At 48.0% G+C, this 57,671-nt stretch carries 51 protein-coding genes and 1 pseudogene (2 of these 52 cut by a window edge); 5 read left to right on the top strand and 47 right to left on the bottom strand.

Annotation, left to right across the window (positions count from 1 at the left end; genetic code table 11):
• The 42 genes and pseudogenes from KE531_16585 to KE531_16380 all read right to left on the bottom strand — a co-directional run.
• A protein-coding gene (locus KE531_16585) for a PolC-type DNA polymerase III (GenBank protein MBR9955210.1) crosses the window boundary here: on the bottom strand, positions 1-2,983 show its 5' portion. Its footprint begins 1,598 nt before the window's first position; only the first 2,983 of its 4,581 coding nucleotides appear in the window; the start codon lies at positions 2,981-2,983; its stop codon lies off the left edge, out of view.
• Positions 2,984-2,989: 6 nt separating this feature from the next.
• Complete coding sequence (ispG, locus tag KE531_16580) at positions 2,990-4,051, bottom strand: flavodoxin-dependent (E)-4-hydroxy-3-methylbut-2-enyl-diphosphate synthase (protein MBR9955209.1); 1,062 nt, start codon at positions 4,049-4,051, stop codon at positions 2,990-2,992.
• A gap of 13 nt (positions 4,052-4,064) precedes the next feature.
• Positions 4,065-5,138 carry a site-2 protease family protein gene (locus tag KE531_16575; protein ID MBR9955208.1) on the bottom strand — a complete coding sequence of 358 codons (1,074 nt, stop codon included), beginning with the start codon at positions 5,136-5,138 and terminating at the stop codon, positions 4,065-4,067.
• Positions 5,114-6,286, bottom strand: a complete 1,173-nt coding sequence (locus tag KE531_16570; protein ID MBR9955207.1) for a 1-deoxy-D-xylulose-5-phosphate reductoisomerase — start codon at positions 6,284-6,286, stop codon at positions 5,114-5,116. The genes KE531_16575 and KE531_16570 overlap by 25 nt, the downstream gene beginning before the upstream one ends.
• Positions 6,283-7,113: a phosphatidate cytidylyltransferase gene (locus KE531_16565; GenBank protein ID MBR9955206.1), complete on the bottom strand. Its 831-nt coding sequence runs from the start codon at positions 7,111-7,113 to the stop codon at positions 6,283-6,285. The genes KE531_16570 and KE531_16565 overlap by 4 nt, the downstream gene beginning before the upstream one ends.
• Before the next feature lie 13 nt (positions 7,114-7,126).
• Positions 7,127-7,855, bottom strand: a complete 729-nt coding sequence (locus KE531_16560; GenBank protein MBR9955205.1) for an isoprenyl transferase — start codon at positions 7,853-7,855, stop codon at positions 7,127-7,129.
• A 217-nt stretch (positions 7,856-8,072) separates the two neighbouring features.
• Positions 8,073-8,627 (bottom strand): ribosome recycling factor, encoded by a 555-nt coding sequence (frr, locus tag KE531_16555; GenBank protein MBR9955204.1) that lies wholly within the window; start codon positions 8,625-8,627, stop codon positions 8,073-8,075.
• Between the two features lie 12 nt (positions 8,628-8,639).
• A complete protein-coding gene (gene pyrH / locus KE531_16550; GenBank protein ID MBR9955203.1) occupies positions 8,640-9,344 on the bottom strand; it encodes a UMP kinase in 705 nt (234 codons plus the stop codon).
• 173 nt (positions 9,345-9,517) lie between these two features.
• Positions 9,518-10,051, bottom strand: coding sequence for a rubrerythrin family protein (locus tag KE531_16545; GenBank protein ID MBR9955202.1), 534 nt, complete (start codon positions 10,049-10,051; stop codon positions 9,518-9,520).
• A gap of 166 nt (positions 10,052-10,217) precedes the next feature.
• Entirely contained in the window at positions 10,218-10,667 is a 450-nt protein-coding gene (locus tag KE531_16540) for an HIT family protein (protein MBR9955201.1), read from the bottom strand.
• A 23-nt stretch (positions 10,668-10,690) separates the two neighbouring features.
• The gene (locus tag KE531_16535; GenBank protein MBR9955200.1) at positions 10,691-12,559 is read right to left on the bottom strand and encodes an aryl-sulfate sulfotransferase; all 1,869 of its coding nucleotides are present in this window, start codon (positions 12,557-12,559) and stop codon (positions 10,691-10,693) included.
• A gap of 21 nt (positions 12,560-12,580) precedes the next feature.
• Positions 12,581-13,366, bottom strand: coding sequence for a suppressor of fused domain protein (locus tag KE531_16530; protein ID MBR9955199.1), 786 nt, complete (start codon positions 13,364-13,366; stop codon positions 12,581-12,583).
• A gap of 18 nt (positions 13,367-13,384) precedes the next feature.
• A complete protein-coding gene (locus KE531_16525; protein ID MBR9955198.1) occupies positions 13,385-14,797 on the bottom strand; it encodes a hypothetical protein in 1,413 nt (470 codons plus the stop codon).
• Positions 14,798-14,870: 73 nt separating this feature from the next.
• Positions 14,871-15,053: a hypothetical protein gene (locus tag KE531_16520; protein ID MBR9955197.1), complete on the bottom strand. Its 183-nt coding sequence runs from the start codon at positions 15,051-15,053 to the stop codon at positions 14,871-14,873.
• 214 nt (positions 15,054-15,267) lie between these two features.
• Positions 15,268-16,209, bottom strand: coding sequence for a hypothetical protein (locus KE531_16515; protein ID MBR9955196.1), 942 nt, complete (start codon positions 16,207-16,209; stop codon positions 15,268-15,270).
• A complete protein-coding gene (locus KE531_16510; GenBank protein MBR9955195.1) occupies positions 16,154-17,362 on the bottom strand; it encodes a hypothetical protein in 1,209 nt (402 codons plus the stop codon). The genes KE531_16515 and KE531_16510 overlap by 56 nt, the downstream gene beginning before the upstream one ends.
• A 28-nt stretch (positions 17,363-17,390) precedes the next feature.
• Positions 17,391-17,765, bottom strand: a complete 375-nt coding sequence (locus KE531_16505) for a hypothetical protein (protein MBR9955194.1) — start codon at positions 17,763-17,765, stop codon at positions 17,391-17,393.
• Between the two features lie 241 nt (positions 17,766-18,006).
• Positions 18,007-18,723: a hypothetical protein gene (locus KE531_16500; protein ID MBR9955193.1), complete on the bottom strand. Its 717-nt coding sequence runs from the start codon at positions 18,721-18,723 to the stop codon at positions 18,007-18,009.
• Positions 18,724-18,850: 127 nt separating this feature from the next.
• Positions 18,851-19,483, bottom strand: a complete 633-nt coding sequence (locus KE531_16495) for a tetratricopeptide repeat protein (protein ID MBR9955192.1) — start codon at positions 19,481-19,483, stop codon at positions 18,851-18,853.
• Between the two features lie 95 nt (positions 19,484-19,578).
• Complete coding sequence (locus tag KE531_16490) at positions 19,579-21,084, bottom strand: SIR2 family protein (GenBank protein MBR9955191.1); 1,506 nt, start codon at positions 21,082-21,084, stop codon at positions 19,579-19,581.
• A 196-nt stretch (positions 21,085-21,280) separates the two neighbouring features.
• Positions 21,281-22,189 (bottom strand): hypothetical protein, encoded by a 909-nt coding sequence (locus KE531_16485; GenBank protein MBR9955190.1) that lies wholly within the window; start codon positions 22,187-22,189, stop codon positions 21,281-21,283.
• Positions 22,190-22,191: 2 nt separating this feature from the next.
• On the bottom strand, positions 22,192-23,109 hold the full coding sequence (locus tag KE531_16480; protein MBR9955189.1) for a glycosyltransferase: 918 nt from the start codon (positions 23,107-23,109) through the stop codon (positions 22,192-22,194).
• 28 nt (positions 23,110-23,137) lie between these two features.
• Positions 23,138-24,559, bottom strand: coding sequence for an oligosaccharide flippase family protein (locus tag KE531_16475; GenBank protein ID MBR9955188.1), 1,422 nt, complete (start codon positions 24,557-24,559; stop codon positions 23,138-23,140).
• A 27-nt stretch (positions 24,560-24,586) separates the two neighbouring features.
• A complete protein-coding gene (locus tag KE531_16470; protein ID MBR9955187.1) occupies positions 24,587-25,576 on the bottom strand; it encodes a nitroreductase family protein in 990 nt (329 codons plus the stop codon).
• Between the two features lie 30 nt (positions 25,577-25,606).
• On the bottom strand, positions 25,607-26,824 hold the full coding sequence (locus KE531_16465) for a polysaccharide pyruvyl transferase family protein (GenBank protein MBR9955186.1): 1,218 nt from the start codon (positions 26,822-26,824) through the stop codon (positions 25,607-25,609).
• 19 nt (positions 26,825-26,843) lie between these two features.
• Positions 26,844-28,133, bottom strand: coding sequence for an oligosaccharide repeat unit polymerase (locus KE531_16460; protein MBR9955185.1), 1,290 nt, complete (start codon positions 28,131-28,133; stop codon positions 26,844-26,846).
• A 34-nt stretch (positions 28,134-28,167) separates the two neighbouring features.
• Positions 28,168-29,430, bottom strand: a complete 1,263-nt coding sequence (locus KE531_16455) for an O-antigen ligase family protein (protein MBR9955184.1) — start codon at positions 29,428-29,430, stop codon at positions 28,168-28,170.
• Positions 29,427-30,461 carry a glycosyltransferase family 2 protein gene (locus tag KE531_16450; GenBank protein MBR9955183.1) on the bottom strand — a complete coding sequence of 345 codons (1,035 nt, stop codon included), beginning with the start codon at positions 30,459-30,461 and terminating at the stop codon, positions 29,427-29,429. Before KE531_16450 ends, KE531_16455 begins: the two co-directional genes overlap by 4 nt.
• Before the next feature lies 1 nt (position 30,462).
• Positions 30,463-31,647: a Coenzyme F420 hydrogenase/dehydrogenase, beta subunit C-terminal domain gene (locus tag KE531_16445; protein ID MBR9955182.1), complete on the bottom strand. Its 1,185-nt coding sequence runs from the start codon at positions 31,645-31,647 to the stop codon at positions 30,463-30,465.
• A gap of 55 nt (positions 31,648-31,702) precedes the next feature.
• Positions 31,703-32,887: pseudogene (locus KE531_16440) on the bottom strand (Coenzyme F420 hydrogenase/dehydrogenase, beta subunit C-terminal domain).
• A gap of 29 nt (positions 32,888-32,916) precedes the next feature.
• Entirely contained in the window at positions 32,917-34,107 is a 1,191-nt protein-coding gene (locus tag KE531_16435; GenBank protein MBR9955181.1) for a polysaccharide pyruvyl transferase family protein, read from the bottom strand.
• A gap of 13 nt (positions 34,108-34,120) precedes the next feature.
• Positions 34,121-35,134, bottom strand: a complete 1,014-nt coding sequence (locus tag KE531_16430) for a glycosyltransferase family 8 protein (GenBank protein ID MBR9955180.1) — start codon at positions 35,132-35,134, stop codon at positions 34,121-34,123.
• Positions 35,135-35,198: 64 nt separating this feature from the next.
• The gene (locus KE531_16425) at positions 35,199-36,314 is read right to left on the bottom strand and encodes a glycosyltransferase (GenBank protein ID MBR9955179.1); all 1,116 of its coding nucleotides are present in this window, start codon (positions 36,312-36,314) and stop codon (positions 35,199-35,201) included.
• A gap of 380 nt (positions 36,315-36,694) precedes the next feature.
• Positions 36,695-38,149, bottom strand: coding sequence for a sugar transferase (locus KE531_16420; protein MBR9955178.1), 1,455 nt, complete (start codon positions 38,147-38,149; stop codon positions 36,695-36,697).
• 112 nt (positions 38,150-38,261) lie between these two features.
• Positions 38,262-38,945, bottom strand: coding sequence for a hypothetical protein (locus KE531_16415; GenBank protein ID MBR9955177.1), 684 nt, complete (start codon positions 38,943-38,945; stop codon positions 38,262-38,264).
• Between the two features lie 42 nt (positions 38,946-38,987).
• Positions 38,988-40,031, bottom strand: a complete 1,044-nt coding sequence (locus tag KE531_16410) for an LCP family protein (protein ID MBR9955176.1) — start codon at positions 40,029-40,031, stop codon at positions 38,988-38,990.
• A complete protein-coding gene (locus KE531_16405; protein MBR9955175.1) occupies positions 40,028-40,771 on the bottom strand; it encodes a CpsD/CapB family tyrosine-protein kinase in 744 nt (247 codons plus the stop codon). Before KE531_16405 ends, KE531_16410 begins: the two co-directional genes overlap by 4 nt.
• Positions 40,768-41,535, bottom strand: coding sequence for a polysaccharide export protein (locus KE531_16400; protein ID MBR9955174.1), 768 nt, complete (start codon positions 41,533-41,535; stop codon positions 40,768-40,770). Before KE531_16400 ends, KE531_16405 begins: the two co-directional genes overlap by 4 nt.
• A gap of 21 nt (positions 41,536-41,556) precedes the next feature.
• Positions 41,557-42,273 (bottom strand): protein tyrosine phosphatase, encoded by a 717-nt coding sequence (locus KE531_16395; protein MBR9955173.1) that lies wholly within the window; start codon positions 42,271-42,273, stop codon positions 41,557-41,559.
• Between the two features lie 380 nt (positions 42,274-42,653).
• Entirely contained in the window at positions 42,654-42,911 is a 258-nt protein-coding gene (locus tag KE531_16390) for a hypothetical protein (GenBank protein MBR9955172.1), read from the bottom strand.
• A 29-nt stretch (positions 42,912-42,940) separates the two neighbouring features.
• Positions 42,941-45,049 carry an elongation factor G gene (locus KE531_16385; protein MBR9955171.1) on the bottom strand — a complete coding sequence of 703 codons (2,109 nt, stop codon included), beginning with the start codon at positions 45,047-45,049 and terminating at the stop codon, positions 42,941-42,943.
• Positions 45,050-45,229: 180 nt separating this feature from the next.
• Positions 45,230-45,811 (bottom strand): adenine phosphoribosyltransferase, encoded by a 582-nt coding sequence (locus KE531_16380; GenBank protein ID MBR9955170.1) that lies wholly within the window; start codon positions 45,809-45,811, stop codon positions 45,230-45,232.
• A gap of 137 nt (positions 45,812-45,948) precedes the next feature.
• On the opposite strand from KE531_16380, the gene KE531_16375 reads away from it, so the two are divergent.
• Positions 45,949-47,043, top strand: a complete 1,095-nt coding sequence (locus KE531_16375; protein MBR9955169.1) for a prephenate dehydrogenase — start codon at positions 45,949-45,951, stop codon at positions 47,041-47,043.
• 13 nt (positions 47,044-47,056) lie between these two features.
• On the top strand, positions 47,057-48,337 hold the full coding sequence (aroA, locus tag KE531_16370; protein ID MBR9955168.1) for a 3-phosphoshikimate 1-carboxyvinyltransferase: 1,281 nt from the start codon (positions 47,057-47,059) through the stop codon (positions 48,335-48,337).
• A gap of 71 nt (positions 48,338-48,408) precedes the next feature.
• Here aroA and KE531_16365 read toward each other — a convergent pair whose 3' ends face one another.
• Positions 48,409-49,428 carry a glycosyltransferase family 2 protein gene (locus KE531_16365; protein ID MBR9955167.1) on the bottom strand — a complete coding sequence of 340 codons (1,020 nt, stop codon included), beginning with the start codon at positions 49,426-49,428 and terminating at the stop codon, positions 48,409-48,411.
• Positions 49,429-49,624: 196 nt separating this feature from the next.
• Between KE531_16365 and KE531_16360 the strand changes: the two genes are divergently transcribed.
• Positions 49,625-50,554 carry a carbamate kinase gene (locus tag KE531_16360; protein MBR9955166.1) on the top strand — a complete coding sequence of 310 codons (930 nt, stop codon included), beginning with the start codon at positions 49,625-49,627 and terminating at the stop codon, positions 50,552-50,554.
• Between the two features lie 73 nt (positions 50,555-50,627).
• Here the strand turns inward: KE531_16360 and KE531_16355 are convergent, their stop codons facing one another.
• Positions 50,628-51,587 carry a LysR family transcriptional regulator gene (locus tag KE531_16355; protein ID MBR9955165.1) on the bottom strand — a complete coding sequence of 320 codons (960 nt, stop codon included), beginning with the start codon at positions 51,585-51,587 and terminating at the stop codon, positions 50,628-50,630.
• Positions 51,588-51,717: 130 nt separating this feature from the next.
• Between KE531_16355 and KE531_16350 the strand changes: the two genes are divergently transcribed.
• Together KE531_16350 and KE531_16345 are read left to right on the top strand one after the other, a co-directional pair.
• Positions 51,718-52,755, top strand: coding sequence for a threonine aldolase (locus KE531_16350; protein MBR9955164.1), 1,038 nt, complete (start codon positions 51,718-51,720; stop codon positions 52,753-52,755).
• Between the two features lie 32 nt (positions 52,756-52,787).
• On the top strand, positions 52,788-54,029 hold the full coding sequence (locus KE531_16345) for a dicarboxylate/amino acid:cation symporter (protein MBR9955163.1): 1,242 nt from the start codon (positions 52,788-52,790) through the stop codon (positions 54,027-54,029).
• Between the two features lie 86 nt (positions 54,030-54,115).
• Here the strand turns inward: KE531_16345 and codY are convergent, their stop codons facing one another.
• The 3 genes from codY to dprA form a co-directional block, all read right to left on the bottom strand.
• A complete protein-coding gene (codY, locus tag KE531_16340) occupies positions 54,116-54,898 on the bottom strand; it encodes a GTP-sensing pleiotropic transcriptional regulator CodY (GenBank protein MBR9955162.1) in 783 nt (260 codons plus the stop codon).
• A gap of 123 nt (positions 54,899-55,021) precedes the next feature.
• Complete coding sequence (gene topA / locus KE531_16335; protein MBR9955161.1) at positions 55,022-57,100, bottom strand: type I DNA topoisomerase; 2,079 nt, start codon at positions 57,098-57,100, stop codon at positions 55,022-55,024.
• A 10-nt stretch (positions 57,101-57,110) separates the two neighbouring features.
• Positions 57,111-57,671, bottom strand: partial view of a DNA-processing protein DprA gene (gene dprA / locus KE531_16330; GenBank protein MBR9955160.1) — the 3' portion only. Its footprint extends 537 nt past the window's final position; the window shows 561 of its 1,098 coding nt (coding positions 538-1,098); its start codon lies beyond the right edge, outside the window; the stop codon is at positions 57,111-57,113.

Here is a 57,671-nt window from a genome sequence, read left to right as displayed (position 1 = left end):
GGCAGTTGGTGCAGTAATAATGGGGGCTTAGAGGGTTTACCTCCGTGATTCCCGACATAGTCGCCACGAAGGACGAGCCGACGGAACCTCTCGAACCGACGAGATAGCCATCCTCGTTGGACTTCCACACCAGCTTCTGGGCGATGATGTACATGACGGCAAAGCCGTTGGAGATGATGGAATTTAACTCCCGCTCCAGCCGGTCGGTAACGATTTTCGGAAGATTTTCCCCGTACATCTCATGGGCCTTGTTGTAGCAGATGTTCCGCAGGGTCTCGTCGGAATTTTCGATGACCGGCGGGCACTTGTCGGGCCGCACCGGCGCGATGGGCTCGCACATGTCGGCAATCTTCCTCGTGTTCGTCACCACCACCTCATAGGCCTTATCGCTCCCAAGATATTCAAACTCCGCCAGCATCTCCTCGGTCGTGCGAAGGTAAAGAGGCGCCTGTTCGTCGCTGTCCTTAAAGCCCTGGCCGGCCATTAAAATCCGCCGGTAGATCTCATCCTCGGGATCGAGAAAATGCACGTCGCAGGTGGCGCACACCGGCTTTCCAAACTGCTCGCCAAGATCCACAATCTTTTTGTTGATGTTTTCCAGATCCGCCACGGTTTTTACGGTACTCTTTTCATCCTGGAGCATGAACATGTTGTTCCCAAGCGGCTGGATTTCCAGATAGTCATAAAACCGCACGAGCCTGGAAAGCTCGGCGTCTCCCACGCCTCTTAAAATCGCCTGGTAAAGCTCACCCGCCTCGCAGGCCGAACCGATGATGAGGCCCTCCCGGTACTCGTTTAAAAGACTCTTCGGGATCCTCGGGCGCCTGGAAAAGAACCGGATATGGGACCAGGACACGAGCCGGTAAAGGTTCACCCGCCCCAGGTCGTTGGCCGCCAGGATGATGACGTGGTAGGTGGGCATCTTCATGATGGTCTCATCGCTCACCTTGTTAAACACGTTCAGATCATCCAGGGTTCTCATGCCGTGGCCGTCCTTTAATTTCTGCTCAAAGGCCAGGAAAATCCCGGCCGTCGCCTCCGCGTCGTCCACGGCCCGGTGGTGGTGCTCCAGCGACACGCCCACGGCCTTCGCCACCGTGTCCAGCTTGTACCGGTTTAAATTTGGAAGCAGGACTCTTGCCAGGGCAACCGTGTCCAGCACCGTCGGCGAAAAGGCAAGGCCCAGCTCAGCCGCGTTGTGGCTGATAAAGCTCACGTCGAAAGAGGCGTTGTGGGCCACCAGTACCGCATCGCCGCAGAAAGCGAGGAATTTCGGCAGGATCACGTCAATCTTTTCCGCGTCCATCACCATGGCGTCGTTGATGCCGGTGAGGCGCTCGATGTCAAAGGGGATCGGCACATCGGGGTTCACGAACTCGCTGAAACGGCCGGTGATCTCCCCGTTTTCCACCTTGACGGCGCCGATCTCGATGATTTTATTTTTCGACGGCGAAAAGCCGGTGGTTTCGATGTCGAAAACCACAAAGCTCCCGTCTAAACTCTGGTTCCTGGAATTTTCGACGATTTCCTTCATATCGTCCACAAGATAGCCCTCGACGCCGTACAGGACTTTGAAGGAATCGCCCTTGTCGAGGGCATGGTTGGCATCCGGAAACGCCTGCACGCAGCCGTGATCCGTCACGGCCAGGGCCGGCATCCCCCATTTTTTTGCGCGTTTAATGATGTCCTTCACCTCGGACACCCCATCCATATCGCTCATCTTCGTGTGGCAGTGGAGCTCCACCCGTTTGACCGGGCTGTTGTCCACCCGCTTCGACGTGAAGTCCTCGCATTTCTTGATGCCGGAGACAGAGCCGATGGTTAATTCCCCGTCGAACCGGTCAATGGTGGTGATGCCGTGGAGCTTAATGAAGCTTCCCTCGGCGACGGCCTTCCCGGCGTCCTCCTCCTGCTCTTCTTTTAAGAACATCTTCACCGTAATGCTGTCCGTAAAGTCGGTGATGTCGAAGATCAGGAGCTTTTTCCCGCTCTTAAGCTCTCTTTTTTCCACCCGCAGGATTTTTCCACGGACGGTCACATCGCCGATTTCGCCGATGATTTCACGGATCTCCATGGGCTCGCTGTCAAAATCCCTTCCAAACAGCACGTCGGGATTTTCCGATTTCCGGTACGGCGGACGGCCGCCCTCGCCGCGCTTAAAGCCGGAGCCGCCGTCTCCCTTCTTGAATTCCCCGAAGGTCTTTTTGCCGAATTCCTTTTTCTTTTCTGCGCCCTGCCCCTTTGGTGCGCCGGCAGGAGCCGCCTTCTTTTCCGGGGCTTTCTTTGCCTTATCCGAAGACATGGCGGCGGAATTTCCGCTCTTTTCTTTGGAAGCCGCTGTCCGGCCGCCCTCCCATGGCATCTGGCCGTCCGCCGCGTCCGAAAGATAGGCCGCGTCCGCCCCGGACAGGTAATCTTCGCCGGCCGTCTCTTTCCCAAAGGGCTCGTAGAGAAGCTCTGCCGGCTCCTCTTTTTTAGGAGGCTCCGTAAATTCAAACTTCACCTCGGCCGTAAGCCCGCACCGCTCGGTAAAGATCTTTTCCAGTACCCGGGCCACCTCTTTCGACCGCTCCCTGTAAATCAGGTTGTCCTCAATGGTCATCACCAGGCTGTCCTCGGCCGCAAATTCCGCCTTCGCCCGCCGTAAAATGTTGTACTCCAGCATCCCGAACCGCTTAAACTCCGTCTGGATGCTGTCCTTATAGACCTCAAAAAGCTTTCTCGGCGTGTACTGGGCCGACAGGCGGTATTTTTCCTGAATCTTCACATCGAGGATCCGCCCCGGGAAAAGCTGCTTTGCGATGCCGTCCTCCAGGCTGTAAATGTTCTTTTTATGAATCAGACGCGGGCTTACAATATAAATACGAATAGAGCTTCTGTCCTTCGTCATGGAAACCTTCTCCACCATGACAAGATTCAAAAGCTCTCTAAGCTCGTCCGCAATATGTAATCCCGGGAATACCTTCAAAAACGGTTTTTCCATACAATATCACATACCCTTTTGCATTTTAAGAAGCTCGTCCCTCAGTGCGGGAAGCAGCTCATTTTCCGGAAGCTTCTTGATGATTTCTCCCTTTTTAATAAGAAGGCCCTCGCCGATGCCGCCTGCAATGCCGATATCCGCCTCCCTGGCTTCTCCCGGCCCGTTGACGACGCAGCCCATGACGGCCACCTTAATATCCAGGTCGATGTCCTTTACCATGTCCTCCACCTGGTTTGCCAGGCCGATCAGGTCGATCTTCGTCCGCCCGCATGTGGGACAGGAAACCACCTCGACGCCGCCCTTCCGTAAGCCCAGCGTCTTTAAAATCAGCTTCGCGCTCTTAATTTCCTCGACGGGGTCGCCGGTCAGGGAAACGCGGATGGTATCGCCGATGCCTTCATAGAGAATGATCCCCAGGCCCACCGACGATTTGATGTTTCCGGAAAGCAGTGTTCCCGATTCGGTGATTCCCACATGGAGCGGGTAGCGGCTTTCCTTTGCAATCAGCTCATGGGCTTTTACGCACATGAGGACGTCCGAGGACTTGATGCTGATGACGAGATTGTCATAGCCCATCTCCTCGATGAGCTTTACCTGCTTTAAGGCGCTCTCCACCAGGGCTTCGGCCGTCACGCCGCCGTACTTTTCCACCAGCTCCTTTTCCAGGGAACCGCTGTTGACGCCGACGCGGATCGGAATCCCGTACTCCTTCGCCTTCTCCACCACGGCCTCGACCCGCTCCCTAGCGCCGATGTTCCCTGGATTGATGCGGATCTTGTCTGCGCCGCTTTCGATGGCTGCGATGGCCAGCCGGTAGTCGAAATGGATGTCGGCCACCAGCGGGATATGAATCTGTTTTTTAATGGAACGGAGAGCCGCAGCCGCCTCCATGGTGGGAACGGCCACGCGGATGATGTCGCAGCCGGCGGCCTCCAAAGCAAGGATCTGGCTCACGGTGGCCTTCACATCCTCGGTTTTCGTATTGCACATAGACTGGATCAGGACGGGATTTCCGCCTCCGATCTTTTTGTCCCCGATGGAAATTACCTTCGTATGTTCCCTGTACATGAATCTCCCTCCGTTAAATATTCCTGAAATCGTTGAAAATTACAAACACCATAAACGCCATGAGAAGCGCCATGCCCGTCAGATGGACGGCGCCCTCGAACCGCTGGTCCACCGGCTTTCCGCGAAGAAGCTCGAGAAATAAGAACACGAGCCGCCCGCCGTCCAGAGCCGGAAGCGGCAGAAGGTTCATGACGCCCAGGTTTGCAGAAAACAGCACCGACAGGTTTAAAACATTTAAAAGCACCGTAAGAAAGCCGTACTCCTTCGCCTCTTCCACCGTATCGTCGATGATCGTCACGATCCGCACCGGCCCCGCAATATCGTCGGAGCTGATGGAGCCGGACACCATCATCCGCAGGCTGTCAATGACCGACCGGATCACGTAGCGCACCTCGCAGGCCGCGTATTTCACAGCCTCCAGGGGATTTTTTACAGCCGTCCGGTAGCCGTTAAATTTGACTCCCAAAAGATAGGAGCCGCTCTCCTCCGAATACTCCGGCGTCAGCACAGCCTCATGCGTCTCCCATGTTCCCGCGGCCGTATCAAGCCGCTCGTAGGTCACTTTCACCGGCTCCGCCGGATGGGCCATCAGATATAACGTGATGTCCCTGGCGATGGAGACGCGGCGGTTTCCGATCCCCGTCACCACGTCCCCGGCCTGCATCCCGGCGCGCTCTGCCGGGAACCCGTCCGTCACGCCCACCAGCTCCGGGGAATCGTATCCCACATAGAACACGATAAACAGCGCAAAGGCAAAAGCCATGAGGAAGTTAAAGGCAGGCCCTGCCGCGATGATGACGATTCTTGCCAGGGGCGATTTCGATAAAAAGGAGCCCTCCGCCTGGCCGGCCGGCGCCTGGTTTTCGTCCTCCTCGCCGTCTTCCCCCAGCATGGCGCAGGAGCCGCCCAGGGGCAAAATTTTTAAGGAATACCGCGTGCCGCTTTTTTTGCTGACCCAGGAAAGGAGCCTGGGGCCAAAGCCCACGGAAAATTCCACGACGGTGACGCCGTTTAATTTTGCAAAAAGAAAATGCCCGAACTCATGAAACAATACAATGATGCTTAAAACGAGAAGTGCCGCGAGCAATCTGAGCCCCACCTGCTTTCTATGAAATCATACGTCTCCTGCTCCGTCTCTAAAATTTCCTCCAGAGACGGCGCAGCCTTTCTCTTATGATGTCCCATCGCCGCTTCAATTATTTCTGTAATTGTAAGGTAGGAAATGGAGCCGTTTAAAAATTTTGCAACGGCCCGCTCGTTGGCCGCGTTGTACACTGTCGGCACGGAACCGCCTGCGCGGCCGGCCTCGTAAGCCAGGGAAAGCCCCTTAAATGTCTCAAAATCCGGCTTTCCGAAGGCGATGGACGAAAGGCTCCAGAAATCCAGCCGCTCCCCGCCCATGGGCCGCCTCTCCGGATAGTAAAGGGCGTACTGGATCGGAAGCTTCATGTCTGGCGTCCCGAGCTGCGCCATGACGGCGCCGTCCGTAAACTGCACCATGGAGTGAATGATGCTCTTTGGCTGCACGACCACCTGAACATCGTCCATCTCTACGCCAAACAGCCATTTGGCCTCCATGACCTCTAAACCCTTGTTCACCATGGTGGAGCTGTCGATGGTAATCTTTCTCCCCATGGACCAGTTGGGGTGCTTTAAGGCATCTTCCACCCGGACATGCTTTAATTCCTCCATGGTTTTCCCGTAAAAGGGGCCGCCGGAGGCCGTTAAAAGAATCTTTTCTATTTTATTCCCTTGCTCGCCATTTAAGCACTGGAAAATGGCGCTGTGCTCGCTGTCCACGGGCAGCAGGCGCACCTGATGTTCCGCTGCCAACGGGATAATCAGATGGCCGGCCGTCACAAGGGTCTCCTTGTTTGCCAGCGCAATGTCCTTTCCCGCCTTTATGGCCGCGACGGTCGGGCGGATCCCAATCATGCCGACGACGGCCGTCACAAGGATTTCGTATCCGTCCATGGCGGCGATCTCCAAAAGCCCCTCCATACCGGAGACGATGCGGGTCTCCGTGTCACGGACGCGCATCTTTAACTCTCCCGCTTTTTTTTCATCAAAAACGCCGCAGACCTTCGGGGAAAATTCCCGGATCTGCGCTTCCAAAAGCTCGATATTCCTTCCGGCCGCAAGGGCCGCAATTTCAATGTCCCCGTTGGCCCTCGCCACCTCCAACGTCTGTGTCCCGATGGAGCCGGTGGAGCCTAACACTGCAATTCGTTTCATACTGGCATCTCCTGTAACGCGCGCAGAATCAGCACGGCAAAATAGACGGCCGGAGCCGTGAAAATCATGCTGTCAAACCGGTCGAGGACGCCCCCATGACCGGGGATCAAATGGCCGTAATCTTTGACATTGTGGTTCCTCTTGATGGCGGAGGCTGCAAGATCGCCGATCTGGGAAATCACGGCCGCCACAGCACATGCCGCAGCGCTCACAAACTCCGGCTCGAAAATCTCCGTCATCCTGCCGCGGATCAAAAGGCCGTATAAAAATCCCAAAAGGGCCGCTCCCAAAACGCCGCCGATGGCCCCCTCCACAGTTTTTTTCGGGCTTAAAACCGGAGCCAGCTTATGCTTTCCAAGCAGCATCCCGGCGCAGTAGGCGCAGGTATCGCAGCCCCAGGAGCTGATTAGGATCAGCCAAACGAGGAACCGGCCGTCGGCGAGGCTCCTCACCTGGTAAACATAAGAAAACATCACGGCCAGGTAAAAAAGGCCGAAAAAAGATACGGTGATCTGTTCGGTGCTGTATTTCGGGAATGTCACCACGTACACGGTCATCAGAAGCATCAGAAACAGGATCATCAGGAAAAAGACGGCCGTACTGTCGCTCTCCAGGCGGAACCACAAAAGCCCGTAGTAAACGCCGCCCGCCAGATATCCCAGGACGCCTGGCACGGCCCGCTCGATTTTCATGACGCGGTACAGCTCAAAAAGCCCGATTAAGGATATGGCCGCGGACACAAAAAGCAGCAGGGGCCCGCCCTGAAACAACAGGAATACGGCCAGAGCCACCAGCACGATGCCGCTTAAAAGTCTCGTTGCAAACATGAAACCCGCTCCCTTACTTTGTCTCCTTCTGCGAAACGCCGCCGTAGCGCCTGTCGCGCCCGTTGAAGGTCTCGATGGCCTTTAAAAGTTCTTCCTTATTAAAGTCAGGCCAGAGACAGTCGGTCACGTAAAGCTCCGTGTAGGCTAACTGCCACAGAAGGTAATTGGAAAGCCTGAGCTCCCCGCTTGTGCGGATCAGAAGATCCGGATCCGGAATCCCGGCCGTATCAAGATAAGAAGAAAATACGGTTTCATCCATCTCCTCCGGCGAAAGCTTTCCGGCCTTTGCATCCTCCATCACGCGCCTGACGGCCCTTGTGATTTCGTCCCGGCCGCCGTAGTTTACGGCGATAATGAAGGTCATGCCTTTGGCGTCCTTCGTCTCTTCTTCCAGGCTGTTGATGGCCGCAATAAGATCCGGTGCGAATCGGTTCCGCTCCCCGATCATCTTAACGCGGACGTCATGCTCCTTTGCAATCTTTAAGAGCCGCTTGGCATAAAAACGGAAAAGCTGCATCAGGGCGCCGACCTCCGCCTCCGGGCGCTTCCAGTTTTCCGTGGAAAAGCCGTAGACCGTCAGGTATCGGATGCCGATCCGCGCCGCATCCTCCACCACCTGTTCCAACGTCTCGCAGCCTTTTTTATGGCCCATCTGCCGCGGCAGGCCGCGTTTTTTGGCCCACCGCCCGTTTCCGTCCAGAATCATCGCCACATGCTCCGGAATCCTCATGGTGTTTTCCATATCTGTCCTCTCCCCGCCTGAAAAGACGGCATCTCATGATAAAAGGTATGCGCGGGCAGCCGTATTCTTTTCCCGCAAACTGCATATGCCGCCTGGGCGCAGGGCCCTGCGGCGTAAAAACAGGGGACAGGTATTCCCGCCCCCTGCTGATTTATGCGAACCGCCTGCTAGACGGCCGCTGCGGCAGCGAGTGAAGGCCGCAGGGCTTTCTATCCCATTAAACGGTCATGACTTCCTTCGTCTTGTTATCCACTGCCTTGTCAATCTTTTCAATGGCCTTATCTGTGATCTTCTGGATTCCGGTCTCAGCATCCTTTAAATCGTCCTCAGAGATCTCGTTGTTTTTCTCCATCTTCTTAAAGGCGTCGTTGGCATCCCGGCGGATGTTGCGGACTGCAACCTTGGCTGCTTCGCCTTTCTTCTTGATGTCCTTTGCAAGCTCCTTACGCCTGTCCTCCGTAAGCTCCGGGAACACAAGGCGGATGCAGCTTCCGTCGTTGTTGGGGTTGATGCCCAGATCCGAAGTCTGGATTGCCTTCTCAATGGGCTTAATCAGGCTCTTCTCCCAGGGCTGGATTAAAATCATCCTGGCCTCCGGCACGGAAATGTTGCCCACCTGCTGAATGGGGGTCGGCGTTCCGTAATAATCCACCTTAATCTTGTCCAGCACATGGGGATTTGCACGCCCTGCACGGATGGAAGCGAACTCGCTCATCATGGCTTCAATGGATTTTTCCATTTTCTCTTCATAAACCTTTAATTCGTCCTGCATAAGAACCTCCTATTATTCAGCGGTAACTATGGTACCGTTAATGTTTCCACGCATTGCCTCTGCGATTCCGTCCTTTTCGTTCAGGCTGAAGACCGCCATGGGCATTTTATGTTCCATACACATGATGGATGCCGTCAGATCCACCACGGCGAGCTTTTTGTCGATGACCTCCTGGATGGAAATCGTGTCATACTTTTTCGCCTCCGGATTGAGCTTCGGATCGCTGTCGTAGACGCCGTCGATGGCCTTGGCAAGCAGGATGCAGTCTGCTTCCATCTCGATGGCGCGGAGCGCGATGCCCGTGTCCGTTGAGAAATACGGATGGCCGGTTCCTCCGGCAAAAAAGACAACCATTCCTTTTTCAAAGTATTTATTGGCCCTGTCCTTGGAAAACAGCTTTGTCATGGAGCCGCATTCAAAAGGCGTTAAGATCTGCGTCATCATGCCTGCGTTCCGGAAAATCTCCGAAACATAGATACAGTTCATGATGGTCGCCAACATCCCGATCTGGTCGGCCTTTGTCCTGTCGATGGCTTCGCTTGTGCGGCCGCGCCAGAAATTTCCGCCGCCGATGACGATTCCCACCTGGATGCCGTCATCCACGGACATCTTGACCTGTCTTGCGACCTCGCGGACCGTCTCTTCGTCAAAGCCTGTCTTCTTCGGCCCTGCCAGAGCTTCTCCGCTCAGCTTTAAAAAAACTCGCCTCGTTTTCATGGTTTGTATTCTCCTATGTAATTTTCATGGGACGGGGACTGCGCCGGTAAGGGGCAGCCGCCGGCGGGACTTAAGTCCCGGCTTTTCACGTTGTGAACATTATATCATACTTTCCCGAAATTGCAAAGAGATTTAAAAGTCCGCGCCGGAAAGCCGGCGCGGACAGCTTGGATTTAGTAGTTCTCTTTTCTCATCTCGAAATAGCTCTGCGGATGTGCACATACCGGACATACCTGCGGGGCTTTCTTTCCGATTACGATGTGGCCGCAGTTTCTGCAAACCCACATGGTCTCTTCCGCTTTCTCGAATACCTGCTGCATCTCCACGTTGTGAAGGAGCTTCAGGTATCTCTCCTCATGTGTCTTTTCGATGTCGGCAACCATACGGAATTTTCTGGCGATTTCCGCGAAGCCCTCTGCCTCGGCTTCCTCTGCGAAAGTCTTATACATATCGGTCCACTCGTAATTCTCGCCTTCAGCGGCAGCCTTTAAGTTCTCAGCGGTGTTTCCTAAGAGCTTCAGCTCTTTGAACCACATTTTCGCATGCTCTTTCTCGTTGTCAGCCGTCTCCTGGAAGATTGCTGCGATCTGCTCATAGCCTTCTTTCTTTGCTACGCTTGCGAAATATGTGTATTTGTTTCTGGCCTGGGACTCACCGGCAAATGCTGCAACCAGGTTCTGTTCTGTCTTACTGCCTTTTAATTCCATTTCTATTTTACCTCCATTTATTAGATTTTGTGACACCTTTATTTTAAGGTTTATTCTTCCATTTGTCAATTTCATTATTCCGCTTTTATGGATTTTTTAGACAAAATTTTGATTTTGCCCCTGTCTTTGCAGTTTTTCGCTTTTTTTCTGGAAAATAAGACATGCCTTAAGGCAGGACAGCTTCCAGTTCCCGAAGGAGGAGCGCCTTCATTTCTTCCAGTTCCTCATCGCCTGGCAGGTACTTTGCGGCATACAGCTCTTCCATCGGGAGCTGCCAGACAGGGCCCGGCGCCGGGGTATCTCCGGCTCGCCGCGGGAATATGTGCCAGTGCATGTGCACATTTCCCCCTGCCCCTAAAAGCTCGTAGTTTAATTTGTCCGGCTGAAATGCCTGGTAAACGGCCTCTGCCGTAAGGGCCATTTCCTCCAGGAATTTCTTTCGGAAATCTGTCTTAAGAAGGTGAAGCTCCGGCTGGCATTCTTTACAGAGAAACAGCGTATAGCCGCGAAATCTCTGGTAATCGCCCAGAACGACATAGCCGGTCTCCAGCTCCTTTACGAAATATTTGTTCGTTCCCTCCCGGATCATCCGTATCCGGTCGCATACCATGCACATGTATTTTTCCCCCTTTGCTGCTGTCAGCCGCAGGTGATCTGCACTCCCGCATCATATTTTTTATCGTTTATGATGACGCGCACATCATAGGCTCCCGAGAGGCCGGCCTTGTTGACAGACAGCTTGGCTTTTCTGCCGTCTTTTTCCAGGAAAGTGCCGCAGCACATGGCCTGGTACTCGATGGCCGCCGTGGAAATGTAGTAGCGGTGCACCTCGTCTCCCTGTTCCAGTAAAAGCTCGACGGCCTGTCCCTTCTCGAAGGTGCCATAAAAGACAAAGCGGTCGCTCTCCTCTTCAATCCTGGCCTCAAAGGAATCGGGAAGAAGCTCATGCTCCCATGCGGCCGGAAGCTCAAAATCCAGCTCCTTCGTGATGCCCATGGAACCTAAAAGCTTTCCGGGGCCTAAAGTCAGGTTCGCGCCTTTTGTATAAAGCGGGAGTTTTACGGCACGGTAGTAGTTTCCAGACACCTGCATCTTTAACATCTGCTTACCGTCCATGAGCTCCACCGTCATCGAGTACATATGGCAGCCGTTCACTTTTGCAAGGGTTCCCAAAACCTCCGACGGATTTCCTTCCTTATCATAGGCGATGCCGCCGGAATGGATCAGATAATGGCCCTCGCCGTAGTAATCCACGTTGCTGATGTACGGCGAATAGAAAGCGGCGCCCAGGTCGCGGCCGTACTGCCACACCTGCTCGATAGTCCGCTTTTTCGTGTCGATGCGGTAGCGGACGCCGCGGGAAAAGCTTTCTTTTGCCGGCTTGTATTCCTCTTTTTTCTTGGAGCCCCAATGATGGTTGTCAAAGCACATCACGTCGCCGCCCGGCGTCACCAGACAGGCGTGCTGCTCATACTGCCAGGAGAAGTTTGCTCCGACGGGCGTAAAAAAATACTTGCTTACCCATTCCTTTGGCCAGCCCTCCGGGTCGCCGAGGATCCAGTTTAAGGCGCCGCTTTCATAGTCTATGTTTATAATACTGTCCATATGGCGGCCGGAAAAGGTCAGGGAATCGGTGTTTTCGTCGTACCAGACGGCGTTGCAATGGAACCAGTCGTCCTCTGACCAGCTCCCGCTCTTTCCCTCTCCCACCGGCAAGATGTCCTTGAAATCCCATGTTTTTAGGATTTCCCCTGTCTCCCGGTCGAGAAGCACGCACATGTCTTCCACCGTGTCCCCAAAAAGATCTTCGGTCAGGCATAACAGGTTCCCGTCGGACATCTCAAACTGGTCGTGGTGATAGCCGCCCGGCACTCGGAATTCCTTATAGATTTTCCCGCAGGGCGCAATTTCATAAAGCCCGGCCATATAGTAGGGCATCTGAATCAGACGGCTGCTGCCCATTAAGAGATTTCCGTTTTTTAACTGCTTCACGGCAAAGACGCAGGGCACGTTCATGTGCCATCTGGCATCGCCGGCATAGTCGAAGGCCGTCGCCAGATCTTCGCTGGCAGGCGTAACGAATAAGAGCTGATCCTTCAGATACTCCGGCGATGTGTCCATGAAGTCCATGACCTTTTTTCCGTCAAACACGTCCGGCACGGGAATGGCTACGGTGACGGCGTTTCCCTGGTATAGGCGGATTTCCACCTTGTTTTCATAATCGGAGTAGAGGCCGCAGACAGGGAGGATATGTTCCCTGGCTTTCGGGAAGGTGTGGGCGATGTTTCCCGCCGCCTGTTTTCCGAGAACCGTGACGGTGACGGCCGTCTCCTCTTCCGTGTAAAAGGCGATGACGGCCGACAGCGGGTTGATGCCGTAGAGGTTATGGGCGATGAGCGGATGTTCATGGGTATAGCTCCCGCTTCGCAGTTCTTTTAAAAATGCCTCCTCCGCCTGGCTCTGGGTTTCAATGATATGGCTGACTTTTTTGTGCCTTGCCCCCGGCATATGCATTCCTCCTGGTTTTCTTTAATCCAACCGCTCTTTAAAGTCTTTGCAGTAGTTGGGACGGCTGATGTCGAGAACCATCGGGAGGTTATTTTCCGAAAAGACCTCGTCGAGGGCGCTCATGCCGTATTTTAATTTATATTCGATCTCTTCCCGGTAAGCCGGGATCACCATCAAAAGATTGACCGGCATCCCGTCTTCCGCCGTAAAGCCGCCAAGGTCTTCGCCGAACTGCGTGAGTACAACGCCGCCCATTTCGGTTCCCTCGCAAAGCGGCTCATAGTCCGGGCCGTTCGGCATCGTGTGCCCGCCCCCGAGCCATGTGCTGTACTCATGTGGGAACCTTGCGAGGAATTTGATCAGGCGGATGGGCCAGTAATCCTTTTCGTCCATATTGACGTCCAGCTCCCCCTCATTCCCCGGTTTCCAGTCCGGCGGCAGAAAGAGGAACAGCTCGGCAAACTGGAGATCCTTCCGGTCTTCATAGCCCTCCGGCAGCGTCATGGGCAGGTCGCTCATGCCTGTCGTGTACATGACGTAGAACTGGCCTTTTTCGGACGGATACATGATGTTGACGTCGATATGCACCAGGTCGGACAGGATTTCGTGAAAGACGGTGGTTTTGCGTCCGGGAAACATGGCCTCAAAGTGGGCGGTGATTTCCTCGGCGTACTGACCGTAGGCTTTCGGCGGGCGGAAGCCTGTCTCTTCTATATTTTCATAGCGGTAAATGCCGGAGCCGCCCGGCGTGAACTCGTCCGTGTGCGGCCGTACCAGCTTCTTTTTCACTTTATCAAGAAAGCCCATGCTTCTCCTTTCCGGCGTTTAACAGAGCGCCGACTCCACAAATGCCCGCAGGTCATCTCCCAGCAGTTTCGCGCTTTCGTTTCCCAGGTATGCCATGTGCCCGGACGGGTATTCTCCGATGACGACGCGGGACGGATCCAGCCTGGAATGGGTCGCCAGATACCTGGCATTTCCGGCTGTCGTGCACAGGTCGTAAAGGCCGGATGCAAAAAACACGCGCAGGCTCGGGTTCCGGCGCATGGCGCCTGCCAGTGCCTGGGCGGGGTTCCGTTTGAATTTCCTGTCCCACTGGACGTTGACGCCGTGGGCCAGGCCTTTGCTGCGGCGCTCCACCTGGATGTTTAACTCGTCCCGCAGAAGGGCAAAGCCGGCCTGGTAGGCAGGCGTGTACTGCCCCATGGCCGCATCGTCGGCGATGACGTTGGCGTCGGGCACATCGGGAAGATCCGGCCATGCGTAGCGGCTGTCATAAAAGCCGACAATCTGGTTTTTGTCCTCCAAAAGGCGCTTCATGTACTCGCGCATGTCGATGTTCTGCCAGTTCTGCTCCAGATAGGGGCGTTTTAAGCCAGTAAGCGCTGCAAGCCCTTCAATCACGGCCTGCTTTTCTTCTTCCGGGACGGCGTCGCCTTTGATGTAGGCCGCCAGGTACGGGCCGCCGGCAAAGTCGTATGCTTTTTTCACGAAGGTGTCGAGTGTTTCTGTTTTTTCTTTGCTGTGATACCAATTTGTGGCTGCCATGGACGGCAGGTTCAGGACAGTTTCCGGAAAAGGCGTCGGCTGGTAAAAGTACGTGCCAAGAAGCATGATCCCGCTTACGGAGATTCCCAGGGTGTCCTGGTTTTCCGGGCCGCCGCCGAGAAGTTCTGCCGCCAGAAGGGCGGAACGGCCGGTGCCGTAGCTTTCGCCTGCCAGGAAGATGGGGCTGTTGCGGCGGCCGTAGCGGGTGAGCCAGCCGTCGACAAACATGGCAAGCTGGCGGATGTCTGCGTCGGAGCCGTAAAACTGCTCTTTTGCCTTTTCGTCAAACAGGCGTCCGAGTCCAGTGCCAACCATGTCTACGATTACAAGGTCGCAGATGTCGAGGATGCAGTTGGGGTTGTCCTCCAATTCAAAGGGCGGGACGGTGGGAAGATGGATTTCATCGTCCAGCTTTACGCGCCTTGGGCCTACGAGCCCTAAGTGCAGCCAGAGGCTTGCGGAGCCGGGGCCGCCGTTGTAGGCGAATAATACCGGGCGCGCCGACGGATTCGGGACGTCGCTTCGGAAGTAGGCGTAGGAATAGATGGTCGCTACGGCTTTTCCCTCTTCGTCGTAGAAGAAATTGTCTTCGCAGACGGTGTGGTAGGGGATGGAGTTGTCGCCTAAGGTTAGGATGCGGTCGGATTCGTAATGGGTTTTTTCCCAGTTTTCCTGGAAGTGGATTTGCATGGGTGGGTGGCCTCCTTTTTTGTATGATGGATTTATTGTATTACAACAGAGGCTCTCCTGTCATCCACTTTCTTCACATATTGTCCTCGATGGGGGCCCGGTGGGGATAGAAAAACTCCCGGTTCATATGGGGGCGGAAGGAGTCGATGAGCAGGGCAGACATGGGGGTCGCTTTCATGAAAGACACATAGGCAGATAAGCCATCCGGGCCGTGCAGCGATATTTCCAAAACGGCAAGCAGAAATCCGACTGCCATTGTTTTCAGCCCGTACAGCCGGAACTCATTTCGGCCTCGGGAGTTCATATCCCTGTCCAGGCTCATAAGGAAGCAGGTGCTCCCTGCGCCGCGTTGCCGATGCCGAGGAATAGAAGCCAGATGTCCGACTTAAGGATCGCAAGGAGGCCCGTGGCGCATGCTGTCGGGTAGGAAAATTTTATGCAGCCTTTCTGCCTGTCTTTATGGTACATGGTTATGTTTCACACAAGGTATAAACATAAACCAGAGACGCCAGAACGAGAAACAGGACAGACAAGGGGATTTGCCGGATGGAAACGGCATGGGAGAGGGCCGGAAACGCAGAGTAATTCCCTTTAACGGCTCCGCCTGCGTGTTCCACGATGTACCGGATCAGGAAATATGACAGGATTGTAAACGCGATAGAACCCCGTTCGACGATTTTTGCAAAACACATTTCTCTCCTGCGTTTTTTACTTCGTTCTTCCCTGCTGGCTGCCAATGCCCGGCCATTCTTTCGGTTAAACTCCGGCTGCGGCAGCTCTTCCTCCCAATTCCTTTTATGCACTTTTTTATTCCGAAATTCTGTAAGGTATTCGTCAAGTCCGGCTTTTACATCCATCTGAAGCTCCGTATTCGCATAAACCGTATAGCTTTGTGCAATATAGTCATGAGCCGCCTCGAAGAATTCATTGGAGTTAAGCACCGTTCTCTTGATCAGCTGGAGCTCACAAAGCGACTCTAAGCATGGATCCAGCTTTTCGTAACGGTCTTCCGAGAGGCACAGTGCCTCCGCAATATTTCTTTTGCTGGAATAAAACGTATTCAGCCGGACAACGCTCAACAGATACAAAATCCTCGAGGCATCCAGATAGTTTCCCGTGCTGCAAAGCTGCGTATCATAATACATACGCATTAACTGCTGCTCGTCTCTGCCTAAGAAATGCAAAACACTTCCGGATCTTGCATGTTCATTTTCAAGTATATTCAGGATGATTTCTTTTTGAATCAAGGCCATATCTTTGACAATGCCGGCAATGACCTCTCCCTCTTTTTCAAACGCGTGAAAGCAGAGACGTTTGATCGTCCCCTCTTCGGCCTCCTGTGCAGACTGAGGCAGTTCAGAATCTTCCCCGATACAGATGAATGTACTGGAAAAGCAATGGGATTCGCTCATATAGAATGCCGCTGTAAGTTCCTGTACAGCGTGTAAGATCATCCGGTTCAAACCGCATCAGGAAGCGGGCAAGGTATTCCTCGCGCAGGGAAAAATGGACAACCACTCCTCTGCCTGCCAGATCTCTCACAACTTCTTCCGCGCTCTCCTGCTGCTCCGCCGGAAGCTGAAAAAAGCGTTCAAACTGATCGAGAATTACAACAATCCTCTCCCCGCCAGCTTCCGTCAGTCCATCCCGGAAGGTATAATCGGAAAGGAAGTGATAATGTTCACTGTAATTGATGGTTCGGAAGCTCGATTTTGTGCGCTCGTCCTGTTCAAATAAATGGATGATCGTAGATTTCCCGCATCCGCTTTTTCCTGTCAGGCAAACGCTGAGTCCATGCCCCGCCTGAAACGCATACCCCACCGCCTGGATAAGCCGGATGACCTCTTCCTCCCGTGCAATCAGCCCGTTATCAAAATCTGCCTCGATAGCTCCGGAACCTTCAGCACTGTACAGTCCAACGAAGTTTCTGGTTCTTTTATAGGGCTCAATTTTTCTGTCCCGGGAGAGATAGCAGTAAACTGCCAGAATTATCACAAGAAGCGCCAGTGTCAACGCGGAAGCCGGGGTATAATCAGAATAGATTTCTTTCACGATGTCCCCAATCACCGACGTTCCCAAAAGTGCTGTTCCAAATGTAAGCCACAGGTCGGCAAACTTCTTAAGATAATCCATAACAGCGGCAAAATTCGTTTCTGCCGTCTCATAGCCCTGCATATAAAAGCACTTTAACTTTCCTTCATCCATGCAGAGTGCTTTCGCTTCTACTTTCTCCGGCCTGATCGCATAGATGGCTCCGGCCTTCTCAAGCCGTTCTATGTAAGAAAGCCGGCTCTTATATCGCTCGATCCTGATTCCCAGTGCTTCGCTCAATGCCGGGTACTTGCGGTACATGCTCCTAATCAAATACGGCTCGCAGCATAATCCATGAGGAAGAAACCCTTTCCTTTGCTTCAGAATCACAATCACCTTCTCGTATCCCCGCAGTCTGGCATGATCAACCGGGAGAGGATCCGAAATCCCACCGTCAAGATACGACTCCTCGCCCACAGGTTCCATTGGCAGAATATACGGCATGCTGCATCTGGCCCGGCAGATTGCCAACATGCGCTCTTTGTTTTCCCGTTCCGAAAGGTTATTCGGCCATCCCTGTCCTGTAATTCGTGACTACAAATTCACATGTGGTTTCTGAGTTCTGAAAAGCGGCAAAGTCGAAGGGATCCAGACGGTTCGGATACTCCCCGAAAACCAGATCCAGGTCAATCACGCTGCCTTTTCTGTACAGATTACACCAGTGAATCGGCGGCACATTCCTTTCGGCGGGGATCATGCAGCTTCTTGTCTTTCCCGGCTGGCGTGAGGTATAATCCATCGCATTGCATATTCCCACCGATATGGCTGCCACATATGGCAGATATAGTTGATGCTTCTGGAAGAAATCAAGGACCCCGGCCGTAAATACGCCCCTGTTGGCCCCGCCTTCCAGAATCAGAGCGGCCTGGAACTGCATGGTATCACTTTCCTTTTGCTTTTTTGATTGGTTCAGAGATTCACTCTTGGCAGTCGGTGAGAAGCGCTTGGGAGCTTTGCATGGCTTTGGGAGTGGCTTTGCTTTCTTTGTTTAATATCTTATCATAAATTGAGGGGTGGGGCAATGTGGAAAATGGGGGGTCTGGGAAAGGAAACGATTGGGCTGGGGCTCGGTTTCTGAAAATTGCATTTGCGGAATGGTGCCGGACGAATGGAGGGTTTTAGCCTTTTATGGATTCTTCCTGCTTTACTTCCAGCCATTTTTCTTCAATCGCTTCTGTGTCTACCTGGAAAAAGGTTGTAAAGATCACAAAACTGAGGATGATTAAACCAACTGAAAGCAACAGATCCACGGCCTTTATGGAAAGGGTACCTGTATTGCCGCAAAAAGAGGGTTCCACTGTTTTCAGTATGAAAAGAAGCAGGCATACGCCCGCGCATAGGAAGTATGGGAGCTGCTGGGCATGGAAAAGAAGCTGGGCTTTCCATCTTGGTCTGATTGATGGGTCGTATTTTTCCGAAAATTTTCTAAGTCTTCCTTCCCAACGATAGCCGGATACATTGCTGCTTCTTTTCGTGTCCTCATCTGTGGATTTTTCCAAAAATAGCTGAATATACACAGAGGCACGCACGACATTTTTCCAATAATCATAATAAAGAACATAGCATGGCAAAATTGCCACCAGCGGAAGAAGAAACAGATATGGATCATTCTCCCATATTTTACCTGAAAAGCCCAAAATGACGCCAGTAACTGCATACATCATATTACGGACAGTCTGATATTCTTCCATATATTGCAGGATTTCTTCCCGCATGAGTTTGTATTCTTCATTGGCAGCTTCTGAAGTGTTGGAGGCTGGCGGCAGTTCCTGTAAATGGTTTTTTCTTGTTTTATCGGATGCAGTTTTAGGAGTAACCTGGTGTTTCTTTGACATATAAGGCACCTCTTTCTCAGTAAGTATATGTTTCCATCTGTTGTGCTCAGTCTCAATATAGTGCAGACCGTATAAAAAATTCTACTGTATATTAAGGATTTAAAGTGAAAGCCCTTTAGGAATATCATTATGCTAATCCAAAGTACTGTATCAATTCATCTTCCCGTTCCTGAATTTTGGAATCCAAGCGGAACGATTTCACGTTTCTTTGCGCCTCTATACGCTGTTCTATGGAGACCTGCGTATAGCCGAGAGCGGTTGAAAGTTCTTCAATTTTCGCTTCGAGCTGAGAAATCTCTTTTTCCGCCCTTGGCAGTATTCTATATACCAATAATGACTGAATATAATATTCCAGTGCCTCCTCTCTCTGATCATTGTCATGAGCGAGACATTCTGCAATCTTCCTATATGTAGACGCTGCAATGCGGTCGTCCTCCACGCGTACATACTTTCTGACATCTAAAGCTTTTTGATATTGCTCAACTGCTTCTTTATATTTCTTTTCTCTTGCTAGAATATCGCCATAGTCTGATAGGATTCTTCGATTTGCTCCAGGACTCGTTTTTAGACGTTCTTGGATATTCGGTTCTTCCATACAAGACAGATATTCTTTATTCGCTTCTTCTACCAAATCCAACTCCAAATAAATCCGTATCTTGTTGGAATGCGTGTTTATAATATGTGATGTTAAATTTTCATCTTCGTCGTCTCTCAGTTTTTGCCTGATTTTTAATGCTTCATCAAGGGAATCCAATGCCATTTTTGATTCCTTTTTTAACATATAATAACGACTTAAGCCATTATATATAAATGCCCGATGATCACGTTTCAATAAATGATTGTTTTTTATATCCTCTACCTTTTTGTAATAGTTTTTTGCTGATTCTTCGTTTCCATTTTGCAGATACGCGTAGGCCAGGGAAATGTAGAAATATGCCGCAGCATTGAGAATCTCTTTTTCCTTCTCTTCTTTTTTTCCTTCTCTTCTTTTTTCTCCTTGTCTTTATTTTTCAATTTGTACTCTTCAAAAAGCTCCACTCCGTGTTCCATGGTCAGCAGCATCAGACTGTAATATTGATATCTCTCAAATGTATATCCTAAATCATGATAACTTTCACACATTTCAATACTGACTTCGCCATAAACTCTTCTGATGGCTGCCAGCAAATCCTTTATTAGTTCTTTTCGCTCATATATGTAACCGTTGATCGCGTAAAATTCCTTGATTTTTTTCAATATCTTAATGTTGTAGCTATCATTAAACTGAAAACTATTTTTTCGTAAAATTTCCTCCGCTTCCATGTGGTTACCATAGAGCCTGCCGTGATCAATCAATGCATCTTCTTTTGTCAAAAAATCCACTCTTCTTCTCAATTCCGTGGTACTGAACGAAAGCGCTGGCATAACCAGCTCCATCAGTCCCGCAAAAAAAATTCTCAGGGCCTCCGCACCTTTACCCTTGGGATACCAAATGGGGATGATATTATGTTCATGCAAGAAGTCCGTTCTCTCCTTAAGCGGAGCTATTTCAACCTTTTGATTCCCTTTTTCCCTGGTAAGATTGGGCCTCCAAGCGTCATTTGGGTTTTCTGTTCCTTTTAGAAGCGGCAAAAGTGCAAAAGATATACTCCCCTCATTCTGAACCGCTTCGATAATCTTCAGCGTACGATCCTGTTCCAAACTGCATCCAAGGAACAGGAGAACTCTCGACAGAAGAATGTTTTTCAAAAAAGAAGGCACCGGCAGCCGAAGATCCGGAATGTTTTTTCCATAGCACTTATCATAGCTCTCCTTTGTCAGCACAAACTCTCTGAGCGCCACATCCCCATGAAGCTTTATCAACGTCGGTTCTCCATACGCAATTCTTCTATAAATCAAATTCGCATTTTGGATGGAGTTTGGAGTGACTTTTGCAATATATTCCCCATTGACCTTTGAATACAGCATCTCAAGAACCTCATCGAAATTCGTTGTGATCATGAGATTTTTAAAAAGGATTGGAAATGCATCCAGCTCTTTAGCAGACGACGTCCCCTTATAAATGCGCGAGTCAAATTCCCGCAGCATAAGGTATTCAAAAATATTACCTTGAAGATTATCTTTTAATATGCTGGCGGCATTTTCGTATTCGTTCTTTTCCACTTTCATCTCTATCTGCGGCAATTTTTGTTCTTTCGCTTGTTCTTTCAGGAACTCGCTCCACCCCTGGTAACCAAAATTCATAGAGAAGCCTGCGCCGATAAATGGGATTACTACGCCGCGTTTCATGAGACGGGCAAGCTGATAGAAATTTTCTTTGTTGGACGGATGGCAGGATAGTAATTTTTCTAATTCATTTTCTTTTGCATGTTCTGTGCTCATGAGTGACTCCTTTTGAATTGTGGTGGGATTTCATTGTGGGATTGGAAGGTAACATGTTGATGCGAGTCTTTCGATAAAAATTATTTTAATTTTGTGAATTCGAGAGCAAGTTTATCGGTGTTTTTATCTATTATGGATTAAATGGGATTTTGAACTGCTTGCCCTTTTGGTAACATAAAATGCCTGATGCCAATTTTCAATCGTTAATCAAGTGCTGATAAAGGAAGTTAATAATTTCTTTATCAATTCTCTCGTCAAATTTTCGAGCAAAGAAGCAGTGCGAAGAAAGCAGCATTTCCTTGTCCGAAATTCCAAAAGTGTATGGATTGCCACGAGTCCAATCAATCGCTCGGTTCACGTCTAAATATGTACGCTTGATATACTTATTATCTGCAAGATTGGATTTATATCGATGAATGTCCTCTTGATAAAATGGTGAATTAAGATAAATTGTTTGAAGAAAAATCTCATCCGCACATAAAGTCTTTTTAAAGTGTTCACTTGCCCACTGTCTTCGACTTAGCACATATCGAGCAAAATCATCCGTTATATCAAAATATGCCGAACCCACACCATATGTTATAGAAGAATCCAATCGGTTTATATGTAAGAATTCTTGAAGGCTTACCCCAACTTTTCTTGAAACCTTTCCCCAAAAACTCTGCCGTGAAAAGACTTCCTGAAACGGATAGAAAAATCTTATTCGATTTAAATAATTTGACTCTTCGCCCTCAATTGACCTGCAACTAATAAACTGAGTATTCGGATGCTTGTCGTAAAAGGCTAAAATTTCATTCTGCGAAGCAAGGGGAAAATCAACGCCCGTAATTAAATGATAAAAATCATACGGCCCGTTTTCAACAGCCGCTTCTAAGAGAATAAATTCTGCATCTATTTGGCTTGCCCCCCCCCACGAAACATTACGTCTTTTCGTAAAAATCAAATTTCCTCGTAGACACAAATTTTGCAAAGCAGATAAATCATCCCTGCACTTACCATCCAAGTGCAAATAAATGTCATTACGCTCATCATCGATTGCTTTAATTAGCATACACAACTGATCTATCAATCCATGCGCCATAATAAGATAAGCGTGTTTTCCCATACTTAAACCCCATCCTTTTTTGTAAAATAATATAAATCACCTATATATTTTTTCCTTGTCAAATAATGTTTTCTTAACGGGAAGAGCTTAAACCAATATAGCAGTCTCTTTTTTACGAGCAATTCTTCTCTAAAATCACACCAACGGTTGCATTCATCAACAATAGCCCGTTTTCCTTCGTCAAAATAGTCCGACTTCAAATACCATTTATTTAACTTTCTCGTTCTATATATCTCATTCACTTTATATTTATATCCGTGTGATATTTCTTTTGAAGCATTGTTGTCATGTCGCCGATACTCAATAAAGGTATCATCATATAAGTATAATCTTCCGATTATAGATGCTATTCCCCAAAGAATCGCATCATGCGGAGTACCAGGTGTCCATAGCATCTCAAAAATCCGCAATATGTTTTTCCTTATTGCCATCGTACAGCCAGGGCGCAGAATCTGATAATACTTTTCGTCAAACATTACTTTACTTATCAAACTCTTGCGTTCAGTTCTCACTTTCTGTTGGACTGCCATTTTCCCTCCACACTCGCTAAAAGCGTGATAGCCAGATACCAGAAGCCAAATATCATCATTTTCTTCAAATGCAGCCGTCATCTTCTCCACTTTATCAAGATGCCAAATATCATCCTGATCGCAAGGGAATATCACATCTCCCGTTGCTGACATAAGAGCCTGTACAAAGTTTTGCTCCCAGCCCAGATTTTTTTTATTGACCTTTACTTTCCATCCGCTCAAACAATTATCTTTGATATAATTGTTGAGTATATTCACAGTATCATCCGATGATCTATCATCAAAAATCAAGACTTCATCAATTTTTCTGGTTTGATCCCGCAGAGAATCAAGCATTGGTATTAAGAAACGCCTGCCATTGTATGTAGTCATTACAACAGATGTTTTCATTTGTTTTATCCTCTGAATTTATCACTCATTACTTTTTACTCATCATAGTGCGCGCCACAATCATGGAAAGTATCTTTCTAATAAAGCCCATGTTCTGCGTCAAATTGTAGATAATAGCAATTGCCCAACATAAAATAAGCAACAGAGTGCTATTAAAAAACAAACAAACGCTGGAAATCACAAAGCAAATTGCTCCAATAGCGATTTCCTTAAAGTAATATTTAATCTTAATAGCCTTATTCAAATCCAACGCCCTATAAATAACAATGACGAAAAAGGAAACTGCTGTGCTGATTGATGCAGCATACAATCCAATTTGCTTGACTAAAGCAAGATTCATCGCTACATTAAGCACTGCGCCCGCCGCAGAAGAATATCCCACCTGCTTTGTTCTTTTTAATGCAATATAAATACCACTGTAAAAATTCACCAAGCTGTTGAAAAATATTCCAAAATACAGAATTGGGACTTGATAAATTGCAACGCCATAGTCTCCTTTAACCAAAACGGCAAAAATCACAGGGGTCAAAGCAATCAAAGCAAGCATAACACCAATCAAAAACTTAAATAGCACATGAAACAATTTACTGTAGTACGCAGCCGGATTTCCATCATCAGATACCTTGACAGCAGTCTCAGTCCACGCCAGATTAAAAATATTATACGCTGTGCTATAAAGTGATGGAATTTTATTTGCCACCGCATATATTCCATTCGCCGCAGAACCAAGAAAATGAATTATAATTAGTCGATCAGAAAGATTGACGACCCACAACGCAATTGAACTTGGAACAATCGGAGCAGAAAACTGTATCAATTGTTTTAAGGCTGGTTTATTAAACTCATGAAAATCAATGTAATCCAGCATACCCGATGAAAACAACATAAAGAGGTCTGCACTTATGTAACCAAGCATAAGCGAAATCAAAACACCCAAAAGCCCAAGATGTAGGCCCATAAGCATTATAGCTGTAAATCCCAAATTTGCAGCAGAGTAGATAACTACGCTTAAGGAATACTTAATATTAAAGCCAAGTCCTCTGACGATTTGTCCAAACAGTGTATATACTGCTTCACTTCCAAAAAGGAGACAAATCATCAAACTGTTTGTCGGCTTAATTCCATAAAGACGCAGACACAAAAAAACAACTGGATAACAAACCAATGAAGAGACAATAATATATAAAACTGCACCGGTTACATATTTCTTTCGGTTTGTATCATCTGAAGAAGAAAGCAGGTATCTAAAAACTGCTTGTTGTATTTGCAGTGTAACCACAGGAATCAAAAGGCTGGCAATACTCAAAATCAGATCGTAATTGCCATATTCTTCTGTCGTCAAATATGCCGTCAAAAGCGGGAGCAAAATAAGCGAAAGAAATTTTGGAATCAACTGCCCGATCCCAAGAATGATTGTATTTTTTGCAAGTTCTTTATTCCGATCAACCATTTAATAAACTCACCACCCTTATACTATTCATTTCACAATAAAAATATCTTCAACTCTTTTACGAAGTGAAACGGCATACGAAAATTTATCTTTATAGTAACCAACAGCAACAAATAATATAATTCTTTCGTTTTCTGGAATGTTTTTGCAAATATCCTTGAACTGCTTGTTTTTCTTTTTGTATTCACCGTTCTGTAAAATACAGCTACCTATTCCATAATAATGAAGAGCCTCCACTAATGCCATAGAAAAAAGTCCAGCCTCAACATAAACCTGGTTTCGCTCAAAGGTATCATAAAATGCAGAAACATCCGCAGTTACAACTAAATAATTTTTTACTTCCGAATCAAACCCTGTGTTTCCAGCAATGAGTTCTCCCAAATGCCTATTCGTAGCTTCATCAGAATACATATACACTTTTGTGGCTTGACGGTTACACGCCGTAGGTGCCTTTTGAGCAACTTTAATGGCTTTTCTTATATCTTCTATGGAAACAGTCTGTGAAGAGAATTGCCTCATAGAATGCCTACTATAAAAGAAGTCCGGAAACGGCTCATCAGCATGAGCCATCAAATTTTCCTTAGTATCATAAACTATCCCAGCGCCAAGCCCCTGTACGCGGCATTTATCATACTGTTTTAATTTTTCAATCATTTTCAAATTTTCATAACCAACCTTTTTTTGCTCTTCAACATATCCATTAAGTACACATATTGCATCCTGAAATGGCATACCATCAGTCGGGAATCCCATGCTTAAATACTCATCCATCATATCGAACAAGGCCGATATTTTTTCTTGGCCAAATCCTTTGCGTGGATTTGATAGCGACATTCCCTTTTCAATCATGTGTGTCTGGCGAAGCATCTTTGATTCTTGTGCAGCTCTGGTCTTAACTTTTGGATTATTATAATTCCACCGTTTGTAATTTCTATAATCCGCATAAAATTCTGAAAACATCTTAAGTCGATCAGCAAAAATCTTTAGGCTGCTTTTAAAACGGGTTATATTGCTCATAATATTATTCACCCCTTAAAAAATAATAAATCAAGGCTTCGCATCTAATATATCAAAGACAGTGTGTGTAGAACTATAAGCCTTATCTTTCCACTCGTAATGTTTTGCAATAAGTGCATCTTTATATTCACGATAATGCGACATCATATACTCAAATTTTTCTATAAGTATATCATTAGACAAATCTTGAACCGTTATACAATATTCTGTAAGCCCAGCACTTTCCATAAATCCCGCCATTTTCTGCTCATAAGATATGGATACGAAAGGAGTTTCCATTTTAGCGGAAAAAATATTACTATGATACCGCATTCCAACAACAGCAGTTAATCTTCCAATTACATACTGTTGAAAGTATGTATCATATCTGTCATCGTCAGATTCAATAACAAATCCGTTCTTATCTGTAACGAATTCTTCCATTAAAGTGCTATCATTTCCACTACCATACAATTGAGGGATGAAAACCACACCATAGCCTTTACTATCAAGATAATCAATAAATTTTTGAAACTCTGCTTTAATTTTTATAGATATATTCGTTTTCCCGTATTTAGGATGCCACATTAAATCTGTAATTGTAATCCCTATATTTTTTTCATGTTTGCCAAGAAATTCACTGAGTGAAGTATATGCCTTAAGCTTTATCGCGTTTTGCTCAGTGTTTACCTCGTGTTGAAATGCCGAATCCAACGCCAGTTGTGGATGACACTCTGGACAAAATTCTTTCACTAAATTGAAAGAAATCGGATCACGCAAAATGACTCTCTGCGCCCCCATTAGAATTTCTTTTCGCTTTTTGTTTCGAGTTTCATCATTAAATGGCCCCATTGAAGGCGCATAAAACATATATTTTTTCCCCAGCGTTCTTGCAATATTCAATCGATCAAGATAAGTATCTTCCGCATCATGATAAATATCGCCAATACTCGGTCCTCCCGGTGCATGAATTACTAAGTCTGCTTCTTTCAATGCAGAATAAAAGTCCTTACCTGCTTTTGTAAAGCGAATTTTCCCGCAACTTTTTACAAACAAAGGATATTCTAATTTCGCAGCAATAGAATGTACTGCCGGGAAACGTCCAATCTGTTTTGCTTTTGGATTCATAGACGGATAAAAAGTTTTTCCATTTATAGCTATCGTTATTTCCGTTTCGGGTCGTGCTATCAAAATCTCATCCACCATCGCTTTAACAGCAGCTTCATCGCCACGGTTTGCTGTATGTGCATGGATAATAAAAATCTTCATATATGCTCTTTCTCCTTTTCTATTTTCCAAATTCGAATCGAACTTTTGTCATCATATAAAAACATATATACATTATCAATACTTCAATAAACCACCCAACGGACAATCTTGCAAAGAAATAATCTGTAAAGAAGTGGAATATAATGCAGTAAATCAAACTTCCATACAATATAAGCCCGAAACAGTGCTTGTAAATATTATTCGATTTTGACAAGCGGCAATAAATAAGATTAAAAATCGCTGATAAATTAAAGCACATTAGTATAACGCCAATTATTCCAAAATCAGAATAATAATTTCGTATTCCGGAATAAGCGTTTCCTAACATAATCCCTGTAGATGTAAATCTAAATTCATGGTAGATTAGACTTTTTAAATTTGTGCCCAAAATTTTGTTTATTGATGTCACCATACCTGCAAAAGTTTCATTTCCTGCGTTCGTTGAACCGCTTTGTATAAATTGATTAAATAATTCATATGGGCCGCCGATATATTGAGAAATATACTCGAACAAAGAAGCCTCACTTGTACGCCCAACAAATTCTTTATAAAACCAAAACAGATAAACAATGAGTATTGCAGCAATCACGACTTTAGCTAAATTTTTAAGTTCAATTCTATATCTCCAATTGCTTTTATATTGGAGCGCAAAATACAGATAGAATAGCATAGCAATAATAAATGCTATAACATTAAAGCGTCCACCTTTCATAATACATTGTATGCAATAGATCACTCCCGGAACTAACAGCCATATCTGTTTGAACACTTTCCTCCGTGTGTATTGACGCACACAAATATTATTACAAAATATGCATCCACAAATAAAAGCATATGCCTTTGTGATCTTCATTGCTTGCGTTACTGTTCCACTCAACGAATAATCTAATGAGTTTTGTTTATAACTGGCAATTATTCCCGCATTACCCCCCCCCATCTGAGCTATTGATGAAACTTCTCTATATAGCATAAAAGTTATAAGCAAATTTAATGCTATAACAAAATATAACATCATCGGTTGAAAGCGAATTTCTTTTAATTCATGAGCTTCATCACATTGCCATCTATTATGATACATCAGTTTCTTTACAAATAATTCACCGCATAAAAACGACATCCAACCCACACATAGCACAAATGCTAACTTTATACTAATTTTTGTTCCCCAAGTATTGACATTAAGTAGTGCAAATAAAGCACTCATATAGTATCCTGCAAAAAGCAAAAAAGAACAAGAAAAGGCATCTCGTTTAAAGATGTAATAGGAAAGCATTATGTTCAATGCTAATATTAAGCACAACCCCAGCATTTTTCAGTATTCCTTTCTATGTGCATGAATTCTATCAGAGGCTTTCCTCATGTTTTGACTCTCTTTTATTTGTATACGCCAGCAACGATAAAGCTGTCCATGAAATTATGGTATACTCAAGAGCTGTATAGCGTTGTAAAACTATATCTTCTATAAAAAAACAAACTAAAATTCCGTACAAACAAGGAGCGTCTTCAGTTAATGTTCCCTTTCTCTTCTTTATAATACTTTGTCGCAATGGCACAAACATTGTGAGATATTGCAATGCTGTTCCAAATATTCCTAATTCTACAAGTCTCTTTAAGATTCCGCTTTCTGTAACCGCCACATATTTTGAATAGCGGGTATCTGTACAACAAGCACCGTTACCAAAAAGCGGATTTTCTTTCCAGCGTTTCAATGCATTTATCCAATGTTCAATTCTTGCCGAATTAGAACTATCGCCCGTCCAATCGGTAATCATCCTAATTCTGGATAGAATTGAATCCACAAAGCCTATGCCCGTTATAACATTTGTAAAAAACAAAATGTACAGCAATATCAAAATCGTCACGAAGAAGACAAGTGTTTTAATTAAGGTGTTTACATTGAGTCCTCTTCTTTTTCGAATGTATAAATACATGAAGACCATTGCACCCCCATAAGAAACATAATACCCTCTTGAACCTGTTGATAAAATTCCAACACTTATAAATAAGAAACTATAAAAATATACTTTTTGATTCTTTTTTTCATATAGCCAAAGTGATGCCAGTCCGCACACGCACAATATTTCTGCCAAAAGAAAATAATTTCCTTGTAATCCGTATGTTCTTAGGATTTTAGTCCCTGCCATCGTGATCATTTCAACATTACTTTCGCCATTGGACATAGGAAACATTTGCTTCTTTGTTATAAATTCTATCAAAGATATTGCCGAATCTATAATTCCAAACCACATTAAAAAAGCAAAAACTCTGTCCCAATTTATTTTGTTTCCAAAATATGCAAAAACAAACAGAGGAACTGTATAAAAGATATATCTTTCAAAGGTATACCCCAGCAGTTCCTGGCCTCCCAAAAATGCAGCATTCAATAGTGCATAAATATAGAACGCTAAACACAGCGTCATTTCAAGCGACCCTATTTTCATGATTGTACTCTTGTGTACCAGTGCCACACCCAAGCCAACAAGCAGTAAAAGAATGAATAGATACTTATACAAAGGTGTTATATAGTTTGTAAGAAACGGTCTCATTAAGACATAGAGAAGACACAAAGCAAATGCTGTCCCCGATGTGCTTACTTTAACTTTCATTTATGCTCCTTCTGCCACTTTCTCATTTTCCCCATCAAATCCAACATTGCAAACATCCGATGCTTAATGAAGAAAAGAACCACTTTTCTTTGCTGTCCAATACCTGCCGTATTCTTTGTTTGTAATGCCTCTTTAACAATTGGCTTCTCAAGATAAGCGGCATATTTTCGTTTCTTGTCCACATACGGTTCTGTATTCGTTGGGTTAAAATATCCGCTTATAGCTGTTGTAACGATTACATACAAAAGTCGGTTATCAAACCAAGGCTTTAACATTTCTGCATTGTCCGAGGTGTCAATAAATGCCTTTATCTTTTCAAAACACCTGATGACAAACTCGTGGTTGGCTTCGTTGTGAGAAGCAGAAATAGAATTTTCGTTATATATGTAATGGTAGAATGGTTTATTGATAAACACTGCGCTCTGCAGCTTTTCAAATAGCCGCAGGTTAAACTCCAAACCCTCAGCACCCTGCCTCAGCACTTCATCGTGAAAAATGTCATTGTCTATCAGCATTTTTCGCTGTATCAGCTTGGAATAGGCTACCGCAATGTTGCCGTTATAAACCAAAAGTTGCTGTTGAAGCCATTTACACTCTTGCCCTTGATAGATTTTGCCATCTTCCAGATAGAATTTATATTTTGTCGCGGACTTTCCATAGTCCTTCATAATGCCGCACATAACAAGCTGGACGTTCTTTTCTTTGCCCACCTTGTACATCGTCTGGCACATATCCGGCTCGATCCAATCGTCACCGTCCACGAACATAATCCATTCGCCAGCCGCAGCCTTGCTGCCATAGTTTCGCGCAGAAGATAAGCCGCCGTTTTTCTTACGCAAGACCCTGATTCGTGAATCCTGCTTCGCATAGGACTCACAAATGCTTCCACACTGGTCAGGAGAACCGTCATCCACTAAAAGGATTTCAATTTCTTTCAATGTCTGTGCCATTATGCTTTCTATACACTTTCTTAAATATTGCTCCGGCACCTTATAAACCGGAACGATGATGCTCACGAAAGACTCTGCCATGTTATCTTCCTCGCAATTTATTCAAGCATTTTTTCGCTGCGCCGTAGGCTCCCATTGTCAGCAGCACTTTACGGGCAGCAGTTTTCAGTTTTGTTGTGATCGGGTAATATTTTTCAAACAATTCTGCCCCCGATAATCTTCTCGCGTCTTCAAAAAACTTCTCCCGCTTCGGATTGATCGGAACAGACCCAAACATCTCTTTTACTCCGCTTACCAGCTTGTCCGGCTCGACCTCTTTGCATCTCGCAATACTTCCCAAGTCCTGCATGATTTCCGCTGCTTTCTCGGTGTGGCACAGCACCCGTGTGGTGCCTTTATCGTCGTCCATCGTTTTGTCGAAGTCATAGACAGAGAAACAATCCCAAATCGTCATATCGCTGGCACGATATTGCTTCTTGAAAGGACAATCATAGCAGGACGGACGGTCGCAAATATCATTGAAAAATGCCCGCAGCATCGGGTCAAGCTGGGAGCCTGCATGATACACATTCTTTCCGCCTTTTATCAGGCTCATCGTCGAATACTTGTAGCCATAAAATTTATCGCGGAAGCGGATATTATCTGGCTTATCTTCGCTCACTTTCTGATATTCCAGATATTTATTCCACACAAGCGGAGACGGTATTCCGTGGCATACTACATCGACCAGCACCAGATTTTCATACAGCCTGCCTAAGAAGCGACTCAATCCCTCTATCTGACAAGGTGTTCCGCTGAAGCAAACCCAGCGGCCTGATCTCAGAAAATCCCGCACCTGTCGGAAACAGTCTCCCATATCGCTTTGTACATATTTGCTGTTTCGGAACTTCCGCAATTCATCTGTATTTTCTACATAGGTATGCCTCACTTGAAAATTTTCATCATACGCTGCACCAAAGACCGCTCCGCCTTTTGCCAACACATAGGTTGCGATTGCGGTAAATGCACCACCTGCCGAACTATCTATACGAACCTGTTTGTCTTTGTGTTGCACAAGGTAGGCTTTTTGTGGTACGTGTACTTCTTTCCTCTGGTTTCTGATTGGACATACTCGTTCACAAGCACCGCAGTAAATACATTTTGCTGTATCAACCCTTGGATAGCAAAAGCCTTCGTTATCAGACTCCATTTCAATGCACTGTTTCGGACAGACCGCCGCACAAGCGGTGCATCCACAACAATCCTTTTTATCTTCTATCTGAATCATCCGTTTTCCTTTCCGTCACAAGCATGACAGAAAAGGAAATGGCTTCAGAAAGGCATCAATATTTGTGCGTCATCCTTACATACAGCTTTTTGGCCACTGCATATATCCCCAGCTGATAGCAAGTCATACGCACAAAATGCTCCATTTTCACGCGGAACGTCTCCGGGAAGTATTTCTCAAACAACTGTACCCCGTCCATTTGAGCCGCATCTTGAAAAAACACAGCTCTCTTTTCATTCGGGGCTACCGACTCCTGTATTTCCTTTGCGCCGTCAATGATTGCTTCCGGGCCTGTCTCGACATAAATAAAGTCGGATTTTATTTCATCAAAAATCCTCTTTGCTTTTTCAGTGTGGACAAGCACTCTGGTCGCACCTTTGTCGTTATCCAGTTCCTTTGAAAACCGTCCCACATGGAAACAGTCCCATATCGTGAAATCACTCACGCGATACTGCTTTCTGAATCGGCAGCTGTGGCAGGATGGCCTGTCACAAATATTTGAAAAATACGCACGAAGCCACGGATCAGATTCAACACCTTTATAGTAATTTCCATAATTTCTGCCTGTTACGACATTCATTGTTGAATACTTGTATCCGTAATGCTTATCGCGGAAACGCACCGTTTGGATTTTATCTGCGAGTTTTTTCTGCTGATACTCTACATATTTTCTGAATATCAAAGGTGAAGGAACCGCCCTACAGACAACATCCACTGTGATCAGATTCTCATAATCCTTTATGAGATAATTTTTTAATCCTTCTATTTGACAAGGCGTTCCGCTGAAGCATACGGTTCTTCCCTGGTCTAAAAAGGATTTAACTTGTCGGAGTGTCCCCCCCACACAACTTTGGACATATTTACTATTGCGGAATCGGGATAACTCTGATTCGTTTTCTATATAAACATGATGAACAACAAGGTCTCTTGACATTTCTACGCCAAAAGCCACGCCATCTCTGTTTATTACATACTTTGCAATGGCGGTAAATGCGCCACCGGCCGTGCTTTCACGAAGTACAGTTTCATCTTTATTTTGTACGATATATCCTGTCTGCTTAACCGGCACTTCTTCTTTTGAATTCAATACTGGGCATATTCTTTCGCAGGCATGGCAGTCAATACAGGACTTTTTATTTATAAAAGGATACAGAAACCCTTCTGCATCCTCCTGCATTTCAATGCAGTTTTTAGGACATACAGCCGCACATGCAGTACAGCCACAACAATTCTGTTTTTCTGCAAATCCTGTATCTAATGAAATATCTATCACAAATCTGTACTCCCTTCGTCTTTTAGTGCTGCCTCTAAATAGGCATAGGATTTTGCTCTCATAATTTCAAGCCTCTTATGTGCTACATCAAAATCCGTTTTAATCTTTAAACAATCCTCTATATTTTCATCGCCCTGCATCATTCGTCCGCTGATACCAACCATATGAAATAGTGTATCTAGACGACTGTTGGTTGACTGCCGTGTTTTCCTAGTATAACGCCGAAATGTGAAAAACGGGCGCTTATAAAGTATAGAGAATACCGAACAATGAAATGAATCCGTACACACATACTCGGCGTTGCGGATCAGGTTTAGAAAATCTGCTGGATCAATATCATAAGGTGTCTCATCGGCATAGCTTTCATCACTCTTAACATACTCATCTAAATGTGTCAGTGCAATAATTTTGCATCCCGTCTTTTCCCTTAGTCTCTTTGCAAACTCCCTATGCGGCGGGTTATTGCCAAGGAAGTAGCAGAAAATATACTTTCCATCAATAAGTGGCTTCTCTTGTTGAACCGTCATCCACTCCTCACCTGTAAAAAGTAACGTGGGATCGCATACAACAGGAACATCCCTGTCAGCCAACTGTTTCACTAATTCCTGGCCGGATTCCTCACGCACGCCAATATGTCTGATTTTTTTTAAGAATACACTGGCCTTTGCTGCGGAGCCTTTCGGCAACTCTGACTGACCGAAACTTGTGGAATAGGCAATCTTATTAACAGACTCCGGCACAAAATTCAATGTGTAATAATCGGCCGCAATATTTCCGGGTAGCCAAAGCTGGTCGCTCCCCACCAAGACAGCAGAATAGTTCTCTTCACACTTCTGTCCAAGTTCTGTCTTTGAGTGATATATTGACGAAAGTCTAAAATGGTTCTTTGCAAATGCATCGAACTTTTCATTTCGCTGCCTTGCCAATGCACCATAGCCATCCTTGGATATTTTCCTGCGTAATACGTTCATTGCCATTCCCATTTTTGAAAGCAGAATGTCCGAAGTTAGGCTCGCCTTTGCAAAGTATTTCATTTTCGCCTTCCTAATTTCATGGTTAAAACCGGATATATCTATCGTCTCATTTTCATACCCCATCTTGTCTAATGCCATCTGCGTGGCGTATGCCTGGAGCATACTGCCATAATTATGTTGAAAATAACACGATATGATTGCCACTTTTCCCATGTTATAAAATCTCCTATCTTTTAAGCGTATTTATTATCGGTCTGCCATAGACTTGCATTAATGCAGCAATTCTCACAGCTGTCTTTCTCGGCATTCTTATGAGGACTTTTACGCCAATTTGTTTCCACTGTGGCCGATTGTCTTCCCTCAACGGTTCATCCTTCCAAGGACTCATCTTCTTATATTTCATCCATTCATCAGCATACCGGTGTTTACAGCCTTTCATCCAAGGCCTTTTACTCAAAAAACTGGTTGTGAAATGAATGATTGCCGGATTTTCTACCGCCTCATGTACTTCCTCTTCCGTGTAAAACTTAGGAGGCTTCCGATATATCAGCATCTCCTTATATGTAAAGTCATAGAAGATAGTTACAGAATTGAATCTCGGTTCAAAGCAATAAGTATCATGACTTAAAATCGCATTTAACGCTCCTTGGTCTCCCTGTTGAATCCTACCGATTTTAGCCACTATGAATTTCAGCAATTTATCTTCAATATCATCTCGCCTCCATTTTTCCAAGTCAATCAACATAACACCAGAGTTGAACATGATATCGTTAGGTTCCAAGTCGATGTTCTTTCGATAATATCTGCTGAACGCATCCATAAGAGCACCAATAATTTTACCCTGTAAATCAAGATTCCACAGTTCTCTAATGGACTTCTTAATCACGATATCGCAATCCAGATATAGAACACGACTTAATTCTTGTGGTAGATCAGAGGATACAAATAATCTAGCATACTGACTCAGGCTTCCTCTGTCTACTGCTACATTCATGGACAGCTTCTCGCTGATATTCTTTCCCGGAATGAAAACAGCATCACTCCGCTTATAGAACTTACATACGGACAGCAGTTTCTGCTTGTTCGCATCCGTGATTCCTGAATCTAAGATATAAACGATAATATCATCCATGTCTTTACTGCTCTCATAAAGAGAAACCAGCGATACTCCAAGAATCTCTGCGAATTTATCGTCAGCGGCATACACAATAGAGGCGACAGATGGATTGTGCTTTATCATGCCGCCACCGCCTCTCTAAAAGAGCGGACATCGGCAACAGCGTCAAAACATACAGCATGAAATACTACTTCATGCTGTGCCCCCCCCCCCGAGAATTTCGGACAGTTATTTTATTCATATATATCTCACTGTATTTATCAGCCATGACACCCGTGTTATACTGAGTCAAAATATCGCTGTATGCTCTTTCAGTTAATCCTGATACATCTTTGCCTTGCACTGATTTAATAATTTTGACAAACTCATCTACATTGCAGCAAACATAACCATTAAAATCATTATGTATGACATTTCGATTTCCGATAACATCTGAAACAACACAAAGTTTCTTCATATACATTGCCTCAAGCAAACTGATAGGAAGCCCCTCCCAAAGACTCGTAAGCAAAAAAACATCCCCATTTATAGAATGATGAAGGGCAAGTTCCCGTTTTGCCCAACCTGTAATTTCTATATTAGGGGCTGTTAACACATCTCTAAGTTCCCCATCTCCAATCCACATAAACTTTACATCTGGTAAAGCCATAGCAATCTCATTAAACATTTTCGGATTCTTTTGATAGCAAATACGCCCCAAGGTGAACACTGTAAAAGGATGTTTTTCTACCTCACCTACTGAATCCATCATTTTCTGCAAATCATTGATATTGATACCATTACTCACATAAACAGCATCCTTGGTAAGTTTCAAAGTTTCCTGATGCTCGCCTTCACTGCAGCTGATGGTCGTGCAATTGCGTTTTCCGCACACAGTTTCCACAGTTCGATATATCAGCCTTTTCAAAACGCTATGGTTTTTCATTAAAAAGCTGTAGCCATGAGGTGTGTAAAACAGAAGACCTGTTTTTCCATTAAAAGCAAATCTTCCCAATGCTCCAGCCTTACTGCTGTGAAGATGTATAATATCAGGCTGCACTTGTTCAGCTATTTTTCTAATTTCAAAGAAAGCCTTTAAATCTTTAATAGGATTGATAGAACGCCCGAAATTTTTAACTTCAATCAGCTTTACTTTACCATCAAAGTAATCTCTGTAGTTTTCCGGTGTCTGGCGACGTACCGCATAAGCAATATACATATCGTAAATATTAACCAGTTCATTCGCCAAATCCACAATGTATGTGAACACACCGCCTCCCATGGCTTCGACTATAAATAAAATTTTCTTTCTCTTTTCCACCATGTGCAACTTCCCTCTCCCGAAAAATTTTCTATACCTCAACTATTCTCCGAATCATTGAAGCTATCTAAGCTCTCCAAGCAAATTACAACTTCGTGGTCTCCACAGCACATCATTTTCTATTGTTTTTTGTATCTGTTACAGCTCATATCAGATACCACTTGTCTCTATCCAAAATCCATGTTCCAGAAACAATCTAATCTTAATCAACTTCAAAAATGTTCATTCTCACCGCCATAACATCAACTATTCCATTTAGGACAACCATTATCGACTATTCAGTCTCTCATTCTTTCCACTCCCACCATCCCCTCACTATCTCTCCCCCCTACCATCTCAAACACCACTTCCGCAAGCCTGCGCTCTTTCCTCAACAAATCCCATCACATCGCCCCGTCCCCTCTCACAACAACAAGAACCGTCCGAAGCAAAATCTTAATATCCAGCCTGACACTCCACTTCTTTATATACTCCGTATCGAGCCGCACAACCTCATCAAAATCCGTAATATTGCTTCTCCCGCTCACCTGCCACATACCGGTAACCCCAGGTTTAATAGCAAGCCGTGCGCGGTGGTGAAGCTCATACTTCTCCCATTCATCCACAGTCGGCGGCCTGGTGCCCACCAGGCTCATGTCGCCCTTTAAGACATTGAAAAACTGCGGGAACTCGTCCAGGCTCCAGTCCCGGATATAATTTCCGATGCCCTTTTTCACCGTTCCATCCGGAAGCTTTTTGCTTCCGATGATCCTGGGATCCCAGTCCAGCTTGAACATCATGCCGTCCTTGACGCGGTTCTGGGCCATCAGCTCCTTCTTTCTCTCCTCCGCATCCATATACATGCTGCGGAACTTGTAAATCCGGAACTTTCTTCCATTCTTTCCAACCCGCACCTGCGAAAAAAAGATCGGGCCGGGAGACTTTATATAGATCGCCGGCGCCAGGAACAGGAACAAAATTCCCGTAATCAGGCATCCAACCAGCCCGCCTGCAATGTCCAGCGCCCTCTTTAAAAAGAGCTGCCCTGCGGTGGCATAGTTAATGCTCGTCGTCAGCACTGTATAATTTCCAATTTTCTCCACAAAGCGCTTCCGTTCGGAAAGCTCCATGGTATTCACAATTTTCATATGGACTACTACGCCCATCTCTGCAAACTTTGCATCCAGTTCTTCGGCCAGCATCATCTCATACGGCAGGTCAAGAAAAATCTCGTCGATCCACTCCCTGCTGACATAGCCGACTACATCCTCTTTTCCGGCCACAACCGGAATCCCGCAGACCGTCTGCCCTGCCAGATCCCTGTCAATGACAGCCGCCCCTGCAATTCGGAACCGTTCATAGTTATGTTCCGTAATACTCTTCACAATGTCCTCAAGCCGGTCACTGGTCGTGACAATCAAAAGGGACCGGCTGCCGGCAGAAGCCTGCCTGCTCCGTTTCAGGTGCCATTTCCACAAACACCTTCCAAGGTAATCCAGAACCCCGTAGAGAATTCCCATGGAAACCAGAGAAATTCTGGAATAGCCGCTGCCCTCCTGCGTCAAAAACAGATAAAAAACAGCCAGAAGCACCACGAGGCACACATGCCTTACCGTAATGCAGAACTCTCTCCAGTATCCCCGCTTCAAAACATTTTTGAGTGTACCGGAAAACGCCATGACTACCGCATCAATAAACGTAATCACCAGCGCCATATTCCTGTAAATTGTCGTGCCGTAGGCATTGTGAACCCCATGCCTGAACCAATAAGACAAAAGGAACGCAGCCTGAAGGCACACCAGATCAACAATCATGAAATCAAGGTGCTTAAACCAGTCCTTCGTACTCTTTCGATACATCCCTTTTCACCAACTTTTCCCCTCAGTACTCTCCCCAGGCTGCCGCCTGCTCGGATGCCTTCTGTAAAGGAGGACCAGAAGTTCTTCACTCCTGGTCCCCGAAACCAAGAAATTAGTTCTTGTAAACAACAGATAATGTACCGGAACCAGGTACCGTAGCGTAAACCAGCTTCGTAACCGGGTCAATCTGTGTTGCCGGGATTACCATCCACGTACCAGTAGCATTGTTGTAGTACAGGATCGATACGTTTCCAAGACCGTCTACCAGGTTCGGAACGTACAGAACAACCTCTGTTGCCGTATCCTCAACAGCACCGGTAGCTGCGTTCTTGGTAACAACCGCATGCGTACCAGTCAGAGCGTTGTAGCCGCTCACATCAACACCAGTAACAACCTCGCTTAAGGTTCTGCCGGAGTTGATTGCGTTGATCGTGTCAACAACAGCTGTCGGAAGGCCTGCCGTAGCAGCGCTGCCGCCTGCAAAGCCAACGATCTTGTTGCCGATAACAGCTTCGCCGTTCTCGTTCACCGTGATCGGTGTACCGGACGGTGTCGTTGTCTCAACAACAACTGCGATGCTGGAACCATTTGCAGATGTGCTGGTTCCAACGCCTGTCGTCTTGACGCCGTTCTCACCCACAGTAACTGTGGTGGAAGCATTCGGGTCATAGACGGTCACATCGTATGCCGGCTCATTGTCGTCAGAAGACGAGCTGCTGCTTGCAAGTGCAGGTACAATGCTCTGTACTGCAAGAGCGGAGGCCAGCAATGTGATTGCCAGATACTTTTTCCTCATGGGATCCACTCTCCATTCTTATAAAATTTTTAATTGAAACTATCAGGATGTTTCCCGATAGAACAATTCGAGAATAATATTTGTGAGTCCATCAAAATCCGGATAGAACTCATCATACCGGGCAGTCGTAACGCCCTGCCCCGGCACCGTGTAAAAACTGTCGCCGGAAAGCCCGCCGGACTCCAGCGCATCCATTCCCATCTTAAGATACAAGTCACGGCCCATATCCGTGATCATGTACTCCTCAATGGACGAAAACATATCCGCGACGAGATTGCTGTTCGTTTTGGCCTGCTGCTGTGCCGCCGCGAAAAACTGTTCCATATATTCCGTCTGCTGATCCATCCGGTATAGTGCGGAATGGGACTTCTCAATGTCACGGTATCTGACAAACTGCTCCGCTTCTTTTCCGTGGAGCGTAATGGTACTTCCATAAATAAATTTGGGATTTTTCTTTTCCATGCCCTCAGTCGGAACCGTCACTGTGACGCCGCCGACGGCATCATTCAGGATGGAGATCACATCCGTATCGACCGCCATATAATAGTCGATTTTCAAACCGCCCATGAGGTCGGAGACAGCCTCCTGCATATACTCGCAGCTCTTTTCCTTGCCATCGCCGTAAGCATAAGCCAAAGTCAAATGCTGGACATCCTTGCCCAGTACATTTCCGCTGAGATCTGTCAGCGTAATCTCCGTCATGGTGTCTCTCGGGATCATCAAAATTTTAAGGGCATTCCTGGCCGTATCCTGAGCCACAAGGAACAGGCCGTCAGACTGTCCGCCAAACCCGCTTGTGGTAGCCTCCTGCATGGAACCGGTCCGGTCCACACCCATGCACAGGATTGCCTTAACATAAGAATTCCGCTTATACGTCTTTCCATTAAATTCCAGGGTATCGCTTCCAAAAGCCGGAAGCCTTTCCTGTCCTTCCGAAACGGCCTCCCTGGCAGCAAGCTGCGCCTCCACTGCCTTGTTTTCGCGGTAGAGGTGAACGCCGTAAAGGACAACCGCAGCCCCCAGCACAGCCGCAGCACCGATCTCAATGCGGCGTATCAGCGTTTTCCGTCCGCCCTGCCGGCTCATGACTGTTCCGTCTCCTGCGGGCCGTATTTCTTGTACGGTTCATACTTCTTATACTTTCCGTATTTTCCATACTTTCCGTACCGGCCATAATATCCCTGGCTGGAAAGATCCACCTTGTTGAGCACAGCGCCCAAAATCCGGCAGCCGGACATTTCAAGCTGTTCCTTGACCTTCTGCTCCAGACGGTAGCTGATGGAACCGCTTTCAATTACCATGATCGCGCCGTCGCAGTGCTGCGCCACGATGGCCCCGTCAATCAGGTTTGCCATCGGCGGTGTGTCCACAATAATATAGTCATACTGCTCGCTCATGGCATCCAAAAGCCCGGCAAACAGATCTTCTTCCAAAAGTTCCGCAGGATTCGGCGAATACGGGCCGGCAAACACAATGCTGAAGTTTTCTATGCCGGCAACATCGTAAACAATTTCCTCCCGCATCTTCTGGCCGCTCAGATACTGGGAAAGCCCGTTGACCTCCCTTGTAAGCTGATGCCTCGTCACCAGAACCGATTTCCTGATATCCGCATCAATCAAAAGCACTTTCTTCCCAATCTGTGCCAGGGAGTGAGCAAGCGAAAAAGAAACGCCGCTCTTCCCCTCATCCGGAAGGGAACTTGTAATCATGATTCTCTTGATATTGCTTCCGCAAAACTGCACATTTGTCCGCAGGGTATTGATCGCCTCATTGAAGTCATAATCATCCCTGTCCAGACTCTTTAGCTCTACAACCGGGTGGTTCATTTGCTCATTCTCCTCTTCTTCTTTCTGGAACGCGGCGACAGGTCATCGTCGTCAATATCCTCCGGACGGATTTCCTTCCACTCCGGAATCGAAGCAAGGACAGAAAGTCCAAGATACTTGGCTACATCCTCTTCATTCTCAATGGTATCGTTCAGAATAATCTCAAGAACTGCCATGCCGCATACAAGGAATACTCCAAGGAACGCTCCGATCAGGGCATTTCTCGTATTGCTCGGGCTCGACTTCTGAGTCGGCACCGCACCTTCCTCAATCATCTTCGGCGGAATCATCTCCATGATGTCCCCGATATATTCCGATGCCGTATCAGCCACCTGATCCACAATCTGCTTTGCAAGATACGGATCAGGATCCTCTGCCGTAATCGAAAGGATTCGCGTATCCGCCGGGTTTCCGATGGTGAGCTTCTCCTTAAAGTCCTCATATTTCATGTCAATGCCAAGAGCCGAAATCACATCCTCCAAAACCGGCCGGCTCGTAACGATAACCTGATAGTCCTTCGTAAGCTGGCTTCCGATCTGAAGGTCTGCCAGCGACGTCAGCGTCGTCTCCTTCGACAGCACGTACAGCATGGCTGTCGACTGATACTGGGGCACAAGCACAAACTTGCTGAATGCGCCGAAAATGCCGCCGCCAAGCACAGCCGCCAAAAGGATCAGCCATATTCTCTTTTTTAAGGCCCGCAGGACCTCCAACAAATCAATCTCAAACTCGTCATCCTGGTATGTCGTCTTTGTGGTTTCCATATGTACCTTTCCTAACCTTTATTATTTGTTTTCCACGATCCGCATCGGATTGCCGTACAGCAGCTTCTGAAGCTGTTCCGGCTCCACATGGCCGTCCAGCCATTCCAAAGCCCTCTTAATATCCGGCGGCCTGAAATTCAGCCGGTGCATATCCGTCCCCATCAGGCGGATCCGTCCTTTTTGGATCTGCTTCCTGCACCAGCGCACCTCAGAGTTAAAGAAACTTCCCTGGATGCTGTCGTAATTCATCTGAAGCCAGCATCCGCTTCCCAGAAGGTCCGTCAGATTCTGTTCCTTCCTTAAACATCCGTACCGCTCCATGTGGGCCAATACCGGCACATATCCGGCATTGCTCAATGACCGCAGGCCGCGGAACAAAGTCGTGTACGGCGTATCCGGCCGGAACTCCACCAGCACATATTTGCTGCCGGCAAGTGTCCGTGCATCTCCTTTGCGAAGCTGTTCCAGAAGCCCTTCATGATAAAACGTCTCATGTCCTGAATAAATGGGAAATTCACCAATCTTCTGGGAAATCAGGCGTTCTAACTCCTCCCGCTTTTTGTTGGTTTCGGGCGGCCTGCCATGCCTCGGACAGTGCGGCGTCGCAAACGCCGCCGTAATTCCCTGGGAAGCGGCCAGTTCCAGCATCTCTACGGATTCCTCCATGGTTCGGGAACCGTCATCCACTCCGGGAATAATGTGGCCGTGTACGTCAATAATTGGATACTTCCATTCCATTCATGTCACCCTAAGCTGTTATTCTGACGTCAGATGGCCCCTCCGGGACGCAAAAGCCGCTCAAAAGAAAAGGCCGAAAGCCCTTCTGGTTTTTACCAAAGGGGCCCCGGCTTTTGTGAAATGATCTTCCCGGCAGACAAAGCCTGCCTTCTTTCCGTCCTACGCATACCCTCACAGATGTCTTCCCGCCATTATGGTGGTCTCCACAAAAGCCATTTTCCTCATGCCACAACTCTCATGCCAACCCGACTGTCTATGTCTGCAAAACTTTACACAACAAATTGTCTAATACGAATTATGTAATGAAATGCATTTAGACTATATCATTTTAGCGGATAGAAGTCAAGTTTTAAAAGGAAAATTATGTGGGATAATACGAATTACTGGTAAGAAAAAACCTTGATTTTCCAGCTTATTTTGAAGTTTTTGCCCGTTGCTTGAAGTTTTTTCCATCTATTTGTCCGCCGTTTTATGCCATTTTTTGGTGTTGTTCTTCCTATAATTCGTATTATAGGATCTATTCGCACACTTCCCCTCATTTTCCAAATAATCCCACTCCCCATTTTCCGCCCTTTTCCCTCTCCCATCCCATCAAAAAAAGAAGGCACACAGCCAACAGCCATGTACCTTCTTCTCATCAATTCCTTATCCTATAAACCAGTCCAATTTATGCGTCTGCCTGGTCAACCTTGGAAGCTCTCGCCTCCACTTCCTTCTTCTGGACATCTCCCGGAGCCTGCTCGTAGCGGCTGAACTCATAGGAGTAATTGCCGATACCGCCCGTCATGGAGCGAAGATCTGTGTTGTATCCGAAAAGCTCAGACATCGGGACATCCGCAATGATCTCCTGCTTTCCGCCATGGATCGAATTCATTCCGAGAACGCGGCCTCTTCTTCTGTTGAGGTCGCCCATAACGTCGCCGGTAAACTTATCCGGAACGACTACCTTTAAAGAAGCAATCGGCTCAAGGAGCACCGGGTTCGCCTCCATAAAGCCCTTCTTAAAGGCCAGCGTTGCAGCCATCTTGAACGCCATTTCCGAGGAATCTACCGGATGGTAGGAGCCGTCCACCAGCGTCGCCTTGATGCCCACAACCGGGTATGCGGCCAACGGGCCCTTTAAGCAGCATTCCTGTACGCCCTTTTCCACAGCCGGGAAGTAGTTCTTCGGAACAGCGCCGCCGAATACTCTCTCCTCGAAAACATACGGTGTCTCCAGGTCGCCGGACGGTTCAAACTCCATCTTGACATCGCCGAACTGTCCGTGTCCGCCGGACTGCTTCTTATATCTGCCCGCTGCCTCCACTTTCTTTCTGATGGTCTCACGGAACGCAAATTTCGGTTTGCTTAACTCAATATCTACTTTATAACGGCTCTGAAGCTTGCTGACAACCACGTCAAGCTGCTGGTCGCCGATGCCGTACAGTAAGCTCTGACGGTTCTCCACATCGTTGACAGCGCGGAGCGTCAGGTCCTCTTCCATCAGCTTGGAAAGCGCGCTGGAAATCTTATCCTCATCGCCCTTGGTCTTTGCCGCATAACGCATATAGGTGTACGGCGTGGAAACCTTCGGCTTGTGGTAAACAATCGGGGCGGAGCGGAGCGCAATCGTATCGCCGGTTTGCGTCACGGAAAGCTTCGCAACAGCGCCGATGTCGCCGGCCTTCAGCTCCGGAACCTCGATAACATCCTTGCCTCTCAAAAGATAAATCTTGGAAACCTTCTCCTCGGCATCCTTGTTTACATTATAAATAGTGCTGTCCGGCTTTAAGGTACCGGTACAGATCTTCATCAGGGAATATTTTCCAATGAACGGATCCACCACGGTCTTGAACACCTTCGCCGACAGGGATACGCTGTCATTGTACTTCGCCACGAAATGCTCGCCGTTGGAAACGTCAACGCCGACGCACTCGCCTGCCTCATCCGGCGACGGGAAATACCGGTCAATGGCATTTAAAAGAGCGCCGAAGCCCTGGCAGTTGATGCCGGAGCCCATGAACACGGGAACAATGTCTCCCTGGCAGACATGGGTCTGGATCGCCGTGTAAATCTCATCCTGGGTAAACTCCTCGCCGGAGAAATACCGCTCCATATATTCCTCGCTCGTCTCGGCAACGGCCTCGATTAACGCGTCGCGGATAATCGCCAAGTTCTTCTTCGTGTATTCCGGAATCTCGCATTCCTCATAGCCGCCGACCTCAGACGTAAATCTTCTTCCGGCCATCTTAACGGCATTTACGAAACCGACAAACTTCTCATTCTCACGGATCGGCACCTGGAACGGCGCGATCTTGCGGCCGAACTTCTTCTCAAGCTTTAAGATCAGCTCACGGAAGGACGCATGGTCGTCGTCCATGTTCGTGACAAACAGGATTCTCGGCAGCTTGTACTCCTCACAGAGCTCCCATGCCTTTTCTGTTCCGACTTCGATGCCGGCCTTGCAGTTTACGACGATGACGGCCGCGTCTGCAACGCTCATGGCTTCCTCCACCTCGCCGACAAAATCGAAGTATCCTGGCGTATCGAGAAGGTTGATCTTGATCTTTCCCTCGGCTCCGTCGTATTCAATCGGCACCATGCTGGTGGAAATGGAAAACTGTCTCTTGATCTCTTCTTTATCATAATCGCTGATGGTATTTCCGTCAGCAACCTTACCCATCCGCTTAATCGTGCCGGTCAGATAAGCCATTGCCTCTGCGACTGTGGTCTTTCCGGCGCCGCCGTGGCCTAAGAGTACAACATTTCGGATTTGTTTGGTTCCATAAACGTCCATATAAATTCCTCCCGTGCAATATTTTGTCGCCGGCTCTCCAAGGTTTTCGGAAAGCCAAATGGAAATCTATGAGAGAAATGCCCTCATCCATTCATCATGAGGATATTCTACCAAATTTATTTGAAAATTACAAGTAAAATGTGCAAATTGCACAAGTCAATTCATATCCGTTCAAACCTGCTAGTTCTCCAGCGTGTAGATCGGCGTAAACGTCCCGTCGTCATTTGGCCGGAACACATAGTGCTCCTTCAAAAAGATCACGTCCGTCCGCTTTGCTGTCTCAAGCTCCGCTAAAATTGCGGCCTTTGCCGCCACCTGGGCGCCTGCTTTTTTCGCCAGCTCCTCGATGGCACGGATGGAATCGCCGGTCGCAATCACATCGTCGATCAATGCCACACGTTTTCCGCGGATTTTTTCCGCATCCGGCCCGTTTAAGTATAACGTCTGCTTCGCCTGGGTCGTGATGGAATAAACCGTACATTCAATAGGATCCTGCATGTACGGCTTCCGGCTCTTTCTCGCCACGATAAATTCTTTCATGCCCATGAGCCTCGACATTTCATACGTCAGGCACATGCCCTTGGCCTCCGCCGTCATGAGCATGTCCACCTCGGGAAGCCGCTTCACAAGCTCCGGCGCTGCCGCCTGGATTAGCTCCGTGTCAGAAAGGCAGACAAAGCTTGCAAGGGCCAGATTGTCCTTGATCTTTACATATGGAAGCTTCCGCTTCACGCCGCACAGCTCAAAATCAAAATATTTCATCTGTTCCATACCGTTCTCATCCTTTGCATTATCATTGTCTTTTTAGTATAACAGTCCGGCCGCCCCGTGTAAAGGGCAATGTTGACAAGGGGCGCTCTCTGTTTTACAATTACCATAGCTTAAGGAGGGGACAGATTATGAGAGATACAACCATTGCATTTATCGGGCTCGGCCTCATCGGCGGCTCCATTGCCCGCGGCCTAAAACGCTCCGACCCAACCATAAAAATCATGGCCTACATGAGAACAAAGGAAACCCTCAGAAAGGCCAACGAAGACGGGATTGTGGACGTGATCTTAGACGGCATCGACGAACACCTTTCTGCCTGCGACATCATTTTTCTGTGCACGCCGGTGGAATACAACGCCGCCTATTTAAAGCAAATCCGCCCGTACTTAAAACCAGGCGCCCTGATTACCGACGTGGGGAGCACAAAAACCGACATCCATGCGGCCGTATCGTCCATGGGCATGGAAGACGTGTTCATCGGCGGTCATCCCATGGCCGGCTCTGAAAAAACAGGCTATGAAAATTCCACTGACCACCTGTTAGAGAACGCCTACTATGTCATCACGCCCACAGAAAAATCCACGCGGGAGCAGATCGCCAGGATGACACAGATTGCCGCTGCCATCGGCGCCATCCCGCTGGTGTTGGACTGCCGCCGCCATGACTATTCCGTGGCCGCCGTCAGCCATCTGCCCCACCTGATCGCCTCCAGCCTTGTCAATCTCGTGAAAGACAACGACGGCGCCGACGGCACCATGAAACGGCTGGCCGCAGGCGGCTTCAAGGATCTCACCCGGATCGCCTCCTCCTCTCCCGTCATGTGGGAACAGATCTGCATGACGAACACGGAAAATCTCCGGGTGCTTTTAAAAAAATACATTGCCTCCCTGGAGAAAATCGATCAGGAACTGGCCGGCCATGATTCCGCGGCCATCCACAGGCTCTTTGAGGAATCCGGCGCCTACCGGAACTCCATCTCCGATACCAGCCGCGGCCCCGTGACCCCGGACTTTTCGTTTTCGGTGGACGTGGTGGACGAGCCCGGCTCCATCTCCACCCTGGCCGTCATCCTGGCCTCCAAGGGCATCAACATCAAAAATATCGGCATCAACCACAGCAGGGAATACGGCGAGGGCGCTCTGCGGATCACCTTCTATGACAATGAGGCCATGAACCAGGCCATCACCCTGCTTGAAAAATTCAACTATACTTTGAAAAATTAGAAAAGAGGCACACATGAAATTAAGACCAGCATCCCACATCCGCGGGGAAGTGACCGTCCCCGGCGATAAATCCGTTTCCCACCGCGGCGTCATGTTCGGCTCCATCGCAGACGGGACAACGGAGATCCATAACTTCCTGGAGGGGGCGGACTGCCTCTCGACCATCTCCTGTTTCCGTGCCATGGGAATCCCCATCGAAAAGAAAAACGGCATTGTGACCGTACACGGAAAAGGCCTTTACGGCCTTACGGCGCCGGAAGGCATCTTAGACTGCGGAAACAGCGGCACCACCATGCGGCTCATGTCCGGCATCCTGGCGCCCAGAGACTTCTCTGCGGTGCTCACCGGCGACGCTTCCATACAGAAACGCCCCATGAACCGGATCATGGAACCGCTCACCCTCATGGGCGCCGACATCAAAAGCATAAACGGAAACGGCTGCGCCCCTCTGGCGATTCACGGACGTCCCCTTCACGGGATCCACTATAAGTCGAAGGTGGCCTCCGCCCAGGTAAAATCCTGTATCCTGCTTGCCGGCCTCTGCGCCGACGGCCCCACAAGCGTCACGGAACCGCAGGTTTCCAGGAACCATACGGAGCTGATGTTAAAATTCTTCGGCGCCGACGTCCGAACAGAAGGAACAACCGTCACGGTACAGCCGGCCAGAGTGCTCACGGGAAATAAAATCCAGGTTCCCGGGGACATCTCCTCGGCCGTCTATTTCCTCGCTGCCGCCCTGATCCTGCCAAATTCCGAGGTGCTCATTAAAAACGTCGGCATCAATCCCACACGCGCCGGACTCCTTACGGTCTGCCGGGCCATGGGCGCCGATATTACCCTGTTAAACGAGGATCACTTCTCCGCCGAGCCGGTGGCCGACCTGCTTGTCCGCTCCAGTGCCTTAAAAGGCACGGTCATCGAGGGAAGCGTGATCCCTGCCATGATCGACGAGCTCCCCACCGTCGCCATGATGGCCTGCTTTGCCGACGGCACCACCGTCATCCGCGACGCCGCCGAATTAAAGGTCAAGGAATCCAACCGGATCGAGATCATGGTGAAGAACTTAACGGCCATGGGCGCCGACGTGACGGAAACCGAAGACGGCATGATAATCCGCGGCGGAAAGCCCCTGCACGGGGCCGTCGTCGACAGCCGGAAGGATCACCGCATCGCCATGACCTTCGCTGCTGCTGCCCTGGCCGCGGAAGGTGAGACGGAAATCCTGGACGCCGACTGCGTGGATATTTCCTATCCGAATTTCTACCGGGAGCTTAAGCGGCTTGCGGATAATTAACATGCATGTGCGGCGGCGCACGTCCTGCTGAAAAAACGGAGGCTCCCGTCATTTCGGGGCCTCCGCCTTTTTTAGTTAAATCCAAAAAACTTCTGTGCAATCTTATAGCCGGCAATGGAAATCGTGCGGCCGCTCTTTCCAGGAAGGTTCATGCCCTGTCCAAGGAAGCCGAACCGCAGCCTCAGATACAGCCTGGGATTCGTCTTCTTCACATGCTCCCACAGCTCCTTCTTCTTTTCCAGATTCTCTTCCGTTTCAGACCGGATCGCCAAAATCGAGCTCACAACCATCATAATCTCCAGGTACCGGATCATGTAATGCCGCAGCTTCCTGTTCTGGAGCTTCGTCACATCATAATATCCGAGCATCAGCTTCGTTACGCGGATCTGCTGGTCGATCCGCCCGATCATCACCTGCTCATTGACCGACTGATCGGAGCGGCCGATGAAATACCGGTAAAAATTCACATCGAGATAATACATGGAGCGCACATGGGGAAGCGGCTCATAGACAAAAATATTGTCCACATAAAACGTGTGCTTCGGAAGTTCCAGACCGCATTCCCGTAAAAGCTCAGTCCGGTAAATCACCGAATGCATCAAAATATACTGGCCTGCCATGAAAACCTTCACATCATCCCAGGTAAAAAGTTCATTTTTCGGCAGGGCCATATTGTAGTTCATGACCTTCTTGTGCTTCGCCCCCTGCTTTTCATAGACGAAGTTCGTAATCAGCATATCCAGGGTGCTTTTTCCATAGACGAAACGGCGCAGCGTATTGAGAACTGCCTCATAGGCCGGCCCGTTGACCCAGTCATCGCTGTCCACCACCTTAAAAAAGATGCCTGACGCATTCCTGAGGCCCGCATTGACAGCCTCGCCGTGGCCGCCGTTTTCCTGGTGGATGGCCCGGCAGATTCCCGGATACTCCTTCTCATACCTGTCTGCAATCTCTGCGGTGTTGTCCTTTACGGAACCGTCGTCCACAATCAGGATTTCTACCTCATCTCCTCCGGGAAGAAGGGAGTTGATGCAGTTTTCCATATACGCCGCCGAATTATAGCATGGGATTGCAATTGATAGCAGCTTCAAATCTAAAATCCTCCTTACAGTCAGTCGCAGCGCCGCTTTCCATGCTGCCTGCGGCCCCGCAGAGCCAGTATAGCATATTTGTACGATAATTGCAAAAAATTCCTTTAATGTCATGCAAAAATATGGTATAGTTATGGCATAACCAGCTCCGGGCGGCCGGACTTGACTGGAATTACAGAGAAAAGAGGGATACCTTATGGCGAAAAAAAGAATTGTTTTGGCTCTTGGGCATGATGCTCTTGGCACCAACCTTCCGGAGCAGAAGGCAGCGGTTGCCAAAACCGCAAAGGTGATCGCAGATTTGATTCAGGACGGATGGCAGGTCGCCATCACCCATGGAAATACACCGCAGCTCGGCATGATTCACACGGCCATGAATGAATTTGCAGTGGAACACGAAGGCTATACGGCAGCCCCCATGTCGGTCTGCTCCGCCATGAGCCAGGGCTACATCGGCTACGACCTTCAGAACGAAATCCGCTCCGCTCTGATTAAGCGCGGCATCTACAAGCCGGTTTCCACAATCCTCACCCAGGTCACGGTCGATCCCTACGACGAGGCCTCCTATACCCCGTTAAAAAAGATCGGGCGTGTCATGACGGCAGAAGAGGCGAAGGCTGAGGAAGAAAAAGGAAACTTTGTCGTCGAAGAACAGGGCGGCTACCGCCGGATCGTGGCGGCTCCGAAGCCCGTTGCCATCGTGGAAATTGATGCCGTGAAGGCACTCATGGATGCCGACCAGATCGTCATCGCCGCAGGCGGCGGCGGAATCCCCGTCATGGAACAGGGGAGCCGCTTAAAGGGCGCCAGCGCCGTCGTGGAAAAAGACAGGGCCGCAGGCCTCCTCGCCAAAGAGCTGGATGCCGATGTGCTGATGTTCTTAACAAGCGTTGGAAACGTCGTCTTAAACTTCGGCACCAGCCACGAAATCCTCATCGACAAAATGAGTGTGTCCGACGCCAGACGCTACGCCGGCGAAGGCCACTTCAAAACCGGTTCCATGCTGCCGAAAGTGGAGTCAGCCATCGACTTCATCGAAGCCGGAAAACGCCGGATCTCCATCATTACTTCCATGGAAAAGGCCAGGGAGAGCCTGGCCGGGAAGGGCGGGACGACGATACAGTAACCCACAGGCCCACAGACCGTTTTGCCATCCGGCTTATTTGCCGGATGGTTTTTCGTTTTTCTGCGGTTCCTGATTAGACGCCTGCCTTCTCCTGACCTGCCTTTAAAAGCATTTCCGTAAAAGTTTTCATAGCATATGTAAAATAGACGCCTTTCCGATAGCAAAGGAATGTGTCTCGAACAGCAAAACGGCTTCCAATTTTATAAAAGACCAGGCCGCTGTCCACCCCTGCATCTTCCGCCAGGCGGTTGCTCAAAATCGTGGCGCCAATTCCCATCCTGGAAAAATTATAGGAAACCGAGGACTGATCGGTCTCCAAAACCACATTCGGAACAGCTTCTGCCTCCTGAAAAATCATATCTGTACATCGCCTCAGATAATTATCCCCTTTTAATAAGATAAACGGGATCCCTTCCAAATCCCCCACAGACACACAGCGGCTCTCTTCCACGGAAAAAATCCCGCTGCCCAGCTCATCGGCCGAAAGCCGTTTTCCCTTAAGACGTTCCTTTACCGGAAAATTCTCCGGCACCGCCAGAATCAGGTGCTCCCTGTAACAGCTTAACCGTTCGTATTTCGCCGTGTCAAAGGGCTGGTTTGTGATGACAAGATCCAGCTCTCCCGTATCCAGAAGATGCCTGGACTTTCTCGTATTCATTTCCAGGATTTTTAGCTCCACCGACGGATACTTTTTCTTAAAATCCGCCAAAACCCGGGGTACCAGATAAGAAATTCCGAAGTTGCTCCCGCCAACGGCCAGACTCCCGCTTTTTAAAGACTTCTGATCCTCTGCCAGATCCCGGAGCCGCTCTTCGATAGCCCGGATCTGTTCCACCGCCTGAATATACTCCACACCAAAAGGCGTCAGGGAAATCGGGTTTGTCCGCCTGTTAAAAATCGGAAGACCCATTTTCTCTTCAACCCTCTTTATGGTGATACTCAAAGAAGGCTGTGAAATGAACAGCTTATCCGCCGCTCTGCTGAAGCTTTTTTCCTGGTAAACAGCATACACATAATCCATATTTGCAAACATGGCATCCCCCTCTTTATTTACCGTTATCTATATAAATATTATTATATTTATATTTGCTTATATTGCAAGAATATCGTTAAATAAAGACATAGAAAACAGATAATTTATCAAATGGGAAAGGAGAAATGACATGATTGATTTAAGAAGCGACACGCTGTCCATGCCGGATGCGGACATGCTGTCAAAAATCCTGACTGCACCGCTCGGTGACTCAGGACGCCTCGATGAGGACGGACGGGGCGGGGACCCAAGCGTAAATGCCCTGGAGGACTTGGCTGCTGCTGTTACTGGAAAGGAACGTGCCCTGTTTTTCCCCTCCGGCACCATGGGAAATCATGCGGCCCTTCTGACCCACTGCCATGCAGGAGAGTTCGTCCTCATAGACACCATGCAGCACATGTACCGGACAGAAAAGGCAGCCTTTTCTTCCGACTTAGGCCAGCTAAGGCCCCTTTTCTACCACCTGACAAAAGAAGGATATCCTGATACGAAAGAAATCCGCCAAATTCTCAAAACGGAACATCCCAGGCTGCTCTGCATCGAAAATACCCATAATTGGGCCGGCGGCACATGCATCCCGCTTCCTGTCTTACAAGAGCTGCGGATTCTGGCCGACGAGGCAGGGATTCCGATACACATGGACGGTGCCCGGCTTTTCAACGCGGAAGCTGCCACAGGCCTGTCCGCGGAAACCATCTGCTCTTACGCTGACTCCGTGATGTTTTGTATCTCCAAAGGCCTCGGCGCCCCTGTCGGCTCCCTGCTTGTCGGATCGAAGGACTTCATTCTCAGAGCGGCCGCCGTCAGAAAGCTTCTGGGCGGAAATATGCGCCAGGCCGGAATTCTCGCTGCCGCCGGACAATATGCCCTGATGCACAACAGAGAGGATCTGCGTGAAGATCACCGGCGGGCATGCCTTACCCTGGACGCATTAAAAGGCCTGAAAAAGATCCAGATTCCTGACAGAATTCAAAGCAATATTATTATCCTTGATCTCGAAGCAGCCGGCCTTTCCGCAGAACAGTTTGTTCAGGAGATGAAATCCCGCGGCGTCTGGCTCAGCGTATCCAGCGAAACCCATGCACGAATGGTATTTTACCGGAACATTACCGACAGCCAGGCTCTGGAAGCGGCCGCTGCCATCCGAAAATATGATGAAACCCTGTAAACGCCTTATCTGATGAAAACCAGGAGGAAATTATGACTAAATCCAGGAAAAAACCAAACAGCGCATTTTTAAATCTCGCCGCCATGGTTCTCGGCGCCCTGCTCGGGATCCTTTTCGGGGAAACCATGTGCAGCTTTAAGTTCATTGGCGACATCTGGCTCAACTGCATTAAAATGATCCTGGTGCCTCTCGTCACCTGCATGGTCGTGACTGCCATCGGAAGCCAGAAAGATCTCCGCACTCTCGGCCGCATTGCCCTGCGGATCATGATTTACTATGTCATAACGACGGTCATCGCCATCCTGATCGGCCTCGGCGTGACTTATGCATTCAAGCCTGGGCTGTCCTTTAACGCTGCTGGGCTGTCCTCCTCACAAGTGGAAGCCGGCGGCGGCCTTACAGCCGAATCCTTTTTCACCAATCTATTCTCTTCCAACATGTTCAAGACTTACGCAGATGCCGATATTCTTCCAACCATGGTCATCGCCATTTTCATCGGCATCGCTATCCTGCGTATGAAAAATCAGGAGCATAAAGAGACTGTCCTTCACTGGTTTGAAAGCATGAACAGCCTCATCAGCGAATATCTCCGCATGATTATCGGCCTGGCTCCCATCGGTGTCGTCTTTCTTATGGCTGATTCCTTTGGAAAATACGGAGTCACCATCTTTACCTCCATGGCTCAGCTTCTCGGAACCTACTGGTTTGGACTCCTTCTCCAGGTTCTCTTTGTTTACGGTGGAAGCCTGCTTCTTTTTGCCCGCATGAATCCCCTTCGCTTCTTAAAGGATGCCTCCCCGGTCTGGACATTCACCATCGCCACATGCAGCAGCACCGCCAACATTCCCAACAGTTTAAAAACAGCAAAGGAAGTTTTTCATGTGCCGGACAGCATTGCCAACTTCTGCATTCCCTTGGGCGCAAATATGAACTGTGACGGTCTCAGCATGACCTTCGCATGTGTAATCGTCTTCATCGGACAAATGAACGGAATCCAGTACGATCTTCCGACGCTGCTTCGAATCATCCTCGTTGCAACACTTTTGTCCTCTGCCGGAAGCGGTATCCCGGGTGGGGGAATTGTCAAGCTGATGACCATCGTCGGTACCTTTGGGCTTCCATCGGAAATCGTTGGAATCATGGCCGGCTTTTACCGGTTCTTTGATATGGGAACCACCACCTGCAACTGTCTTGGAGACCTGGTGGGTACTGTCTGCATTACGAAGATGGAAGAAAAACGTGCGAAGCGGCTCGGAACAGAAATGATACAGTAACCCACCATACAAAAAACGGATCATCAGCCATCTCAGCCGGTGATCCGTTTTTTCTTTATTTCTTGCACAGGAGAGCAGCCGTCCCCTTATTTCGCATTATTAGCCTTCAGGTTCTTCAGTTCGTCGAAAACCACGTCATTTAAAACCTTGATATATGTTCCCTTCATTCCGGAGGAACGCGACTCAATGACGCCTGCACTCTCAAACTTCCTGAGTGCATTCACGATAACGGAACGCGTAATTCCAACACGGTCTGCAATCTTGCTTGCAACCAGGATTCCCTCGTTTCCGTCCAGCTCCTCGAAAATATGCGTGATGGCTTCCAGCTCTGAGAAAGAAAGCGTGCTGATGGCCGATTTTACGATCTGAACCTTCCTTGTCTCCTCTGCGTTCTCCTCGTTTACGGAGCGCATCATCTCAAGGCCGACAACCGTCGTGCCGTACTCACACAAAATAATGTCATCAATATCATACTGCTCATTTGCCTTGTAAAGGAACAGGGTTCCCAGGCGCTCGCCTGCAATGTCGATGGGAGCAATAATTGCCTGATATTTCTTAACATTTTCTTCTGCAAAGCCAAGGGTGGCAAGGTTCACGTTTTCCTTTGTGGAAAGTACGCTGAGAAGGCGCTCGTTCAGCATCTTATCAATATAGCCGCCCACCTTGTCCTCGATCAGTTCGTGGATCTCTTCCACGCCGGGGCAAACGCTCACGCCGAGCACCTTTCCCTTTTTGCTGATCACCAGGATGTTGGATAAAAGAATTTCGCTCAACACCTTGCAGATGTCATTAAAAACCACTTTGTGTGAATTGTTATTGTGCAGCAGTTTGTTAATTTTTCGTGTCTTATCCAATAATTCCACACTCATTATTTAAAAAGCCTCCTCTCGCAATCGTATAGTACAGCAAAAATCATTCCTCATAGGAATTGTAACATAATACTTCTTAAATAACAAGACTATTTCGGATAATTTAGAAAAAAATAGAAATTCTCACTCTTTATCCCTGGTCTTCACGAAACCGCACTGTTCGTTGGCACAAACCAGCTTATTTCCCTTTTCCAGCATGTAGCTGCCGCACTCCGGACACTTTTCCTTCGACGGCCGCTGCCAGGACATGAAATCACAGTTGGGGCTGTCTTCGCAGCCGTAATACTTGCGGCCTTTCTTCGTCTTCTTGAGAATCAGCTCCTTCCCGCATTTCGGGCAGGGGATTCCCGTCTTTTCCAGATACGGCTTGGTATTCTTGCAGTCCGGAAAACCGGGGCAGGCTAAGAACTTTCCGTGGGGGCCGTATTTAATCACCATCTTCCGACCGCAGAGCTCACAGACCTCGTCAGTTTCCTCGTCTGCAATCTTCACAGCCTCAAGGGAAACCTGCGCCTCCTTGACGGCTTCCTCCAGATCCGGGTAGAAGTTCCTCACAACCGTCTTCCAGTCCATGCTTCCGTCGCCGACGCTGTCCAGCAGATACTCCAGGTTGGCCGTAAACGTAATGTCCACAATGCTCGGGAAGCATTTTTTCATGATCCGGTTCACAACTTCGCCGATCTCCGTCACATACAGGTTCTTATTTTCCTTGACAATGTACCGTCTTGCCAAAATCGTCGTGATGGTCGGCGCATAGGTACTGGGCCGGCCGATCCCCTGCTCTTCCAGTGCCTTCACGAGCGAAGCCTCCGTGTAATGAGCCGGCGGCTGCGTAAAATGCTGTGCGTTCTGGAGACCGGAAAATTCCAGCTCCTGACCGGTTTCCAGCTTGGAAATCGTCTGGTTCTTTGCCTCCCGCTCCTCTTCGTCCGTATATACAGAAAGGAAACCGTCAAATTTCAGCCTGGAAGCCGACATGGTAAACAGCACGCCGCCCGCCTCCACGCGGACAGAATTTGTCTCGTAGACGGCGCTGCTCATGCGGCTTGCCGCAAACCGCTTCCAGATTAACTGGTAAAGGCGGAAAAGGTCTCTGGAAAGGGAATCCTTCACCTTCACCGGCGTCAGCTCGATATTCGTCGGACGGATCGCCTCGTGGGCATCCTGGATTTTCCCGTTCCCTTTCTTGACCTCCTCGCCCTGGGACGCATACTCTGCGCCGTACTGCTCCGCCACGAACCGCCTTGCGGCCTGGTCTGCCTCCTCGGCCACGCGGATGGAGTCGGTACGCAGGTATGTGATCAGACCGATGGTGCCATGGCCCTTGATATCGATTCCTTCATATAACTGCTGTGCCAGCCGCATGGTCTTCTGGGTCGAAAAGTTTAAAACCTTCGAGGCCTCCTGCTGAAGGGTACTCGTCGTAAAGGGCACCGGAGGTTTTTTCGTCCTCTCGCCGTTTTTCACCTCGGAAACCACATACTTCTGGCCTTCCAGTTCCTTTAAGAGCGCATCCAGCTCCTCATGGCTCCTGATTTCCGTCCTGCCGTTTTGATCCTTATAAAATTTCGCCTCCACCGGCTTTTTGGCTCCCGGCACCTTTAAAAGCGCATCCAGGCTCCAGTACTCCTCCGGGATGAAGGCGTTGATCTCTTCCTCCCTGTCGCAGATCATGCGGAGAGCCACCGACTGCACACGGCCTGCACTGAGGCCGCGCTTCACTTTTTCCCAGAGGATCGGGCTGATGAGATATCCCACCATCCTGTCCATCATACGCCTGGCCTGCTGGGCGTCCACCAGGTTCATGTCGATATTCCTCGGCGTCTTTAAGGAGGCCTTCACGGCATTTTTCGTGATCTCATTAAAACTGATCCGGTAAACCTTTTTATCCTTCAGTTCATCCAGCTTCAGAGCCTTCATCAGGTGCCAGGAGATCGCTTCCCCCTCCCGGTCAGGGTCCGTTGCCAGATAAATCTTATCTGCTTTCTTTACTTCTTTTCTGAGCTTCGCAAGGATATCGCCCTTTCCCCGTATGGTGATATACTTCGGCTCATAATCATGCGCCACATCAATGCCCAACTGGCTCTTCGGAAGATCCCGTACATGGCCGTTGGACGCATCCACTTCGTAATTGCTCCCCAAAAATTTCTTAATTGTTTTTACTTTTGCAGGCGACTCCACAATCACCAGACAATTCGCCATATCAAAACCCTCACAGCTTTCTGCAATAATATTGATTCCCGATTTCAACCGCCAGCCCGGAAAGCTCCAGCTCCAAAAGGCATTCCATACACTCCCCGATTCCAAGGCCGCATTCCTGCATAATCGTATCCAGGTGCTTGGGTTGCAAATCGAGGCAACTATACACCAAATTTTCCTTCTTGGCAAGCCTCTTTTCAGATTTTTTATGAAGTGTTAATTTCTTTACATATTTTATCCCCAGGAAATCCAGGATGTCAGAAGGCGTCAGAGCTGCGGCGGCACCGCTCTGCAAAAGCCGGTTGGTGCCTGCGCTTAGAGGGTCAGAAACACGCCCCGGGACGGCAAAAACTTCCTTTCCCTGCTCCAGAGCCAGATCCGCCGTAATCAGGGAGCCGCTTTTTTCTCTTGCTTCTATTATAATAACTGCATCCGCCAGCCCGCTGATGAGCCGGTTCCTAAGCGGAAAGTTTCCTCGAAACGGTGATGTTCCCGGAAGGAATTCGGAAAAAACGCCGCCCTTTTCCGCCATTTCTTCGTACAGTGAAAAATTCACTGCCGGATAACAGATGTT

Source organism: Eubacteriaceae bacterium Marseille-Q4139, from assembly GCA_018223415.1.
Taxonomy (GTDB): domain Bacteria; phylum Bacillota; class Clostridia; order Lachnospirales; family Lachnospiraceae; genus CABSIM01.
The sequence above is the reverse complement of the archived record's forward strand: the minus strand, read 5'-3'. Positions and strand labels throughout refer to the sequence as shown.

What these genes read in the sequence shown, in the direction of transcription:
- KE531_16560 (MBR9955205.1), bottom strand. Translation starts at nt 7,855, where the DNA reads ATGGAAAACACCATGAGGATTCCGGAGCATGTGGCGATGATTCTGGAC.
- KE531_16455 (MBR9955184.1), bottom strand. Translation starts at nt 29,430, where the DNA reads ATGAAAGTTAAAGTAAGCACATCGGGGACAGCATTTGCTTTGTGTCTT.
- KE531_16520 (MBR9955197.1), bottom strand. Translation starts at nt 15,053, where the DNA reads ATGGCAGTCGGATTTCTGCTTGCCGTTTTGGAAATATCGCTGCACGGC.
- aroA (MBR9955168.1), top strand. Translation starts at nt 47,057, where the DNA reads ATGAAATTAAGACCAGCATCCCACATCCGCGGGGAAGTGACCGTCCCC.
- KE531_16410 (MBR9955176.1), bottom strand. Translation starts at nt 40,031, where the DNA reads ATGAGCCGGCAGGGCGGACGGAAAACGCTGATACGCCGCATTGAGATC.
- KE531_16390 (MBR9955172.1), bottom strand. Translation starts at nt 42,911, where the DNA reads ATGAGAAGAAGGTACATGGCTGTTGGCTGTGTGCCTTCTTTTTTTGAT.
- KE531_16535 (MBR9955200.1), bottom strand. Translation starts at nt 12,559, where the DNA reads ATGCCGGGGGCAAGGCACAAAAAAGTCAGCCATATCATTGAAACCCAG.
- KE531_16510 (MBR9955195.1), bottom strand. Translation starts at nt 17,362, where the DNA reads ATGTTGGCAATCTGCCGGGCCAGATGCAGCATGCCGTATATTCTGCCA.
- KE531_16525 (MBR9955198.1), bottom strand. Translation starts at nt 14,797, where the DNA reads ATGCAAATCCACTTCCAGGAAAACTGGGAAAAAACCCATTACGAATCC.
- KE531_16480 (MBR9955189.1), bottom strand. Translation starts at nt 23,109, where the DNA reads ATGAAAACATCTGTTGTAATGACTACATACAATGGCAGGCGTTTCTTA.
- KE531_16395 (MBR9955173.1), bottom strand. Translation starts at nt 42,273, where the DNA reads ATGGAATGGAAGTATCCAATTATTGACGTACACGGCCACATTATTCCC.
- KE531_16350 (MBR9955164.1), top strand. Translation starts at nt 51,718, where the DNA reads ATGATTGATTTAAGAAGCGACACGCTGTCCATGCCGGATGCGGACATG.
- KE531_16400 (MBR9955174.1), bottom strand. Translation starts at nt 41,535, where the DNA reads ATGGAAACCACAAAGACGACATACCAGGATGACGAGTTTGAGATTGAT.
- KE531_16415 (MBR9955177.1), bottom strand. Translation starts at nt 38,945, where the DNA reads ATGAGGAAAAAGTATCTGGCAATCACATTGCTGGCCTCCGCTCTTGCA.
- KE531_16450 (MBR9955183.1), bottom strand. Translation starts at nt 30,461, where the DNA reads ATGGCAGAGTCTTTCGTGAGCATCATCGTTCCGGTTTATAAGGTGCCG.
- KE531_16515 (MBR9955196.1), bottom strand. Translation starts at nt 16,209, where the DNA reads ATGAGCGAATCCCATTGCTTTTCCAGTACATTCATCTGTATCGGGGAA.
- KE531_16485 (MBR9955190.1), bottom strand. Translation starts at nt 22,189, where the DNA reads ATGGGAAAACACGCTTATCTTATTATGGCGCATGGATTGATAGATCAG.
- KE531_16495 (MBR9955192.1), bottom strand. Translation starts at nt 19,483, where the DNA reads ATGGCATTGGATTCCCTTGATGAAGCATTAAAAATCAGGCAAAAACTG.
- KE531_16460 (MBR9955185.1), bottom strand. Translation starts at nt 28,133, where the DNA reads ATGCTGGGGTTGTGCTTAATATTAGCATTGAACATAATGCTTTCCTAT.
- KE531_16445 (MBR9955182.1), bottom strand. Translation starts at nt 31,647, where the DNA reads ATGATTCAGATAGAAGATAAAAAGGATTGTTGTGGATGCACCGCTTGT.
- KE531_16505 (MBR9955194.1), bottom strand. Translation starts at nt 17,765, where the DNA reads ATGCAGTTCCAGGCCGCTCTGATTCTGGAAGGCGGGGCCAACAGGGGC.
- KE531_16380 (MBR9955170.1), bottom strand. Translation starts at nt 45,811, where the DNA reads ATGAAATATTTTGATTTTGAGCTGTGCGGCGTGAAGCGGAAGCTTCCA.
- pyrH (MBR9955203.1), bottom strand. Translation starts at nt 9,344, where the DNA reads ATGAAAACGAGGCGAGTTTTTTTAAAGCTGAGCGGAGAAGCTCTGGCA.
- KE531_16470 (MBR9955187.1), bottom strand. Translation starts at nt 25,576, where the DNA reads ATGAGCAATATAACCCGTTTTAAAAGCAGCCTAAAGATTTTTGCTGAT.
- KE531_16430 (MBR9955180.1), bottom strand. Translation starts at nt 35,134, where the DNA reads ATGATAAAGCACAATCCATCTGTCGCCTCTATTGTGTATGCCGCTGAC.
- KE531_16405 (MBR9955175.1), bottom strand. Translation starts at nt 40,771, where the DNA reads ATGAACCACCCGGTTGTAGAGCTAAAGAGTCTGGACAGGGATGATTAT.
- KE531_16490 (MBR9955191.1), bottom strand. Translation starts at nt 21,084, where the DNA reads ATGAGCACAGAACATGCAAAAGAAAATGAATTAGAAAAATTACTATCC.
- ispG (MBR9955209.1), bottom strand. Translation starts at nt 4,051, where the DNA reads ATGTACAGGGAACATACGAAGGTAATTTCCATCGGGGACAAAAAGATC.
- KE531_16385 (MBR9955171.1), bottom strand. Translation starts at nt 45,049, where the DNA reads ATGGACGTTTATGGAACCAAACAAATCCGAAATGTTGTACTCTTAGGC.
- KE531_16530 (MBR9955199.1), bottom strand. Translation starts at nt 13,366, where the DNA reads ATGGGCTTTCTTGATAAAGTGAAAAAGAAGCTGGTACGGCCGCACACG.
- KE531_16570 (MBR9955207.1), bottom strand. Translation starts at nt 6,286, where the DNA reads ATGAAACGAATTGCAGTGTTAGGCTCCACCGGCTCCATCGGGACACAG.
- codY (MBR9955162.1), bottom strand. Translation starts at nt 54,898, where the DNA reads ATGAGTGTGGAATTATTGGATAAGACACGAAAAATTAACAAACTGCTG.
- KE531_16375 (MBR9955169.1), top strand. Translation starts at nt 45,949, where the DNA reads ATGAGAGATACAACCATTGCATTTATCGGGCTCGGCCTCATCGGCGGC.
- KE531_16500 (MBR9955193.1), bottom strand. Translation starts at nt 18,723, where the DNA reads ATGTCAAAGAAACACCAGGTTACTCCTAAAACTGCATCCGATAAAACA.
- KE531_16540 (MBR9955201.1), bottom strand. Translation starts at nt 10,667, where the DNA reads ATGTGCATGGTATGCGACCGGATACGGATGATCCGGGAGGGAACGAAC.
- KE531_16425 (MBR9955179.1), bottom strand. Translation starts at nt 36,314, where the DNA reads ATGGTGGAAAAGAGAAAGAAAATTTTATTTATAGTCGAAGCCATGGGA.
- KE531_16420 (MBR9955178.1), bottom strand. Translation starts at nt 38,149, where the DNA reads ATGTATCGAAAGAGTACGAAGGACTGGTTTAAGCACCTTGATTTCATG.
- KE531_16345 (MBR9955163.1), top strand. Translation starts at nt 52,788, where the DNA reads ATGACTAAATCCAGGAAAAAACCAAACAGCGCATTTTTAAATCTCGCC.
- KE531_16565 (MBR9955206.1), bottom strand. Translation starts at nt 7,113, where the DNA reads ATGTTTGCAACGAGACTTTTAAGCGGCATCGTGCTGGTGGCTCTGGCC.
- KE531_16545 (MBR9955202.1), bottom strand. Translation starts at nt 10,051, where the DNA reads ATGGAATTAAAAGGCAGTAAGACAGAACAGAACCTGGTTGCAGCATTT.
- frr (MBR9955204.1), bottom strand. Translation starts at nt 8,627, where the DNA reads ATGCAGGACGAATTAAAGGTTTATGAAGAGAAAATGGAAAAATCCATT.
- KE531_16355 (MBR9955165.1), bottom strand. Translation starts at nt 51,587, where the DNA reads ATGTTTGCAAATATGGATTATGTGTATGCTGTTTACCAGGAAAAAAGC.
- KE531_16475 (MBR9955188.1), bottom strand. Translation starts at nt 24,559, where the DNA reads ATGGTTGATCGGAATAAAGAACTTGCAAAAAATACAATCATTCTTGGG.
- KE531_16435 (MBR9955181.1), bottom strand. Translation starts at nt 34,107, where the DNA reads ATGGGAAAAGTGGCAATCATATCGTGTTATTTTCAACATAATTATGGC.
- topA (MBR9955161.1), bottom strand. Translation starts at nt 57,100, where the DNA reads ATGGCGAATTGTCTGGTGATTGTGGAGTCGCCTGCAAAAGTAAAAACA.
- KE531_16465 (MBR9955186.1), bottom strand. Translation starts at nt 26,824, where the DNA reads ATGAAGATTTTTATTATCCATGCACATACAGCAAACCGTGGCGATGAA.
- KE531_16360 (MBR9955166.1), top strand. Translation starts at nt 49,625, where the DNA reads ATGGCGAAAAAAAGAATTGTTTTGGCTCTTGGGCATGATGCTCTTGGC.